Raw genomic sequence first — 57,671 nt, forward strand, 5'->3', positions numbered from 1 at the left:
GAGCCGACATCCGCTCTGGACCCGGAACTTTCCGAAGAGGTGCTGTCCGTCATGCGGGCGCTGGATGCAGAAGGCATGACCCAGCTCGTCGTGACGCACGACATGCGTTTCGCCCGGGCGGCTTCGGACCGTGTGCTGTTCATGGAAGCTGGACAGATTGTGGAAAGTGGCGACCCCGATGTGATGTTCGCCAACCCGCGTGAGGCAGGAACCCGGCGTTTCCTGCGGACACTCCTTTGATGAATGGGGGCACGGTGATGAAGCGTGTGATGTTTGCGCTGGCTCTGGCCCTGTTCGGGCTGTGGGGTATGGCAGGTCTGTCCGCTCCTGCCTGGGCTGAAGGCGGTACTCCAGCAGTAGCTTCCCTGCGGGTTCCCGGTGCTACGGATGACAGGGACCTTCCCTGGGCGTCGGACGGAGAGGCCAACGTGCCTTACGTCTTTCACGATCCAGCCCATGAAGGGCGGATGACAGGTTTTGAATATGACCTGATGCAGACCATCAGCGCCCGGATGGGACGGCATGGGCGTTTCGTACAGAATGGCTGGGACGGGCTGATCCCCGGCCTCTCACGGGACCTGTATGCCCTGGTCATCGATGGCATCGAGATGACGCCGGAGCATAAGGCTGCCGTGCTTTTTTCCCGGCCCTATTATGTGACGGTGGATCGGATTGTCCTGCGGAATGATGAAAAAGGGCTGGACACGCTTGATGCCCTGAAAGGCCATGTGGTCGGGACCATCAAGAGCACGGCTGCCGAGCGTCTTCTGCTGGATCACGATCCGGCCAATGTGCGCTCTTATGATGAAGAGACAAATCTGTTTTCTGACCTGAAGAACGGACGTCTTGATGCCATTCTGATTGATGAGCCTATTGCCCTTTATTACCGGTCGGATGATCTGAAGCTCGTTGGGCCGCCGATCGGGCGTGTGGCTTATGGAATTGCCTTCCCCAAGAACAATCCCGGCCTGCGTGATGCTGTGGATTCCGTTCTGGGTGATCTCATGAGCGATGGCACCCTGCATCAGATTCTGGCCCGCTGGAATCTCTGGACGCCGCAGATGGCCGATTACACGGGGGATCAGACTCTCTCAACAGTCCAGCCAACGGCCTGGGTGGATTACCGCCAGACGATGGAGCGGATGTCCGGCAGCAGTGTGCAGGCCATGGTCCACCGTTATGTCAGTTTTCTGCCTCTGATAGGCAGCGGGGCGTTGATGACGCTGGGCGTGTCGGCTCTGGCGATGGTGCTTGCCGTGGCGATGGGGCTGGTGCTGGCTCTGGCCCGGGCCTACGGGGTGGCACCGTTACGCTGGCTGGCCGGGCTGTATGTGGAGATCGTGCGGGGCACGCCGTTGCTGATACAGGTGCTGTTCATTTTCTATGGACTGCCTGCTTTTGGTCTGCGTCTGTCGCCTTTTGCGGCGGGCGTGCTGTCGCTGGGGCTGAATTATGCGGCCTATGAGGCGGAAAATTACCGGGCGGGGCTGCTTTCTGTTCCCCGTGGACAGATGGAAGCGGCCATCGCCCTGAACATGACCCACATGCAGGCCCTCCGGCTCGTGATCGTTCCGCAGGCCTTCCGCACGGTCGTACCCGTCATGACGAACGATTTCATTGCCCTGCTCAAGGACAGTTCCCTCGTTTCCGTCATCACGCTGACAGAGCTGAGCCAGACCTATATCCGTCTCTCGTCAACCTATTATGACTATATCGGCACGGGGCTCATGGTCGGTCTGGCCTATCTTCTGGTTGGCCTGCCTTTTGTGCGCCTTGCCCGCATGGCGGAGAAGCGCATGGGGCGCGTCGTCGCCAAGGGGCATCACTGAAGGCCCCATCAGGGGATCAGCGGGTCCGGTGGCGGGGTGTGACCCTGCAACTGGTTCCCGAACCCCAGCTGCAGGGCCTTTTGCCACTCCAGCGCCCAGCTGCGCATCCTGGTCAGGAATGTTCTGGCCTCGGGGTAGGGTGACAGCGCATCCCTGGACCAGACGGGAATGGGGGCAAGCAGCTGGTGGGTCTGCTGGTCCAGTGGTGGAATCAGCGTGTCCACAAGGCCAACCTGGGCCTGACCATCCGTCGTGGTAGCGACGTGTCGCCATTGGACAGCCAGAAACAGGGGGGGGATGGGCGTGACGCCGAGGGCCTGCAAGCGGGCGATGGACTGGTTGATGAGTGGATTGGTGCTGACATCATTGCCCTGTATCACCACAGTACCAGAGCCGATGCAGTCTTCTCCTGCTGGAGAGACCGGCAGGCTGTGATTGAGGAAGTTGCGGTCATCATGGCAGATGCCCGTCACGTTCCCAGCCCGGTCCAGAGCAATGGGCTGCTGGGTTGCCTGGGCGATGATGAGGCCGGTAATGGCCCCCTGATGTGTACGGACAAGAGCCAGAAAAGAGAGGGGGGACTCGTTGCTGATCTGGGCGGAGAGAATGGGGTGCCACTCTCCTTTGGGTAGAGGAATGGTATGGCCACCCAGGATAACACGATCCCGTACAATCTCAGACATGCTGGGATATTGCAGATGCACCGGCATCGGCCCGGAGGGTGCATTGTCAGCATCGCCCGGGCCGCCGTCTGCATGAGCTGAATCGTGAGGAGCGTGCGTTGCTGCCGGCGCCATGCCGGGGAGCCAGGGAGCCTGTTTTTTCAGCCAGGGGGTTGGGAAAAAGGCTGCCATCACCAGCCCGCCAAGCCCGATCATGAAGGAGAGGCGCCACAGGGGGGCCTGCTTCCAAAGGGAGATGCAGGTACGGAGGAGATGCTTCACAGGCTGGCCTTGTTCATTCTTTCCTGAGGCTCTTCGCTTGTTTCAGCCCGGATGCGTCCTTCTCCTTCCATGACGAGGTGGACATGGGTGCGTCCCTGCTGGCGGGCCGTGATGAGGCTGTCGCTGATCATGTCTTCAATGGACCGGAGAATATCCCGGGCACTGGCCATGCTGCCCAGTTTCTGCTGGCGTTGAAGGATTTCGAAGAGAAGGGCAGGGTCGATGCCACCGGCTTCAACATTCAGCCCGTAGCCACGGATCATCTGCTCAATTTCCAGAGCAGCCACACGGGCGAGGTCCAGCCCCCGCAGCGCACGGAACACGAAGATGCGGTCCAGCCTGTTCAGGACCTCCGGCGCAAACCCGGCCCGACGCAGGGCTTCGGTCGATTCGGCCCGCATTTTCTCGGGCTCGTCAGCCAGCCTGTCCGCAATGGCGCTGAGAGCATCCGTGGCAATGTTTGATGTCAGAACAAAGATGGCCCGTGTGGTTGGTACCAGCTCGTTGGTGGAGGCTTCCGTTACATGGCCGTCATTCCAGGCCGTAAGGAATTTCTTGAAGACGTCCGGGTGGGCCTTTTCGATCTCATCCAGCAGGACGACGGCATCGGGATTTTCCTTCAGGCCACCTGTCAGCCGCCCGAACGTGTCAGACCCAACATAGCCTTTGGGAGAGCCGAAAAGCTGTGTGGCAGCATGCGGGCTGGACATCTGGGTCATGTCGAAATGCAGCAGCGGGCGTTCCGTCTGGTTGGCAATCTGCTTGGCCAGATAGGTCTTGCCGGTACCGGGCGGCCCAGCAAGGAGGAAGACCCCGACGGGACGGTCACGGTTCTGGAGAGCCAGCCGGCGGCGCAGCTGCTGGGCAATATCCTCGCAGACCTGGTCCTGCCCGATGACACGGGCACGCAGGGCAGCGGCCAGCTCCTCAGCATTGATGGCACTCTCACGCTGCTGGCGTGCCAGCATTTCCTCCAGAGCGGTGCGGTTGGTCAGACGGCTGAGAACATCCATGAGAAGACTCTTTCTGTGGCGCAGGCCACGGCGGGCCAGACGGTCGGACGAGAGACAGTAGAACACCCCGGCAAGAGAGAGGGCAAGCCCGGCGATCCCGGCGGGAAGATAGCCGGGGCGGGCCCAGTTGGCAGCAACGAGCAGCGCATGCAGCAGGGTTGTGGGGGAGAGATGGACCATGAGAGCCAGCTGGACAGCCGCCAGTATCAGGAAGGCCGCCATCATCAGGGGCATCATGCGGGAGAGCCAGGGGATCAGGGATTTCATCATGGGCTTCTGCATCCTGCCGGGAGGGGAACCCCCTGTTTTCACTGGCAGGCCGGGATGGGGTCAAGTCCTTTTCCTGACAGCTACTGGACAACCACCGGGATGGCGAAGGAAGGGCTGGCAGGGGTAAGGGGAGGCAGGACCACGACATTATGGAACATGTCCAGCGTTGCAATGGATACGGGGCCCATGCCTGCTGGACTGGTGCGTGTCAGTGTGACGATGCCTTCCCGGGCGATGGGGAGCAGCACGGCCTGTGCTCTGGGGCCGAGGATGATCTGCTGGCTGATGCCACTGCTGCTTACGGTCAGCATCTGTCCCGCATGGCCTGCCGCATCGGCCAGGGGGAGGGCTGCCAGCCGGATGCGGTTGTCCTTGAGTGCGGCCAGAAGGGCAGGTTTCTGCTGGGCAGGGATTGTGCTGCGGGCAATGGCCCGGGCTGCATCATCTGGGGGAAGCATGGAGAGCGGGAGTGAGCCTGCCGCCATGGGAATGGCCTGTTCCGCCGCCTGGGGTTGTGGTGTTTGCTGGGCGGCATCGTGCGGAGATGGCTGGCCATGCCATGCCAGAAGGGCGCCCCCCAGTCCCACAACGGCCGCAACCACGGCCACGGGGCGCCAGAGAGGCTGTTTCTGTGGTTCGGGAGAGGGGGAAGGCTGGTTCATGGCTGTCATTTCGCATCACCATATACCATAAGGGCAGGAAGGCAGAATGGCGTTTCTTTCATCTTTTCCCTGTCGAGCAGTTGCGGGCGGGAAGTGCTTGCATTGGGTGTGGCTCTGTCGTATCAGGGAGATGTTTTCACTTTCCGCTCTTTTGGGGGGTGGCCCTGACGGGCCGCCTTTTTTGTTTTGGATCATTTTTCCACATCGTCGGACCAGTCCGGTCCATCCGCTCCGTTTCATGAGGGTGAAAGCTCCCATGGTATCCGCCGTCTGAGCGGGCTGGAAGCACGTATTGCGGACAGGATTGCCCCGACTCTGGCCGACATGGGGTACGAGCTGGTACGCCTCTCGGTTCTCGGGCATGAGACACCGACCGTCCAGGTCATGGCCGACCGTGCCGATGGCTCGCTCATCAGTGTTGATGACTGCGAGCAGATCAGCCACGCAGTGGGCGCTGTGCTGGATGTGGATGACCCGATACCAGGGGCATGGATGCTGGAGGTTTCCTCTGCCGGGATCGACCGTCCGTTGACCCGGGCGAAGGACTGGGAACGTTTTGCCGGGCATCTGGCCAAGGTGGAGCTGGAGGTTCCGCTGGATGGTCGCAAGCGTTTTGCCGGTATTGTCCTTGGCGAGCGTGACGGGCTTGGCCTGCTTCGTCTGGATGACGGGCAGGAAGTGGCCCTGCCGCTGGATGACATGCGCAAGGCACGGCTGGTCCTGACGGATGAGCTGATTGAGGCAAGTGCTGCGCTGGCAGGCGTGGCGCAGGAAGACGAAGCCGAGGCCGATGGCAGGACCCGCCGGGCGCCAAAGCTGAAACCCAAAAAGCCGGGGAAGAAAAACTGATGACCCGTCTTATGCTGGTTGGAGGTCCGATCTGATGGACACATCTGTTACCCGTCCTGAGCTGCTTCTGGTCGCTGATGCGGTCTCAAGGGAAAAGAATATTGATCGTGAGCAGGTGCTCGAAGCCATGGAGCAGGCCATCCAGAAGGCTGGCCGTGCGAAATATGGGCATGAGAAGGACATCCGTGCCACGATCGACCGCAAGACGGGAGAGGTCCGGCTGAGCCGCTGGACGGAAGCCGTCGAGGTTGTGGAAAATGAGGATGCCCAGATTCCCCTGAAGATCGCCCGGAAATTCCGGCCTGAGATCCAGGAAGGTGAGTTTATCGTCGATCCTCTGCCGCCGATCGATTTCGGCCGTATTGCGGCGCAGACAGCCAAACAGGTGATCGTCCAGCGTGTGCGTGAGTATGAGCGCAAACGCCAGTATGACGAGTTCAAGGACCGTGTGGGTGAGATCATCAACGGGACGCTCAAGCAGACCGAATACGGCAACCTTATGGTGGAGCTGGGCGGTCAGGCCGAAGGGCTGCTGCGTCGTGATGAAATGATCCCCCGTGAGGAGTTCCGCAACTCCGACCGCATTCGCGCCTACATTTACGATGTGCGTGACGAGCCCCGCGGGCCGCAGATTTTCCTCTCCCGTACCCATCCGGGCTTCCTGGCCAAACTGTTTGCGCAGGAAGTGCCGGAAATCTATGACGGGATCATCGAGATCAAGGCCGTGGCCCGTGATCCGGGTTCCCGTGCCAAGATGGCTGTCGAGTCCCGTGATGCCTCCATCGATCCGGTCGGTGCCTGCGTGGGTATGCGTGGGTCCCGTGTGCAGGCTGTTGTGGCAGAGCTTCAGGGGGAGAAGATCGACATCATCCCCTGGAGTCCCCATGCGGCTACCTTCGTGGTGAATGCCCTGGCGCCTGCTGAGGTGACCAAGGTGGTGATGGATGAGGATGCCGGCCGGGTCGAGGTCGTGGTGCCGGATGAGCAGCTCTCACTGGCCATTGGTCGGCGTGGGCAGAATGTTCGCCTTGCCAGCCAGCTGACCCGCTGGGACATCGACATCCTGACTGAAGCTGAGGAATCGGAACGCCGTCAGGAAGAGTTCCGCAAGCGGACCAGCCAGTTCGTCAATGAGCTGGATGTGGACGACGTCATTGCTGGACTGCTGGTAACCGAGGGCTATCATACCATCGAGGACCTGGCCTATGCCGACCCGGCAGAGCTGCACGACATTGAAGGTTTCGATGAGGCAGTGGCCGAAGAGCTGATGAACCGTGCCAACAATTATCTGGCCAGTCGTGAGCAGGCTCTGGATGAGCGGCGTCGTGAGCTGGGTGTCAGTGATGATCTGGTCAATCTTGGTGTCTTCTCCCTCCAGGTTCTGGTTGAACTCGGGGAGAAGGGGATCAGGACGCTGGATGACCTGGCCGACCTCGCTGCCGATGAGCTGATCGAGCTTCTGGGTGGTGATGAGCCACTTGAGGAAGCCGAGGCCAATGAGATCATCATGGCCGCTCGTGCCCACTGGTTTGAGGGTGACGAGGGAGCTGGTGAAGGAGACTCGGGTCACGACTGAGGATCATATCCCCGATGTGGATGATGGCCCGTCCGGGCGGGGGCGTCGTGCCTCATCCCGGCGGCGCTGTCTGATCAGCCGCACACATGGTGAGCCGTGTCACATGATACGGTTTGTCGTCGGGCCCGATGGCCAGATCGTGGCGGACCTTGCCGCCCGGCTGCCCGGGCGTGGCATGTGGGTGCAGGCGGACAGGGCTGTTCTGGAAGATGGACAGCTGGCTCGGGCCTTCTCCCGGGCGGCGCGGCAGAAGGTGGACGTGCCTGTGGGGCTTGTGGAGTCTCTCAGGGATGGTTTGGCAAAGCGCCTTCTGGATGGTATCAGTCTGGGCCGACGCGCTGGTGAGGCGGTCTGTGGGTTCCAGAAGTGTCGGGAACGGATCGTTGCTGGCAGAGTCGGGGTTGTCATTTGTGCAGCAGGTGCGAGCCAGGATGAGGTGGCCCGTCTGCTGTCAGGCCAGCGGGAGCTGCCGGTGGTCTGGGTGCCGGGGGATATCCTGGCAGCGTCCTTCGGGAGGGAGCGTGCGGTTTATGCCGTGATGGCTCCTGGCGCTCTGGCAGAGCGGCTGAAGGCAGAATATAAGAGATTTGCGGGGGTGGCCGAAGGCACGCTCCCGGGCCCTGATACGGTAGGGCAGTAAGGAACAGGCAGAAATTATGAGCGACGGCAACGAGCGCAACCAGAACGGAACTCCAAAGGGGACCACCCCAAAAGAAGGGCAGGGCAAGAGCTCCGGCCGCCTGTCCCTGCGTCCGGCAGGACGCAAGGACGTGGGGCGGACCGTAGAGGCTGGCTCTGTAAGACAGAGCTTCAGCCATGGGCGCTCCAAGGAGGTCCGGGTTGAAGTGCGCAAGCCCAAGAGAAGCGGGGGCGCAGGGGGGCGTGGCGGTCGTGCCACGGCTGGTGTCCGTGGCCTGACGGCTTCCGAGCAGGAAAAGCGCCAGCGCGTTCTGGCTGAGGCCGCCGCAGAGGCTGCCCGGCGTGAGGCAGAAGAGGAAGCCCGCCGGGAAGCCGAGAAGATCCGTATCCGTTCCGCTGCTGAGGAAGAGGCCCGGCAGAAGGCTGAGGCCGAAAGCCGTCGTGCCCAGGAAGAGGAAGAGGCCCGGAGCCGTGCGGCCGAGGAAGAAGTTCGCAAGAAGGCCGAAGTTGCAGCCCGTCGCCAGGAAGCTGAACGGAAGGTGCCGCCGCCGCTGACGGGTTCCACGACCGGGGGTGTGCAGCTGGCCGAGCCGACCAAGCGTCTGCGTCCGCTGGCCGAGCGGGCCATCATGCCGAGCCGCCCGCTGAATACGGCGGCGTCTTCACGGGCTTCTTCAGTCCGTTCCAGCAATGACGCCAGCGAGACGCTGCACCTGCGGGGACGCACTGGGGCCGTGGGAGGTGCCGATGACGAGGGAGCAGGGCCTTCCCGTCGTGGCGGTGCCGGTGGCGCCCGGCGTTCTTCTCCGTCGTCCCGCCGTTCTTCGCCCCGCCGCAGCGGGGGTGGTGGTCAGGACCGTCGGTCAGGCCGTATTGACGTCCGTGCCGCCATTGAAGGTGATGACGGCAAGACCCGTTCGCTGGCTTCCGTCCGGCGTCAGCGTGACCGCGAGCGCCGTCAGGCCGAGCTGGAGCGCCTGCGTTCCGATCAGGTTCGTGTCGTGCGTGACGTGACCGTGCCGGAAACCATCACCGTGGGTGAACTGGCCAACCGTATGGCTGCCCGTCAGGGCGAGGTCATCAAGATGCTGATGAAGATGGGCGTCATGGCAACGGCTGCCCAGAGCATCGATGGTGATACGGCCGAGCTTGTCGTGAGTGAATTCGGCCATCGCATCAAGCGTGTGGCAGACAGTGACGTTGAGCTGGGCATCGAGGGCATTGAGGACAAGCCGGAAGACATGAAGCCCCGTCCTCCGGTCGTGACGGTGATGGGCCATGTAGACCATGGCAAGACCTCCCTGCTGGATGCCCTGCGCACGACAGACGTGGCTCATGGCGAGGCTGGTGGGATCACCCAGCATATCGGTGCCTATCAGGTAACCGTGGCTTCCGGTCAGAAGGTAACCTTCATCGATACACCGGGCCATGAAGCCTTCACCTCCATGCGTGCCCGTGGCGCTTCCGTGACGGACATTGTCGTTCTGGTGGTGGCTGCTGATGATGGCGTGATGCCGCAGACGATTGAGGCCATCAAACATGCCAAGGCTGCCAATGCGCCGATCATCGTGGCCATCAACAAGATGGACAAGCCTGGCGCCAATCCGGACCGTGTCCGCAATGAGCTGCTGAACCATGAGATCGTGGTGGAGAGCATGGGTGGCGACACGCAGGAGGTGGAGGTCTCCGCCCTCAAGCGTGATGGTCTTGACCGTCTGCTGGAAGCCATCCTGCTTCAGGCCGAGATTCTTGACCTGAAGGCGAATCCGAACCGGATTGCCGAGGGTGCCGTCATCGAGAGCCGCCTGGATCGTGGCCGTGGTTCCGTGGCAACGGTGCTGGTCCAGAAAGGGACGCTCAACCGGACGGACATCGTGGTGGCCGGAGCCCATTGGGGTCGTGTCCGTGCGCTGCTTGATGATCATGGCAAGCAGATCAAGAAGGCTGGACCGTCCGTGCCGGTCGAGATTCTGGGCATGAGCGGGGTGCCGGATGCCGGTGCGCCGTTTGTGGTTGTCGATAGCGAGAACCGTGCCCGTGAGATCAGCGAGTTCCGCCAGCGCAAGGCCCGGGAGAAGGCCACCGCCATGCAGGTTGCGGCCCGTGGTACGCTGGACCAGATGCTGGCCCGCATCCAGGCTGGTGAGCAGAAGGAAGTGGCCCTGATCGTCAAGGCGGACGTGCAGGGTTCTGCCGAAGCCATTCAGGCAACGGTGGAGAAGCTCTCCCATGAGGAAGTGGCCGTACGGGTGCTGAATGCCAGCGTTGGTCAGATCACCGAAAGTGACGTGCAGCTGGCCAAGGCGTCCAATGCTGTCATCATTGCTTTCAATGTGCGGGCTACCGTTCAGGCCCGTGAGCTGGCCCAGCGTGATGGTGTGGACATCCGCTACTATTCCATCATCTATCAGGTCTCTGATGATGTGGAGAAGCTGGTCAAAGGACGTATCGCACCGAAGCATCGGGAGAAGTTCCTTGGTTATGCAGAGATCCGTCAGGTCTTCAACATTACCAAGGTCGGCAAGGTTGCCGGGTGCTACGTCACCGAGGGTGTCGTCAAACGTGGCTGTGGCGTACGCCTGCTGCGTGACAACGTCGTCATTCATGAGGGTGAGCTGAGCCAGCTGAAACGCTTCAAGGATGATGTCCGTGAAGTGGCTCATAATTATGAGTGCGGCCTTTCCTTCGCCGGTTACAACGACCTGCGGGAAGGTGATGTGGTTGAATGCTATGAGATGGAAGAGATCCCGGCTTGAAGACGCGGCCTTCCTTTGACCTCCTCGGGCCGGCGGGTGAAAGCGCCGTCGGCCCAAGCACCCGCCAGCTGCGTGTAGCTGAAGAGGTCCGCCATGTTCTCGCAGAACTGTTTGCCAGAACGGAGTTCCGCGACTCGGAACTCTATGGTGTGACCATCACGGTAACGGAGGTCCGTATTTCACCGGACCTGCGCCATGCAACGGTGTTCGTCACACGTCTGGGGCGAGATGATGTTGAGGCTGTCCTGCCAGCTCTGAAGCGTGTGGCCTCTTTCCTGCGGAAACGTCTTTCCACGGCCCTGCGTCTGAGGACAGTGCCGGAGCTGCATTTTCAGCCTGATACGTCTCTGGAGCATGCGATGGAAGTGGAGAGCATCCTGCGCTCGCCAGAGGTCCAGCGGGACCTGCACCGTGACCAGGCTTTGGATGATGAAGACTGAGGCCGGGCCAGAATACTGATGGCACGCAAGAGAGGCAGGGACATCCATGGCTGGCTGATTCTGGACAAGCCATTGGGGCCGAGTTCCACAACGATGGTCAACCGGCTGCTGCGTTTTTTTGATGGACGCAAGGCCGGCCACGGCGGGACTCTGGATCCTCTGGCGTCAGGTGTTCTGCCGATCGCCTTTGGCAAGGCAACCAGCACCATTCCGTACATCATGGATGCAACCAAACGGTATCGGTTTACCCTCTCTTTTGGTGAAAGCCGGACGACGGATGACCGGGAGGGTGATGTTCTTGCAACGTCCGATGTCCGGCCATCGGATGAAGATATCAGGGCTGTATTGCCTTCGCTTTGCGGGGATGTGATGCAGGTGCCTCCAGTTTTTTCGGCTCTTCGTGTCGGTGGGCAGCGGGCTTACGATCTGGCCCGGGCGGGGCGTCCGCCGGAACTTCCCCCCCGTCCTGCTCGAATCGATTCGATTACTCTCGTGGACCGCCCCGATGCCGATACGGCCGTTTTTGACGTCCAGTCAGGCAAGGGGGTTTATATGCGGTCGCTTGCGCGGGATATTGCTCTGGCCTGTGGTACTGTGGGGCATATCTCTGTTCTGCGGCGCACAAAATGCGGGCCGTTTGATCTTTCCCATGCTTGTTCAGCAGAACAGTTAGGGCTGGACAAAACGGACGAAACTAGAGACAAGGCATGTGTTCTTCCGGTTCCTCTGCTGGAGGCGGCGACCGCGCTGGTCGACATCCCGGCGCTGGCCGTCACGAAAGCGGAAGGAAAATCCCTGATCTGTGGGCAGGCTGTCACGCTGGCCCATCTTGAGGGGGGCGTGCCTGATGGGGTGGAGACTGTTCCACTCTGGCGGGTCATGATCGGGGATCATGTCATCGGGCTGTGCCGGGTTGCCGAAGGGCGGTTGCGGGCAGTCAGAATGTTGGAAAATCATTTGTTTTTTGGAGAACAGGATGTCGATTACAGCTGAACGTCGCAGCCAGCTTATCGCTGAATACCGTCGTGCCGAAGGTGATACGGGCTCCCCGGAAGTGCAGGTCGCCCTGCTGACCGAGCGCATCGTGAACCTGACCGAGCACATGAAGAGCCACAACAAGGACTTCCACTCCCGTCGTGGTCTGCTGATGCTGGTCGGTCGCCGTCGTGCGCTGCTGGATTATCTGAAGCGCAAGAGCGAAGAGCGCTACAAGACTCTGATCGAACGTCTCGGCCTGCGCCGCTGATTTTCGACCTTTCTCCGGGGGAGAGGTCTCCCCCGGATTTGGGCCCGGGTTGAGCTGCCAGAAAACACTTTTCCGGCGTTTCAGGCCACATGGTGTCATGACGCGTCTGGTGCGTCATCCTCGCCATGCCGTCCGAAACGCTGTTTGTAGTCTGGTACCGGTCGGGCCGTGATTATTGCTTCCGGAGGAAGACAGAATGTTTGACAATTATTTCCGCAAAGAAATTGAATGGGCCGGCCGTCCGCTGGTGCTTGAGACGGGCAAGATTGCCCGTCAGGCTGATGGGGCCGTTGTGGTCACCTATGGTGATACGGTCGTGCTCTGTACTGCCGTTGGTGCTAAGACTGTGAAGCCGGGGCAGGATTTCTTTCCGCTGACCGTGAACTATCAGGAGAAGGCCTACGCTGCAGGCAAGATTCCCGGCGGGTTCTTCAAGCGGGAAGGCCGTCCGTCCGAGCATGAGGTGCTGTCCTCCCGTCTGATCGACCGGCCGATCCGTCCGCTTTTCCCGGACAATTTCCGGAACGAGGTTCAGGTCGTTGCCACGGTCCTCAGCCATGACATGGAAAATGATCCGGCCCTGGTGGCTCTGATTGGCTGTTCCGCAGCGCTGACACTGTCCGGTATTCCCTTCTTCGGTCCGGTTGGGGCTGCCCGTATCGGTCACATTGATGGCAAGTTTGTTGTCAATCCGACCCTCAGCCAGGTGAAGGACAGTGCGCTGGACCTCGTGGTGGCCGGTACGTCCGAGGGTGTGCTGATGGTTGAGTCCGAGGCGCAGGAGCTCTCCGAGGATGAGATGCTCGAGGCTGTCATGCTGGGTCATACGGCTTTCCAGCCTGTGATTGATGCGATCATCGACCTCGCAGAATCGGCTGCCCGTGCCCCGTGGGACCTGCCGGAGGTCTCCAAGGAAGAGGTCGCCCTGCGCAAGCGTGTGGACAAGGTGGGCAACAAGCTGATTGCCGAGGCCTACAAGGAACGCCACAAGCAGGCCCGCGTGGAGAAGGTTGCCGCAGCTCGCGAGAAGATCGTGGCCACCCTTGAGGAGGAAGGCTTTGATGCCGAGCTGGCCAAGCCGATGATCAAGGATCTGGAGGCACAGGTTGTCCGTGGCACCATCCTGAAAACGGGCATCCGCATCGATGGCCGTGACACGAAGACGGTGCGTCCCATCATGGCTGAGGTTGGTGTGCTGCCCCGCTCTCATGGGTCTGCCCTTTTCACCCGTGGCGAGACGCAGGCGCTGGTTGTCGCCACCTTGGGGACAGGTCAGGATGAGCAGGTGATTGATGCGCTGGAAGGGGAATACCGGTCCCGCTTCATGCTGCATTACAACTTCCCGCCGTTCTCCGTTGGTGAGTGTGGCCGCATGGGGTCTCCGGGCCGTCGTGAGATCGGACATGGCAAGCTGGCATGGCGTGCCATCAATCCGCTCCTGCCGTCCAAGGAAGATTTTCCGTATACGCTGCGTGTCGTTTCCGAAATTACGGAAAGCAACGGCTCTTCCTCCATGGCTACGGTTTGTGGAACGTCCCTGTCCCTGATGGATGCCGGCGTACCCATGCCGCGCCCGGTGGCTGGCATTGCCATGGGCCTTATCAAGGAAGAGCGTGGCCATGCTGTCCTGACAGATATTCTTGGGGATGAGGATCACCTTGGGGATATGGACTTCAAGGTTGCTGGTACGTCCGAGGGTGTGACCGCTCTCCAGATGGACATCAAGATCACTTCCATCACGCCGGAAATCATGAAGGTGGCGCTGGAGCAGGCCCGTGAAGGCCGTCTGCACATTCTTGGTGAAATGAGCAAGGCCCTCTCCGAGGGACGCTCCGATGTGGCTGGCAATGCACCGAAGATCACGACCATGACCGTTCCTGTTGCGAAGATCCGTGATGTGATCGGATCGGGCGGCAAGGTCATTCGTGAGATTTGTGAATATTCTGGTGCCAAGGTTGATATCGGGGATGACGGCGTCATCAAGATTGCTGCCGCCAGTGATGAGCAGGCCCAGAAGGCCATCAGCCGCATTGAGGGCATCGTGGCGGAACCGGAGATGGGACGCATCTACGATGGGAAGGTTGTCAAGACGGCCGACTTCGGTGCGTTCGTGAACTTCCTTGGCCCCAAGGATGGTCTGGTTCATATTTCCGAACTGACGGATGGTCGGGTCGCCAAGACAACGGATGTTGTCAAGCAGGGTGATGCCGTCAAGGTCAAGGTCATTGGTTTTGATGATCGTGGCAAGGTGAAGCTTTCCATGCGTGTCGTGGACCAGGAGACTGGTGCGGACATTACGGAGAGCGTTGGCGCAAAGCCGGGTCGCCCTCGTCGTGATGCGGAGTAAGGATGTGTGAGGGGAGCCCAGGCTCCCTTTGCATGAGTGAGTTTTGTGATTGAGTAGTGGGGACATCTGGCCTCTATGAAGTCGATCAATGCCGTCCGTTTTGGTGGTCAGGAGGTTCTGCCCCTGGTCGAAGGGGGCAAAGGTGTTTCTGTCTCCAATGGTGTGTCTGCGGGTCATTGGGCTGCGGCAGGTGGGGTCGGAACGCTCTCTGCTGTCAATGCGGACAGTTATGACGAGCAGGGCAATCCTGTTCCGCAGGTCTATCATGGCCGGACACGCCGGGAGCGGCAGGCCGAGCTGGTGCGCTATGCCATAGAAGGGGGTATCGCACAGGCACGGATAGCCCGGGACATTTCCGGTGGCCGTGGCCGTGTTCATGCCAATTTCATGTGGGAAATGGGCGCTGCCGAGGAAGTCATCACCGGGATACTGGAAGGTGCTCCCGGGTTGATACAGGGGTTGACCTGTGGCGCAGGGATGCCCTACCGGCTGGCTGAAATTGCGGCGCAGTTCGGGATACATTACTACCCGATCGTCTCATCCGGCCGTGCATTCAGTGCGCTCTGGAAGCGCTCCTATGTGCGTTTTTCCGAGCTGCTGGGCGGTGTTGTCTATGAGGACCCCTGGCGGGCCGGCGGACATAATGGCCTCTCAAATACGGAAAACCCTCTGAAACCGGAGGAGCCCTACCACCGTGTGGCAGCCCTGCGGAAGGTCATGAATGGTTTTGGCCTTCAGCATGTGCCCATCATCATGGCTGGTGGTGTCTGGCATCTGGAAGAGTGGAGTGACTGGCTGGACAACCCCGAGATCGGGCTGATTGCTTTCCAGTTCGGTACCCGCCCCTTGTTGACGCAGGAAAGCCCTGTCCCGGATGCGTGGAAGCAGCTGCTGCTGACGCTGAAGGAGGGTGATGTCTATCTGAACCGTTTCTCTCCGACAGGTTTTTATTCATCGGCCGTGAAAAATGGTTTCCTGCGGGAGCTGTATGAGCGGTCCGAGCGACAGATTGCTTTCCGTGCGGCAGCAGAAGCCGAGTTTGATACGCCCATCTGTCTGGGCGGGCGAGGACGGGAGGTTTTTGTCCGGGCTGATGATGCCGAGAAGGTGAATCGCTGGAAGGCCGCCGGGTATATCCAGCCCATGCGGACGCCGGATGATACTGTGGTATTCGAGACGCTGGAGACGGCCCGGCAGGTTCTGGCTGATCAGGCGGCCTGCATGGGGTGCCTTTCCCAGTGCCGTTTCTCCAACTGGAGCCAGAAGGGCCCGACCTTCAGCACAGGCCAGCGGGCGGATCCCCGTTCTTTCTGTATTCAGAAGACCCTTCAGACGATCTCCCATTTGCAGGATGTCTCGCCAGAGGAGCAGAAAAAGATCGTGGATCACAATCTGGTCTTTGGTGGAACGAATGCGTGGCGCTTTGCCACAGACCCGTTCTACGCCAACGGGCATATTCCGACCGTCAAGGAGCTGGTCGATCGCATCATGACAGGGCGGTAACAGCCTCTGCCAGTCGTGGACCATGGGAAGGTGCGGGTTTTTGGGCCCGCACCTTTTTTTGTGCCTGCTCTCACGGAAAAAGACGCTGTGTTGTCCAGTACTGGCCATCCTGTGTACGGGTGAAGAGTACCCGGTCATGGAGGCGGAATGGCTTGTCCATCCAGAACTCCATGGAGGCCGGGGTGACGTGATAGCCATTCCAGTATGGTGGCCGGGGGATGGGCCCGATGGCGAAACGGGCCGTTTCTTTTGTCACGGCCTTCCAGAGGGCTTTGCGGCTGGCGATGGGGCGGGACTGCTGGCTGGCCCAGGCGCCGATGCGGCTCGCCCGGGGGCGGGAGTCGAAATAGGCGTCCGCATCTACGGCAGGAAGACGTGAGACCCGGCCCCGGATGCGGACCTGTCGGCGCAGGCTCTTCCAGTGGAAGAGCAGGGCCGCCTGCATGTTGCCTTCCAGTTCCCGTCCTTTGGCAGATTCGCTGTTCGTGTAGAAGATGAAACCTGTCTCATCAACGCCTTTCAGCAGCACCATGCGTGCATCGGGCAGGCCATGTTCATCAACCGTCGCCAGAGCCATTGCATTGGGGTCATTGGGTTCCTTCGTGCCGGCCAGCGTCAGCCATTCATGAAAAAGCAGGAAAGGGTCTTCTCCGGTGATGGTCTGCTCATCATCCTGAAAGGCTGCCTCAATGGAGTCATCGGGGGTCTTGTGGGGCGTATCGTTCATGGTGGCGTGTCCTGTCACTGTAGCCATGTTGGCCCACCATCATGGGAGGGGCTGGGGGGGAATGTCCATAGGGGCTTGGCTGGGTATGATGTGCATCCCATATGAGGGAGAGAGGATCAGGACAGTCAGGGACGAGGGATGATGGAAGCGCTCCGGTTCATTTTTATGCTGACCCGTGATGACCGCACGGTGGACAATGCTCTGGAGGCTGTGGACATCGCCCTGCGGCTGGGCATCCGGCATGTTGGCTTCAAGGATATTGGTCTGCCCGTGGAGCAGTTGCGGATACTGGCGGACAGGATCCTTTCTGCTGGAGCGACTTCATACCTGGAAATCGTGTCACCGGACCGGGAGCGGGAGCTGGATTCCGTCAAGGCCGGGCTGTCCCTGGGGGTGGACTGCCTGATGGGAGGCACGCATGTGCCGGATGTGTTGCCTCTTCTGGCAGGGCATGACGTAGCCTACTACCCGTTTGCAGGGCATGTTGTGGGGCATCCAAGCGTGCTGAAAGGCTCACCGGAGGAAATAGCCCGCAATGCGGTGGAATGGGCCGCCCATCCCGCCGTGACGGGGCTGGACCTGCTGGCGTACCGGAATGACGGGAATGTCCCGGAGGTCATCCGGGCCAGCTGTGCAGCCGTAGAGAAACCCGTGATTGTGGCAGGGTCCATCAGCACACCGGAACAGATCAGGACGGTCCGGCAGGCCGGGGCGGCGGGGTTCACCGTGGGGACATCGGCTCTGGAAGGGACATTTCCCGCCGAAAGCAGTGGTCTGGAAGATCAGCTCCGGGCCGTGATGGCCTGCTGTTCCTGACCGTTACAGAAGGCCCAGCTCGGACAGCTGGTTGCGGAGGGAGGCCGGCAGGGAACTGATCCCGTCATCGGGGAGATCAGCGGCCCCCTGACCAAGATCGGGTGGAGCATCTTCCGGTTTGAAGTACCGCCAGCCCTGAAAAGGCCGCATAGGCCGTGGCTGGGTCGGGATGACTTCGTCCGAGACGAGGATCAGCGTGCCGGGATGGCCGTCATCCCGGGTGTAGCTGTCAAACCCGATGATGGGCTGCCGACACATGATGAGACCGTTGATGACCCGGTAGATGGACCCGCCACCCTGCACGATTTCCGCAGCCCGTTTGGGCATGGTGCGGGTGCGCACGTAGGCTGTCCCCTTGTGGCGTTCCACCGCCACCCAGTCCCGCAGCATCTCGGGGGAGGTGCAGCCTACGATCAGCTTTATCATGTGGAGGGTGGGGGCTTTCTGTGCAGACATGGCGGGCATCACGCTGTGGATGATGGAAGGCTGCCCCTGTAGATGGGGTGCAGTCTGTTCTTTTCAAAGGTGGCGTTCAGAGAACAAGCTGGCCAAGCAGGGCTTCCAGCCGGAGACGGCCTTCATCCGTGGCCCGGAGGGTCTGGGCATCCTGTTCCAGATAGCCTTCCTCAAGACAGGCCTCCAGAATGACGGGGTCGAGGCAGTCTCGCAGCGGCAGGCCGGTCCGTCTGCTGAAATGGGCCGCATTGAGGCCTTCCCGCAGGCGCAGCCCCATGAGCAGGGCTTCATGAGCCTTCATGTCCGGTGAGAGTGTTTCATCGTCCCTTGTGCCATGCCCATGTGTTTCCACACGCTCTGCCCAGGGTTCCGGGGCACGATGGCGGCGTGTGGCGTGGAGCTGGCCTCTGAAGGTCAGGCGGCTGTGGGCACCGGGGCCAATGCCCAGATAGTCGTCATAATGCCAGTAGGTGAGGTTGTGGCGGCTTTCGGCACCGGGGATGGCATAGTTGGAGATTTCATAGTCACGCAGGCCGAAACGGGCGGCTTCGTCACGGGTCATCATGTAGAGGGACGCCGCCAGATCATCCTCAGGCAGGACGAGGTTGCCCCGCCTGTGCTGGGCCTCGAATTTCGTGCCGGGTTCGATCGTCAGCTGGTAGAGTGAGAGGTGGTCTGCGGCCAGAGCCAGGGCCTGCCGAAGTTCCGCACGCCATTTTTCTTCCGTCTGGCCGGGGCGGGCATAGATCAGGTCAAAGGAGAGGCGGGGGAAAATGCTGCGCCCCAGCTCCAGGGCCGCAATGGCCTGTCGTGCCGAATGTTGCCGCCCCAGAGCGGCCAGGTCGGTCTCATCAAGGCTCTGCACGCCGAGGGAAAGACGGTTGACGCTTGCCTCTGCAAAGGCACGGAACCTGTCGGCCTCCACACTGGTGGGGTTGGCCTCCAGCGTGATCTCGAGGTCATTCACGCTGGGGAAGAGGCGGCGGGCATCCTCGATCAGATGATGGACCGTCTCCGGCTGCATGAGGGAGGGCGTTCCCCCTCCGAAAAAGATCGAGACAAGCTGCCGGGGGGCGTCCTGAATCAGCCGTGTGGCTTCATGCTCCAGCTCGGCCCTCAGGGCGTTGGCGAAACGCTCCTGAGGGATGGTTTCCCGCACATGGGAGTTGAAATCACAGTACGGGCATTTGGCAAGGCAGAAAGGCCAGTGGATGTAGAGCGAAAGCGGAAGGGGCTGGTGGGCCACGATCAGATCGCAACCCGTACCCCGAACTCCATGACACGCTCCGGCGGAATCCGGAAGAACTCGGAAATCGACGTGGCATTGTTGAGGAGATAGAGGAACACCCACATCCGCCAGAGTGACATCTTCGGCACCTTGGAGCGGAAGACGAGGTCATGCGAGGTGAAATAGGACGCCTGAATGGGGTCGAAATCCATTTCTGTCATGCCAGCCAGTGTCAGGGGCAGGTTGGGCATCTCCATGAAGCCGTAACGGATGATGACCCGGCGGATGCCTGGTGCCAGTTCCTTGACAGTCATGCGCTGGTCGGGGTCCGCTTCCGGCTGGTCGAGCGTCTGCACGGTGACGAACAGGACTGTCTGGTGCAGGACCTTGTTGTGCCGCAGGTTGTAGAGCAGGGCATCCGGCACCATTTCCGGGTCCGAGGTCAGGAAGACGGCCAGACCGGGCACACGGATGGTGCGGGACTGGGTCAGCCGGGTGATGAAGGAGCCCATCGGCACGGCATCACGTTTTTTCGTGTTGCGGATGAGCTGGCGGCCACGTTGCCATGTGGTCATGATGAGTGTGCTGCCAACGGCGATGCTGAGCGGGACCCACCCTCCATCCGGAATCTTCATCACGTTGGAGGAGAAGAAGACGGCATCCATGATGAAGAAGAAGCCGAACACGGTCCCCACGGCATAGCTCTTCCACTGGAAGACACGGCGGAAGACCACCATGGCCAGCACACAGGTGCAGAGGAAGGTCCCTGTCACGGCGATGCCGTAGGCAGAAGCTAGGGCCGCAGAAGAGCGGAAGGCGATGACCAGCACGACGGACCCGAAGGCCAGAAGCCAGTTGAGGGACGGCAGGTAGATCTGCGCTTCCTCATGCGGGTTGGTGTGGATGATGCGCGTGCGGGGCAGGTAACCAAGCTGGATGAGCTGGCGGCAGAGGGAGAAACTGCCAGAGATGCCCGCCTGGCTGGCAATGATGGTGGCCATGGTCGCCAGCAGCAGCATGGGTATCTGCATCCAGTGCGGGGCCAGATAGTAGAAAGGATTGGCCAACGTGGTCGGGTTGTGGATGATGGAGGCAGCCTGCCCGAAATAGTTCAGCGTCAGGGCAGGCAGCACAAGGAAAAGCCATGCAAAGCGGATGGGTGTGCGCCCGAAATGGCCCATGTCGGCATAGAGGGCCTCCGCCCCGGTGACGGACAGCACGACCGATCCCAGCGCAATGAAGGACAGCTTGCCATGCGTGACGATGAAGCGGATGGCCTCCAGCGGGGACAGGGCCAGCAGCACACCCGGATGCAGCATGATCCCTCTTGCCCCCAGTATGGCGATGGTGAAGAACCATACCAGCATGATGGGCCCGAAAGCCCGGCCTATCTTGCCGGTGCCCAGAGCCTGGGCGGCAAACAGCCCCAGCAGGATGATGATGGCCGCCGGGATGATGAAGGCTGAAGCCTCCGGCACCGAGACCTCCACCCCTTCCACGGCGGAGAGGACGGAGATGGCTGGTGTGATGATGCCATCCCCGAAGAACAGACAGGCCCCGGCAATGCCGATCAGCCCGAAGACCCAGCGGAAATAGTTGGATTTGCAGACACGCTGCGCCAGAGCCATGAGGGCGATGATGCCCCCCTCCTTGTTATGGTCGGCCCGCATGATGAGAATGACATATTTGATGGTCACAACCAGCATCAGGGCCCAGAAGGTGAGGCTGGTCAGCCCGATGACTTCCCACGCATGGGCGGGGTGGGTTTCCGACCCGACATTGCGGATGGAGGATTGCAGGGCGTAGAGCGGGCTGGTCCCGATGTCGCCATATACGACACCCAGAGCGGCCAGCATGGCGCCAATGCCCTTGGGGTGGCTGTGCCCGCCGGGCTCCGGCGGCGGCGGTGCTGCCGTTGGCGTACCAACAGAGCTGGGATACCGGGCGTCAGAAGAAGATTCCTTGAGGGACACGCTATCCTGTTCAGACATGGTGAAACCATCCTGTATGACTGATAGACACCCATCCCCCGCAGGAAGACAGGCAGAAGTGCCCCCACGGAAGGAAGCACAGGCTGTAATGATTCTGGCTTCATGACAGTTTTTTTATGGGGAATGCAAGAGACAGCCCGAAAAAACTGTCATCCCTGTCATGCCGATATTACGGGGCGGGGCGGTCTCCAAAGATGGCCGTGCCGACACGGACAAGTGTTGCCCCCTCGGCGATGGCGGTCTCAAAGTCGGCCGACATGCCCATGGAGAGAGCGGGAAGGCCATGGCGGCGGTTCATCTCCGCCAGCCTGTGGAAGAAGGGGCGCGGGTCTTCGTCGGCGGGCGGGATGGCCATGAGACCTTTCACATGCTGGCCAAAACGGCGCAGGGCATCCTCGATGAACCGGTCCGCCTCCGAGGTGGCGATGCCGGATTTCTGCGGTTCATCACCAATGTTCACCTGCACGAACAGCTCAGGCAGGCGGCCCGTTTTCTGGGACGCCTTTTCCAGCGCCGTGCTGAGGGAGGGGCGGTCCAGACTTTCGATCACGTCGGCAAGGGCGCAGGCCTCGGTTGCCTTGTTGCTCTGGAGCGTGCCTATGAGATGCAGGCGGAGGTCCGGCCATTTTTCCCGCAGGGCAGGAAATTTGGCGGCGGCCTCCTGCACGCGGTTCTCCCCGAAAATGCGCTGCCCAGCTTCAAGGGCCTGCTGTACCGCACTTTGCGGATGGAACTTGCTGACGGCCACGAGGCTGACCGCCTCCGCCGGGCGGGCAGCCCTCTGGCAGGCGGCGCTGATGCGGGTCTGGATGCCTTCCAAGGCATGGGCGATGGTATGGTCTGTCATGATTGATGGATTGCAGCCCCTTTGGCGGGGAGGGTCAAGGGGGCGTGTAAAAACCATCTTGACTTTCCTGCCGCTGACTCCTGAAAACGGGCGCATGACAAATGCTTCTTCTCCCCGTCCAGCCCGTTCACACCCCAAGGGTGGCCGGGGGCGGCGGCCTGCTGCCCGCCCTGCCTCCATTTCCCGCCATGAAGACCCGGTGAGGGATCTGGCCTTCGACATCATCTGCGGTGTGGTGGAACATCGCCGGATGCTGGAAACCACGCTGGAGCGCAGCAGCTGCGAGGGGCGGGACCGTGCGGCGGCCCACCGTCTGGCGGCGGCCACGCTCCGCCATCTGGGCAGCATGACGGAGCTGCTCCAGCCGCTCCTCCGCCGCCAGCCGCCGGAGCCGGTCCGCTGTGCCCTGCTGCTGGGTGTGGCGCAGATCATCCATCTTCAGACACCCCCTCATGCGGCCGTGGGCACGATCGTGGACCTCCTGCACCGGCGTGGCCTGTCGCCTTTTGCCGGTCTGGCCAATGCCGTCCTGCGCCGTGTGGTGCGGGAGGCTGAAACGCTGAAGGAGGGGCTGGATGATGCCCGGCTGGATGTGCCGCACTGGCTCTGGAGTTCCTGGGGGCGGCGGGCACGGTCCATCACGCAGGGTTTCTATCAGGAAGCGCCGCTGGACCTCACCGTGAAGCCTGGTTATGAGGCCCCGGAAGGGGGCGAGCCCCTGCCGACGGGGACGGTCCGCTACCCGGCGGGCACGAAAATGGCAGACCTGCCGGGCTTTGCGGAAGGGCAGTTCTGGGCGCAGGACATGGCGGCGGCCATGCCGGTCCGGCTGATGGGCGACATGCGGGGGAAGCGGGTGGCCGACCTGTGCGCCGCACCGGGGGGCAAGACGGCCCAGCTGCTCTGTGCGGGTGCCGAGGTGATGGCCGTGGAGCGTGAGAAGCCCCGTGCCCAGAGGCTGAAGGAGAATCTGGCCCGCCTCCAGCTGAAGGCCGAGGTCATTGTGGGGGATGCCCTTCGCTGGCGTCCTTCCGAGCCGCTGGATGCCGTGCTGCTGGATGCGCCCTGCTCGGCCACGGGGACGCTGCGGCGTCACCCGGATGTCTTGTGGATCAAACGCCCCCGGGACATCACCACGCTGGCAGCGGGGCAGGACCGTTTCATTGATGCCGCCTATGACATGCTGAAGCCGGGCGGGATGCTGCTCTATGCCGTCTGTTCCCTTCAGGATGAGGAAGGTCCGCAGCGTATCGCTCACGCTCTGGAAGATGGCCGGTGGAAGCTGTCTCCTTTTACGGAGGATGAGCTGGCGGCTCTTCCCCGTGCCCGCACGGAGGAAGGGTACTTCCGTACCCATCCGGGCATGAACGTGGCACAGGGGGGCATGGATGGCTTCTTTGCCGCCCGGCTGATCCGCCGTTAGGAGCGGACCAGCCCGGGATGTCACATCCAGGGCGGGGTGGGCAGGTTCTTGCTGCGGAGGAAGTCCGGGTTGAAGAGCTTGGACTGGTATCGTGCCCCGCCATCGCTGAGGATGGTGACGATGGTATGCCCCGGCCCGAGACGGCGGGCCGTGCGGATGGCCGCAGCAATGTTGATGCCTGATGACCCGCCCACGGAGAGACCTTCTTTCATGGTGAGCTGGTAGATCTGTTCCAGAGCTTCGGCATCGGGGATGCGTTCGGCGTGATCGGGCGCACAGCCTTCCAGATTGGCCGTCACACGGGACTGGCCGATCCCTTCGGTGATGGAACTGCCGGTGATGCTGAGGTCATTGGCGGTCACCCAGCCATACAGGCCGGAGCCCTCCGGGTCGGCCAGGACGATCTCGGGAGATTTCCGGCCATCCCGCTGGGCCAGCTCCCGCAGGCCGAAGGCGATTCCTGCCAGTGTACCGCCGGACCCGCAGGAGCAGGTGAAGGCGTCGACCTTTCCGTCCAGCTGGGACCAGATTTCCGGGGCCGTGGTCGTGCGGTGGGCGTCCCGGTTGGCCGTGTTGTCGAACTGGTTGGCCCAGAAGGCCCCGGTTTCTTCGGCCAGACGGCGGGAGACATGCACGTAATTGCCGGGGTCCCGGTACGGTCTGGCGGGCACGAGGCGCAGGTCCGCTCCGATCATGCGGAGGAAGTCCAGCTTTTCCCGGCTCTGGGTTTCCGGCACGACGATGACGGCCTTGCAGCCCAGTGCATGGGCCACGAGCGTGATGCCGATGCCCGTGTTGCCCGCTGTGCCTTCCACGATCGTGCCGCCCTTGCTGAGGGCACCACGGGCAAAACCGTCCTGAATGATGGAAAGGGCCGCCCTGTCCTTGACGGACCCGCCGGGATTCATGAATTCCGCCTTGCCATAGATGGTGCAGCCCGTGATCTCGGAAGCATGATGCAGGCGGATGAGCGGGGTATTGCCAATGGCTTCCACCAGAGAGGGGCAGGGCAAGGCGTGAGGATGGGATGACAGATGTGACATATGTGCTTTGTTCCAGTGGATGGTGTGGGGCGAGGTCATGGTGGCAGAGAGGGTATCATCATTATGTTCTACGTAAAATGGTGTGGAAGAATCATTATAACTATTTAAGATGGTTATAATGCGCTCCCCGCCATTGAACTCTGGGGAGAGCGGAACAACATCAGGTTGTATGATGAGTGCAGGTCTGGCTGTACGGTTCCGGGTCGTGAATGTTCGCCCGTCTGTTGGGGGAGCGAAACATGGCCGGGACGGGGCGCCTGCGTAGAAGGAGGCTGACATGGAACATTGTACTGCGAAGGAAAGCTGGGACCGTCTTCAGGCTGATGCACGGGCCGTGCTGGTGGATGTCCGTACACCGGAGGAATGGGCGCAGGTGGGCCTGCCAGAGCTGGGAGCTCTGGGCCGGAAGGTTGTGGCGTTGACATGGGGGGCAGGCAGTGAGGCCGAGTTCCTCCACGGACTGGAAGAGGCCGTGCCGGACAAGGCCACGCCGATCTTTTTCATCTGCCGTTCAGGCATGCGGTCGCAGAAGGCTGCCGCACTGGCTGCCCAGGCCGGGTACAGGACGCTGACGAACGTTGCTGATGGCTTCGAAGACAGGCATGGCCCCGGCACGGGGTGGAAGGCCGGCGGCCTGCCTGTGAAGTAGGATCGTTTTACTGCCCGCTGTTCGGGTCCATGTCGGCATCGTAGCGGGGGGTCAGGATGGCACACCACGGGTAACGGCTGTCGTAGCTTCGCCCGTCTGGTGTGCTGACATGGCCGGTGCTGTCCGTTGGAACGTGGGTCAGCGAGACGGCATCATCCACATTGCCTCCCACGATGCTGATTTCCTTGCCGAAAGGCGGGGCATTCTGGCCCGTGGCCACTACGATGCCGCAATGGGCCGGGAAGCCGTAGGAGGTCGGCAGCATGGCATATGTGATGCTGCGGCTCCGTCCACGGCCCACGCAGAGTATGTCCCCCAACCGTGGGGCATAATTGGCGGGATTCTGTGCTGAAATACCCGGATTATTGCCGGAGGCTGCGGCATTGATGTAGGTGGCGTGGTTCGGGGAGTAGGGGAAGCGGATATTGGCACCGCCAATGCGCATGACGTAGGAGATGAAGGCGGCGGACCAAGCGTAGTTGCCGTCCCGCTGGAAGGAGAACAGGGTGCCATTGCCATCGGTACGGCCTGTCCAGCGGGCCTCATTTTCTTCCGGGGCCTGGCCGATCCACCAATATTCACCAATGCGTTGCCACAGGCCGGGCAGACGCTCCGGCTTGAGGGCGGGGCTTGTGGGCTCTGGCCTGTCATGCGGGTCCGCATCGGCAACCGGACTTCCGAACATCCGCCATTCCCGCAGGGCGATGGCGGCGACATCCTGACGGTTGAAGGGGGCAAAATTTTCGCTGGCAAAAGCCGGGACATGTGTGTCGTATCCCAGCGGGCCAGTCTGCCCATTGGCATATTGCGTCATGGGGGTGAGAGCAGGAGAATGCTGGCTGCTGCTACATGCGGCAAGCAGGGCCAGACCGCAGAGCGCCCCCCAGCCAGCCAGGGCCCTGCGGGCGACATCCCAATGGGCCGCCTGATTGCTTTCAGAGTGACGAACTGCCTTCATGATGACCTTACGCTTGCCTGCTGCGTCTGTGAGCATTTTTCATGCCCGGAAGAGGCCCAGATTAGAATGTTTTCATGGGATTGGGAACGTATTTTGCTAAAGCGGCAGGAGAAAGGATGGTGGTCTGTCGACTTACCGGGACGGGGTAATATGGTTTCAGGGGCAGGGCGTTATTTTATGTCACAACTATGGCATTTGTAATGCATTTTGAGTAACTTGTCGTATTCGTTCAGAATAAGACTGGGGGCTGCAGGGTATGAGACGATACTCCATTCCAGGTACATTCATGTGTTGCGTGTCCCTGATGGTGCTTGGTGGCTGTGATACGGTCAAGATACCGTATAAGGATGAGGATCATGCTTGGGCGGCCCGGACTGGACATGCAACCGTGATCGTACGGGCGTCCGCCATTTTTGGGCAAAAGCAGTATTATTGTGCCAATCTGGTGGAAAACTCGTTCCTCTTCCCGGATACACCGTACTATCGGGACTGGATACGGGTACTGCAGTCCCCCTATCATTTTAAGGGTGACATTACCCGGAAGGCGAAGGCCCTGTTGCGCAAGGCTCCCCGGCAGGCCATGTGCACATTTGTGTTTAGGAATGTTCCTGCTGGAAAATGGGTGTTTTTTGGCAACATCCAGCATTATCTGGCGCAACCGCAGACGCACTGGGTAAGCGGGATGGAGCTGCGCAGCAATATTTCCGGCTTCAACCTGTTGTGGGGAGGTATTGTCGTGCAGGATGACATGGGGGTCATTGCACGACAGGTTGTTCAGGATGGCAACAGGCGAAATGATATCGGCCTGTTCAAGGCCCGACATTTTGGAGCGGCTGCGGATGTCAGTACGTGGCATCCGACAGAGGAAGAAATGAAGGGGCTGGGACTCTCCGACCAGGAGATGCGACAGGTGGTTGAGGCAAAATGATGGCATTCCGTATCTTTTGCCGTCTATCATGCAGACGGTATGGCTGCGCCATAGAGATTTGACGTCACTGGAAGAAGGGTCATTCCGGATAATGGTTTTTGGAAAAATGAGACTGTATACTCTGGCAGGACTTGCCGGGATCGTGGGACTGTTGAGCGGATGCTCCGGCTATGACGGAAATTTCAAGGTCAAGCAGCTGGCCTGGGCTGGACAGCCAGGTAACAGGACTTTGGCCGTGCAGATTTCTGGCCACGATAACCTCCATCCACAGCTTTCCTGCAGGGTTGCTGATGTGGATGTCGTGCTGATGCCGGACGCCCCGTATTTCCGTGATTATCTCCGCATCGACATGGCACAGGCGGGGTTCAGGGAGAAAATTGGCAACAGCAAGGCCCTTGCCCTGGTACGGCATGCTGCCCGCAATGATGCCTGTCAGCTGGTGTTTGCCAACCTTCCGGCTGGCAGCTGGCTTCTCGCCACACGGCCTCATTTTTATGTCAATGACGAGGCAGCTGCCCAGCAGGGGAAGCCCTCACAGCATGATGTGGCACCAGCCATGTTCATGTGGAACAGGATTACGGTTGATGCGGATAATGACGTGACGGCCGTGCATGTTGAAAAAGACCTGAGCCGGATTGTCCGCAAGAAGCATCAGTATGTGCGTAAGCACACGCACAAGAAATCAAAGAAGAGGATCCGGGAGTTCCATGGTGAAGGCTCCCCGGATACACAGCAGGACAGCTGGATCATGACCCCGGCAGAGAAACAGGCCCTTGGTATTCCGGGCATGACCCTGACACCAACTGCCGTTGCTCCATCCGGCCAGTAAAGGTTGGCATATATGGCAGGAAACGGAGAGCATTGATCCAATGCGGTGTTGGAACAGGCTCTCCGTTATCCATTGATTTATCCCGCTTTTTTGACGGGTTTGTATTTCAGTTCGTTTTGATAGGTCGTCAGCGGATGTTCTGCATCAGCCGGATAAGGCCCAGCGGAAATGATTTCGATGGCCAGCAGTCCAGCTTCCGTTACAGAGTGTTGACTGGCATGGGGTAGATCAAGGGTAGCCGCTCTTTTAGTCCACCTCATTTTAGAATTTTCCAAATCGAACCAGCCTTCCATATCTTTATGTGTCAGGTGTCTATCGATATTTATGCAATCTATTCCATGGAAATAAAGTATTTCTCCTACCAAAACGCCAAGCTCGCGCCTGTCATCCACGACAGGACCATGGACGTCATAAGGTCTTCCTGTTTTTGAGAGGATGGTTACTCTTTTTACCCCGGCAGGTATGTGAAACACTTTATAGTTGTTTGAAGATCGTTTTTCTTGAAGAACATGCCCCTGTTCCGTGAGTAGTTGCAAGGCAGGATTGTGGGACACGGTTTCAGTTTTGTAGGCGTGCTGAACTGGAAACAGAAGCTGTTTTGCACGTTCAAGCAGCTTTTGATGGATAGGAGCTACAAAATCTTCTGCTGTGCATAATGGCGCTGCAGCATCTTTCTCCCATGATAGATTTTTTGAAGTAAAATCATATTCTATGACGTTTGTGTCTCCATTATCTCGCTGAAACTGGAAACGGTTTCCTGTATTGAGATAACTTTCCGTAAGAACATTATTTGCAGAAATGATGCTGTGTGTTGATGTTTCTATATGAAATATGTCATAATAAGAGAATGGTCCGCTCTTTTCGGCTGTATCGTGCATGCTTGTATCATAATATATTGATCGTCCGTTCACCATGATACGGACTGGAATAAAATGTTTCTCCAGAAGCAGGCAGTGCTCCGCTGTAACCAGAAGATCCTCGGAAGGTACATTGTCTGCCAGTGCATTTTTTTTGATACGGACCGGATAGCCGGCCATGTCCAAGGGGAGAGATGAGTCTATACGGACCCTGCTCTGTTGGCAGAAGACAACATGCTGGGGAAGAGGCTCATTTCGTCCCGATTCAGGATTGAAAGTAATTACAACGTCATTTCTGGTCAAATTTTCTATCTTTTTCGGCCCTGAGAGGGTTTCAATCATGGTTCCAGAAAGAAAGCATGTATCAAATGTAAATTTCTGGCCAAGTGAGCCATCTGTTGCTGTACCGTTATCGTCCTGCTTGAAGGTGTAAGGAACTCCATTTAACCAAAGAGTAAAATTGTTCCCGATAGACCAAGGAAGTCGAAAATTAAAACTGTATGAATACTGCGCTTGTGTTGGGTCGATCAGGGAGCGTCCATCAATACTGGAAGATGAGCTGCCCGGAACATCAGACGTGATAACGTAATACCCACCACTGCCATTACCAATGATAAAACCATTTACAGCCTTATTTCCCCAAGAGAAATCATAACCACCAGATGTAATGACACTTCCCGTATTCGGATCCTTTATTACAAAGTCCTGTACCTTCTGGTCGGATGCCCGGGTAGGAGTGTGTGTTGTAAAAGTGGCATCAACACCAAACAACTGGGATGTTATGTAGCCATTTCCATTTGCGTCAACAGATAGGGATGCAATATTTACTCTATATGTTCCAAGTGCAACGACAGGCTGCGGATTGCCGGGCATGCATGATTCTCCAAAAGAGCCAATCTTTCCTTTACCGTATAATAATAATATTTTAAGTGCAAATTCAATTATCTTTTGAGTAAAATTAACCAAATATCAATAAATGTACATTCTTTTTTCTGGTAAATCGTATTTTCTGATCGGGCAGGTAGCGCATTTCAGGTGCACAAGAGCGGAAGGAAGGTTCCTTTGCTACTCATGTTCTCTTGGTGTTTCGTGTGAACCAGTATCAGACGCCCCCAGTTTTCCTTCGTTATACAGCCCTGACGAGACCGGGCTGTGTCGTCATGTCAGCTCCATCTTCCAGAGAGTTGTTGGCAGACAGGGGATAGGGGCCTGCCGCCATGATCTGTATGGCCAGCAGCCCCGTCTCCACACCATCATTGTATTCCGGCTGACTGGGGAGAGGGAGTCTTGCAGCCCCCTGCGTCCAGCGCATGGAGGGGTTTTCCAGCCCGCACCAGCCATCCAGCTGATCGGTCATCAGGTGTGTGTCGATGCTGGTGGAATGGGCAGCCTGGAAGTGGAGAATTTCTCCGACCAGTACCCCTAGTGTGCGCCGGTCATCAACAAAGGGGCCGTGAGTGTCACAGGGGCGGCCTGTTCTGGAGACCAGCGTGACATGGGTTGTTCCGAGGGGAATGGAAAAGAGCCGGTACCCTGCGGATGTCCGCTTCTCATGCAGGACCTCTCCCCGGTCCGTGACCAGGTGGAAGGCTGGATCCTCGCAAAGGGCCTCAGCCTTGTAGGGGTGCTGGATGGGGAAACTCAGCTCTTCTGCACGCTGGAGGAATCCCTGATGAAGGGGCGCCACGAATTCCCGGGCCGTGCACAGGGGAGCAGCGGCATCACGGTACCATGACCGTTTCCGTGTAGAGAAGTCATGGGTGATGACATTGCCTGTATGACTGTCATGGCTGGACCCCACGAACTGGTAACGGTTGCCCGTATCCAGATAGCTTTCCGTCATCACATCATTGGCGAAGATGACGCTGTGCATTTCCGTCTCAATGTGGAAAATGTCGCAGGCCATCTGCCGGATTCTGTCTGTCATCTCGAAATGGATGGACCGGCCATTGACCAGCATGCGGGCAGGGACAAAGCGGTCATCAAGAAACAGGCAGTGCTCCGCCGTAACCAGAAGGTCTTCGGAGGGTACGCCATCCGCCAGGGCGTCTTTTCTGATCCGTACAGGGTAGCCGGCCATATCCATATGGGGGGAGGATGTTATCCGCAGCCGACTTCTGCCTGCCCATGTGAGACGTTGCGGCAGGGTCTGCCCGCTGATGGGGTTGTGGGTGAGAATGACATCACCAGTCTTGAGCTCTTCCACCTTGCGGGGGCCGTCTGGCGTTTCGATCAGGCTGCCAGCCAGAAAGCATGTATTGAAGGTAAACTGTTCGTTCAGAGCACCATCAGTGGCTGTACCATCATTGTCCTGATGGAAGTAATAATGCTGACCATTCAGGTCGAGGTCGAAGAAGTTGCCATTGGCCCAGTTTCTGGATGGATCGTTGGTATAACTGTAACGTGCCTGCGAGGGGTCAAGCAGGGTGGCGCCATCAATGGTGGATGAGGAGCTGCCAGGCACGGCGGAGGTGATGATGTAATAGCCTCCCGACCCATTGCCGATGATGAAGCCGTTTACCGACTTGTTGCCCCATGAGTAATCATAACTGCCGGTAAGCTGTTTTTTCGTTTGCGGATCCTGGAAGGTGAAATCCTGGACCTTCTTGTCATTGCGACCGGTCGGGGTATGGGTCGTGAAAGTGGCTTCCACGTTGTATTTGGGATTGGAGATGGTGGCCCGTTTCGTCCTCGGGTCAACCGTCAGGGAGGCGATATCCACCAGGTAGGTCCCGGTAGCGACAACGGGTTTCGGGTTACCAGCCAACGTCTGTATCCTTCGGAGGTAAGGCTTGCTCTCCGGAAAGGATATAGGTCGTTCATCTTATAATTTTCTTAACAAAAAATGGCATTAAAGTTGTATAAAAACTAATATAAAGTTAACTTCAAAAAGAAGGACTTCATATTTTTCCGTATGTTGGCCCATGTCATGTTCTGGTCCAAAAGCAGCAGAAGAAGTGGCCAGAAAGCCATGCCACTTCTTCGCCACACTGCTTCAATTTAACGTGAAGTTTTTTCTCATGACTTCCGGGCCGGTGGGGCCATGAAGGCAGGAGAGATGGGCGTGGGGACATGACGTTCCAGAATGGCGTCAATATCCTTCCTGTCCTGATCGGTCAGCTGCCAGCCGAAGACATCCGCAACACCATCAATCTGTTCCGGCTTGCGGGCACCCCACAGGGCAATGGTCGGTCCCTGGTCCAGCACCCAGCGGATGGCCAGCACCATGAGGGACTTGCCGTGGCGGTCCGCAATCGTCTTCAGTTCGTCCACAGCAGCCAGATAGTCCTTGAAGTGCTCTTTCTGGAACTTGGGGTCGCCAGACCGCAGATCACTTTCCGGGAAGGTCTTGTCCGCTGTCATCTTGCCGGTCAGCAGGCCACGGCAGAGCGGGCCATAGGCCAGCGTGACGAGCTTGTGCGTCTTCGCATAGGGCAGCACGTCCTTTTCAATCTCACGTTCAAAGAGATTGTAGGGGGACTGGACACTGGCCAGCGGGGCCACCTCACGGAAGATGTCCATCTGTTCCGGGGAGTAGTTGCTTACGCCAAGGGCACGGATTTTCCCCTCCTTGTGGAGCTTCTGGAGCTCACGGGCCGTCTCGTCGATCGGCGTGTTGGGGTCCGGCCAGTGAACCTGCTCGAGGTCGATGGTCTCGACACGCAGGCGGCGCAGGGAGTCTTCCACTTCCTTGCGGATGCGGGCAGGGCTGGAATTGCGGAACGGCTGGTGATCGTCGTTCCAGTCCAGTGCGAGCTTGGTGGCGATGCGGGCCCTGTGGGGTTTTTCTGCCAGAGCACGGCCCACGACTTCCTCGGAATGACCAAAGCCATAGACCGGAGCGGTGTCGATCAGGTCCACGCCTTCATCAAGGGCACGGTGGATGGTACGGACGGCATTGTCGTCATCAGGGCCGCCCCACATCCAGCCGCCAATGGCCCATGTGCCAAGGGCAACGCGTGATACGGGTCTGTCAAAACCGGGAATGAGAATGGTGTTTTCATTCATGGGTTTGTCTCCATCAGAAAATGAGGGCGGAGGATGCGGAATGAATCGTGCCTCGGCCCGGACCTGGAGGGCGGCCCCTCATCATGCGGGGGCGGGCAAGGCCCTTCCGGCCTCTCCGCCCATATTGGGATAGGGGCGGCGGGTTATGCAACCACCTGTTCTTCTTTTTGGTTTTGAGACGGGAGAAGAGTATGCTCAGCTCAACTCTCAAGGAGAACAAGGACAGACATCATGGCTGATTCACAGACCAGAAAAATCCCCGTCACGGTTCTTACCGGCTTTCTGGGAGCGGGCAAGACCACGCTGCTCAACCACATCCTGACAGCCGATCATGGGCGGAATTACGCCGTGGTGGTCAATGAGTTTGGGGAGCTGGGCATCGACAATGATCTGGTGGTCGATGCTGACGAAGAAATCTTCGAGATGAACAATGGCTGCATCTGCTGCACGGTGCGGGGCGATCTCATCCGGATTCTCAGCCGTCTGCTGCGCCGCCGTGGCAAATTTGATGGCATCATCGTCGAGACTACCGGCCTGGCCGATCCGGCCCCCGTGGCGCAGACCTTCTTCGTGGATGAGGGCATCCGTGAAAAAGCCGAGCTGGATGCCGTCGTGACGGTCGTGGACGCCTACAACGTGCTCCAGACCCTCAAGGAAAGCCCGGAAGCCGTCAATCAGGTGGCTTTTGCCGATGTCATCATCCTGAACAAATGTGACCTTCTGGATGAGGCCGCACTGGCCGGGGTGGAGCAGAAGCTGCGGGCCATCAATTCCGTCGTGCGGATTCATCGGGCCGAGCGGGGCAAGGTGGCTCTGGATGACATCCTCAACCGTGGCGGGTTCGACCTCAGGCGTGCCCTGTCCACCATGCCGGACTTCCTTGAGGAGGACGGGCATGACCACCATCATCACGATCACGATCACGATCACGATCACGATCACGACCATTGCCATTGTCATGACCACGACCACCATCATGAGGCAGCCCACGGGCCGGGCGGGCATCATCACGCCCATAGCGAGGATGTGACGAGCCACTCCTTCACCGTCACGGAACCGCTGGATGAGGAACGTTTCCACGCCTGGATCGGCCTTGTCCTGCAGGAGCAGGGACCGGACATCCTGCGGGCAAAGGGCATCCTGCATTTCAGGGGCAAGGACGAGCGTTTTGCCTTCCAGGCCGTGCACATGATGGCGGATGGCGACTATATCGGGCCGTTCAGGGCGGGAGAGACGAAACAGTCCCGCATCGTGTTCATTGGCCGCAAGCTGGACTGTGCCCAGCTTCAGCGTGGCTTTGAAGGGTGCGTGGCCGTATGAGTGCGCCGCAGAGCAGGACCCTGTTGCAGACCCGTGGGGCCGAGCGTCAGTTTGAGGCTCCGATCACCGGCGTGCAGGCCAGCCGTGATGGCCGGACCTTTGCCGCCCTGACGATGGATGGAGAGCTCATCCTCATCTCCCGGGACGGCCTGCGGGCTTCCGAAGACTGGCAGTGCCTGTCTGTGCATGACGGGGCGGTGTCCCTTGCGCAGGGTTGCGGGAAGGACAGCTTCCTCAGTGGCGGGGAAGATGGCCGTGTCGTGGAAACACGGGCCGATGGCACCATGACAGACCGTCATGAGGGCCGTGGCTGGGTGGACTGTCTGGCCAGTACGCCTACCCACTGGGCCTGCGCCAGCAGGAAGGAGGTTCATCTCTACGCCCACGGCGCGGATGAACCCCTGAAGGTGCTGGAGCATCCTTCGGCCCTGAGCGGTCTTGCCTTCGATGCCAAAGGCAAGAGGCTGGCTGCCTCGCATTATAATGGCGTGTCCATGTGGTTCGTGCAGGCGAAGGACGCCAATGTCCGTTCGCTGGAATGGAAGGGCAGCCATACCGGGCTGTGCATCCATCCGGGCGGCGAGGCACTGGTGACGAGCATGCAGGAGAATGAGCTGCATGGCTGGCGTCTGTCTGACGGGCACAACATGCGCATGAGTGGCTATCCCCGCAAGATCGGGTCCATGAGCTTCACCCGCAAGGGTCGCTGGCTGGCCACATCAGGGGCGGATGCTGCCGTGCTGTGGCCGTTCTTCGGGGGGGGGCCGATGGGCAAGCCTCCCATGGAGCTGGCCCGCCTGCCGGGGCTGTTCGTGACCTGCGTCTGTGCCCATCCCACGGATGACATTCTGGCCATCGGGTTTGAGGATGGCACGGTCCTGCTGGCGGAAGTGCCCAATCATACTGACGAGGCTGCCGCAGGAGAGGGCCGCATCCTGCCACTCTGCAATGGCCAGCGTAGCGGCGGTACTGCCCGTGGTGCCGTGAACGCCATCGCCTTCACTCCGCAGGGGGGAGCTGTCATCTTCGGGACCGAAGAAGGACATGTCGGCGTGGTGGACTTGTCCGCTCAGGGCTGATGTCCTCAGGGATGGTCTGCCTCCAGTCCGGCAGACCATCTTTTTTTCTCAGTCCTTGGACTGTTTGTTCTCTTCGTGTTTCTTCTGGAGATACCCTTCCTGCCGGGCCATGAACTGGTCGGCCAGACGCCCGTAGAGGGAGTGGGGGCAGACCATGCGTGAGACACCAAAGGCCAGAAAAGCCGTGGCCAGCAGGGCCAGGGTGATCTGCTGGTTGTCGCACATTTCCATCACGATGACGGTGGCTGTCAGCGGGGACTGCACCACACCGGAGAAATAGCCGACCATGCCCAGCAGCACGACGGCTCCGGGGGCTGTGTGAGGCAGGAAGCGGGCAACCCAGCCCCCCACCGAGGCTCCTATGGAGAGGGACGGCGCAAACAGCCCGCCCGGTATGCCGGAGCAGTAGGAGATGATGGTGGCGGCATATTTCATCAGGAAATAGGACATGTGGGCATGGCGGGAGCCAGCCACCAGATGATGGGCCTGCACATAGCCCGTGCCGAACGTGTCACCGTGGCTGGCAAAGCCCAGCATGGCGAGGATGACCCCGCACAGGGCTGTGAACAGGATGGGCCGGTTCTTCTGGATGGACCCGATGAAACCGGGCAGACCCTTGCCGACCCGGATGAGAATGGTGGAGAAGAGTCCCCCGCCCAGCCCGCCGAGAATGCCGCAGGCCAGCACGGCAATCCAGGCCGTTCCGACGGGAACATCCACCGAGGCATGGCCGAAATAGGTATAGTTTCCGCCCGTCAGGACAATGGCTGTCACACCGGCGAGGACGACGCCCGTCAGCATCACGCCGGATGTCCGCTGCTGGAAGGAACTGGCCAGTTCTTCGATGGCGAAGACAATGCCAGCCAGCGGCGTGTTGAAGGCGGCGGCCACACCGGCAGCCCCGCCTGCCAGGATGACACCCCGACGGGTCGAGACGTTGGCATGGCCCAAGAAGCGGGAATAGGCGTTCATGATGGCCGCCCCGACCTGCACCGTGGGGCCTTCCCGCCCGATGGAGGCCCCGCAGAGCAGGCCGAGTGTGGTCATGCACACCTTTCCGACGGCAATGCGCAGGGCAAGGATGCGGTTGACGAGGGAGAAGTCCTCAATATGTAGCGTGGCGATGGTCTGCGGGATGCCGGACCCCTGCGCCCCGGGGAAGAAGCGTTTTGTCAGCCACATGGAGAGGGCCAGCCCGCTGGGAATGACAGCGAACATGACATAGGGATTCCAGTGCTGGAGGCCCATGCAGAGGGAGCTGGCATAGTCAGCCGCCCGGGCGAACAGCCACGCCGCAATGCCGACCGTGATGGCCCCGGCCCAGAAGATGAAGGTCCGTCGCCACTGCGAGGTGCGCATCCGGGCCGAACGGCGGAAATGCGTGATGCGGTTGCGCCGCCTCATGGCGTGGGGTGAACCGGGGGCAGGAGCGGGGGCGCTTTGGGAAGAATCGGACACGTCTGGGGTGGATCCGCCACAGGGCTGGGGGTGAAGAGGTCATGCCCTGTTTCGGACGGAGCCTTCCCTGCGGTCAAGGGGGGCCATGGTTTTGCATGGCAGATGTGACATGACGGTTACATGACGAGCACACCGCTGGCCCCGGGCTTGTGGCGTTTGGCGAGGTCCTCCGGCTCCACATGGATATGGATGGAGGAGCGGCCCAGCACGGCCCGGATGGCATTTTCGATCCGGTCGCAGATGTCGTGGGCGTCCGTGATGCGCATCTCATCCGGCACGATGAGGTGGAACTCCACGAAATAGAGGGACCCCACCCGCCTCATGCGGAGGTCGTGGGCCTCCAGTGCTCCCTGGCCTGCCTGCGTGATGGTCTGGCCGACCTCATGGACCAGTTCCGGCGGTGGAGCCTCGTCCAGCAGGCCGGTCATGGAATGGCGCATCATGCCGAAGCCGGTCCAGAGGACATTCAGGGCCACGAGGGCGGAGAGCAGCGGGTCCAGCCAGAGCCAGTGCAGCAGGGGGATGAGGCAGACACCGACCAGCAGGGCCAGGCTGGCCCAGACATCGGAGAGAACATGATCCCCGGCCGAACTAAGGGCCTGTGAGTGATGTGTCCGGCCCATCCGTCGCAGGATGAGGGCCCAGATGAGGTTGATGACCCCGGCAGAGGCATTGAGGAGCGCCCCCGGCAGGGGAGCTTCCGGGGCCTGTATGTGCAGGGCATCGTGCCCGGCAATGGCCAGGATGACCAGGGCCGTCAGCACCACCAGAACCCCCTCGATGACGGCCCAGACATATTCCGCCTTGCCGTGCCCGTAAGGGTGGTTGTCATCTGCCGGGCGGGCGGCAAAGGCCACGGCCCAGAGCGTGCCGACGGAGGCCAGAACGTTGAGGATGGTTTCGATGGCATCGGACAGCAGGGCACCGGAGCCGGAGACGGCCCATGCCGCATATTTGATGCCCAGCACCACGAGGCTGACGAGGATGGAAAGACGGGCCACCCGCAGGCGGAGTGGCGTGGTCGTGTTCTCCCTTGGCACGGCGCTTTCAGGCGTGGTGGTGGTCATGGGTGCAGTCCGTCTCTTTCGGGGCGGTGTGAGGGGTATTGCAGCCGGGTGTGGCGCAGCCGGCTCCTTCGGGCGGTTCCACCTGGAAGGTGGGATGGCCTATGGCGAATTCCTCCCGCAGCAGGATGGTCGCCCGGGCCAGAAGGTCGGACGTCCGGCTCTGGGCTTCCAGAATGGTGCAGTCTTCCGGCACGGGGTGGAGGACCAGATGGACCGTCAGGGCCGTCTCGGTCGTGCTGATGGGCCAGATGTGAAGGTGATGCAGGTCGGCAATGCCGGGCAGGCTCCGCAGGGCGTCTTCCACGGCACGGGGAGTGATGGTCTGCGGCACGCCATCAAGGGCCAGGCCGAGTGCATGGGTCAGCAGGGACCATGTCCCCCAGATGATGAGTCCCGACACGATGAGGCTGGCCAGAGGGTCGATGCAGGAGAAGCCGGTCAGCGTGATGAGGACACCGGCAATGACCACGCCCAGGGCCATGAGGGCATCGGAGGCCATGTGCAGGAAGGCCCCCCGCATGTTCAGGTCATGATGGGCACCCCGCATGAGCAGCAGGGCCGTTCCGCCATTGATGAGGATGCCGATGCCCGCCACGATGCTGATGGTCTGTCCCTGCACGGTCTCGGGATGGATGAGGTGCCAGATGGCCTGCCAGATGATGCCCCCGGTGACGAGCAGGAGGATGGTGGCGTTGAGCAGGGCCGTCAGGATGGTGGCGCGTTTCAGCCCGTAGGTGAAGCGTTCGCTGGGGGTGCGGCGGGCGAGTATCTGGGCCCCCCATGCGGCCAGCAGGCTCAGCACGTCCGAGAGATTGTGCCCCGCATCGGCCAGCAGGGAGAGGGAGTGGGCGGCGAAGCCCCATCCGGCTTCCCCGACGAGATAGAGCGTGTTGAGGATGATGGCGATGAGGAACGTGCCACCAAAGGAGGCCGGAGCGTGGACATGCCCGTGCCCGCCATGATGATGGTGTCCATGCCCATGCCCATGCCCGTCGTGGTGATCATGGTCGTGGTGGGAGCAGGCTGTGCCTTCTGCCGGCTCGTGTGGAGGATGGGGCGTGGTCGTCATGGAGGAACCCTGATAGGCACGAAGATGTATGAGGGGATGCAGTATAAGTTAGACCTATCCAGCTTTCACCATTTTTCTTGTCCTGTTTCACATGGAGCAGGGCAGGGACCGGGACCGGTGGCCTGTCTGTCCTCCCTGCTTGCCAGTGCCCCGGTGCTGGCTTTAAAGGAACGGGCATGACAGCCTTTTCCCCCATGCTCCGCCTCAGCAATCTTGCCCTTCCTCTCGACCACACGCCGGAAGCCCTCCGGGCCGCCATCGTGGCCCGTCTGGCCGTAAGGCCGGAGGAGCTGCTGGCCTATCATGTCTTCCGCCGGGGGCATGATGCCCGACGGCGGGGGAACATCCAGCTCGTCTATACGCTGGACTGTGAGCTGCGGGAGCTGGATGCCGTGCTGGCCCGTTTCAGCGGGGACCAGCATGTCCGTCCGACGCCGGACATGCGCTGGATTCCGCCCGTCCTGCCTTCTCACGCCGCCGGGCGCACGCAGCGGCCCGTCGTGATCGGGGCGGGGCCCTGTGGCCTGATGGCAGCTCTCGTGCTGGCCCAGGCGGGGCTGAAGCCGATCATCATAGAGCGTGGCCGGGCCGTGAGGGACCGTACGGTCGATACGTTCGCCCTCTGGCGGAAATCCCGCTTCACGGCAGAAAGCAACGTGCAGTTCGGTGAAGGGGGAGCCGGAACATTCTCCGATGGCAAACTCTATTCCGGCGTGTCGGATCCCCGCCATCTGGGGCGCAAGGTGCTGGAGGAGTTCGTGAAGGCCGGTGCGCCGGAGGAAATCCTGACCCTCTCCAAGCCGCATATCGGGACGTTCCGGCTCGTGACGGTCGTGCAGTCCCTGCGGGCGCAGATCGAGGAGCTGGGAGGGGAATACCGTTTCGAGACCCGGCTGGAGGGCATCGAGACGGCACCCTGTGAGGGTGGTGGCCGACAGGTGACGGGGCTGCGTCTCTCCACCGGGGAAGTACTGCCTGCTGACCGGGTGATTCTGGCGGTCGGTCATTCTGCCCGGGACACGTTCGCCATGCTGCATGAGGAAGGTGTGCCGATGCAGGCCAAGCCTTTCTCCATCGGAGTGCGGATCGAGCATCCGCAGGCGGTGATCGACGTGGCCCGGTTTGGCCCGCAGGCGGGGCATCCGCTGCTTGGTGCGGCTGATTACAAGCTGGTGCATCATGCCAGCACGGGGCGGGGTGTCTATTCCTTCTGCATGTGTCCCGGTGGGCAGGTCGTGGCGGCAACCTCGGAGAAGGATCAGGTCGTCACGAACGGGATGAGCCAGTATTCCCGGGCCGAGCGGAACGCCAATAGCGGCATCGTGGTGGAGGTCCGCCCCGGTGTCGATTTCCCGGATGAGCCGCTGGCGGGGATCGCCTTCCAGCGTCAGTGGGAGAAGGCGGCCTTCGTGGCAGGTGGCGGGGATTATCGTGCTCCGGCGCAGCGTGTGGGGGACTTCCTTGCAGGGCGGGCCTCCACCTCTCTGGGCACGGTCGTGCCCTCTTACCAGCCCGGTGTGACGCCGACTGACCTTTCCCGTTGTCTGCCGGATTTCGTGGTGGCCTCCATCCGGGAAGCCCTGCCCCGGTTCGAGCGCAGGATCAAGGGTTACAGCATGGATGATGCCGTGATGACCGGTGTCGAGACACGGACATCCTCGCCCTTGCGGATTGACCGTGACGCCACGGGCCAGAGTCCAGCTCTGCGGGGGCTTTTCCCTGCTGGTGAGGGAGCTGGCTATGCTGGGGGAATCCTCTCCGCCGGGATTGACGGCATCCGTGTGGCGGAGTGGCTGGTGGCCTCCCTGTGATGGGAGGCCAGATGGGAGCTCTGCGGGTTCCCTCATGAATATTGGAAATTATTTATTAATGAAACATATCATAATTACCTAACATAACAGAGCATATTAACATAAAATTAAAAGAAGTAATTTGTTAGTCAAGTTTCTGCCAAAGTTATGTGATAATTAGACCCTAATCACCAGGTACCGGTTTCCACAGTGGGCGGAGGTATACGCAGCACCTCCAGTTGCAACAGTGTGGATATTACAAGGATAAGCCGGTGTTGATTACTGGGCAGAGCGGGCAGGCCCCGCTGCGGTATCTGGCGAGCCACAAGGCAGGGTATCGCCGTTTTGGTTACATGTTGGCTCTGCTCAGCGGAGTATCCCTGGTCGCTGGGGTGGGCAGTGTGGCCCGTGCCGATGATGGTGCGTCTGTTTCTTCCGGAGACATGACGAACACTCAGACGCGCAATCTTCCCCAGGGAACGGAGGTCAAGGGGGACCTGTACCAGAAGGATGGTCAGCTCGGTCTGGATGGTACAAGCGTGGCTGGTACCCTGCATCTGGATGGGGGCACGGCCATTTTCGGGCATAGCGGGGCGAGCCATGGTGGTACGCTGGTGCAGTCCCTGGCAGGCAGTGCAGATGCCGTGCTCGACAAGGCGGGTGACAACACCAGTTACGTCATGACACCGTCCCCCGATCCGTCCGCCCCTTATCAGGGGGAGCTGGCGATCACCCAGGGTAAAGGGGAGACGTATGGCGGGTCCCTCAAGGGAACGGGTGTCCTGAGTCTGCTGTCTGGCACACAGGTGCTGACAGGCCAGAACCAGATCAACGGCACTGTGGACATCCGCAATGGTACGCTGATCCTGCGGGACAAAGGGTCCTTTTCCACGGCAAAAGGCAGTCCAACAGGTCCGCTGGATGTCGGTCTGGCACGGGGGAATGAGGGGCATCTGGTGCTGGAAGGTCCGGACGCCAGGATACAGCGGATGTCCGTCTTCATCGGTAACGGCGACCCGGCTTACGGTGGCAGGTCTGGCCCGATCGGGAAGAGCGATGCCACACTGACGGATGGGGCACAGATCAACAACCGTACCAACGAGGGCATGTATGTTGTCGTTGGCAATGACCAGAATGGTGAGCTGAACGTCGAGAACGGTTCCCGTGTTGAGGCTGATGAATTTTATGCCGCAGCCTCTCAGTCCCTGACTGGCACGGTGAATGTGACGGGCAGTGGCTCTGCCGTGGAAGCTACCAATGCCCACATCGGTAACGAGGGGACCGGTGTTGTGAATATCAGCGACGGTGCCAGCTTCCGCGCTGATGAAGCAAGGTTTGGCGAGGATGGCGGCAACGGGAGCCTCGTTGTCGGTGTCGATGGTACGGTGCAGAACGGCAACACGATCATCGGTGCTGGTGGCAAGGGGACCGTGACGGTTGATGGCGGGCGCTTCCAGAATGACGGGACGATCCGCTTCGGTGTGCCGGGGACCGGCGCAGCCTCCGATGGCACGCTGAATGTGCTGGATCATGGTGTGCTGGTAGCTGGTGATGATGGCTCTTCTCCTGCCATCGCCGCAGAGGACGGAGCCAAGGCTGCCATCAATCTTGATGCCGCCACGATACGGAACATCCAGGGGCGTGATTTCACCAGCACGGTTGCTGCCAATCTGACTGGTATGAACGAGTTCAATGTCCAGGACAGCAACACCATGTCATGGAAAGGCGGCCTGACGGGGGATGGTGGGGTCGACAAGACCGGCACGGGGACCCTGGGTCTTTCGGGTAATCTTGCCTACAAGGGCATGACGAACGTGGAAGCCGGTACCCTGTCCGTGACGGATGCGACGCTGTCGGGTCAGGTCATCAACCAGACCAACGGCACGTATGTGCAGAAGGGTGGTGAGCTGGACGGGACACTGGCCAATATCGGTACGGCGTCTGTTGATCATACCAACGTCAAGGGCGTGGTCACGAACAACAGCAGCTTTACGGCCACGGACAGCACGCTGGCCAATCTTGTCAATCTTGGTGGCAATGCGACCCTGAGGAACACGCTTGTTCATGAAGTGACCAGCACCGAAAAAAGCGTGCTGGACTTCAAGGATACGGTTGTTGATGGGCGGTTTGCGAATACCGGCAAGGTTCTGGCTGTCCATTCCAAGGTTCCGGGCCTCCCGTCCGCTGCGGACTCGGAGAGCAATTCGGACGTTCTGGCAGGCCGCAGTGGGGATTCCGGAGCAACGATCACCAACCGGATGGGGGATGAGGATGACCTCACCAACCGGGCGGGTTCCGTGCCCAGGAAGGGCAACTTCACCAATGGTGGTGATGCAGAGTTCTATGACAGTGAGCTGGCGACGTTCACCAACACGGGGACATTCCTTCTGGCGCAGAAGAGTGTCGTCAATGGTGATATCCTTCAGAATGACGGCAAGCTGACCCTTGATGATTCTCAGGTCAACGGCGTGCTTTTTGCCAGGGGCGGCACGTTTGACATTACCAGCGGTGGCGCCAGTGTAGAATCGCTTGCCGGTCGTGCGAATGGTCAGCTGGAAGGCACGCTGAACCTGACCAAGGCAGCTGACACCTATGCAGGCAACATCTCCGGCAATGGCGGGCTGACCATCTCCGGGGGACGTGAGACCCTGGCAGGCAACAACACCTACACGGGTGAGACCGATGTCACGCAGAATGGTGGCCTGACCCTGAAAGGGAGCCTTGCCAGTGCGCTGAACAATGCCGGAACGACAGACATCACTGGCGGACGTGTTGCTGGTACGACCACGAACAGTGGAACACTGACCGCCAGCAAGGCGACACTGGCTGATGTCACCAACGAATCCGGCGGGACCTTCAGTGCAGCGGGCGGGCAGCTGGACTCTGTCGTGAACAATGGCAACATGACGCTGGATCAGGGTGTCATTGTCCATGGGAGCATTGCCCAGCACGCAGGCGACCTGATGCTGGATGGTTCCAAAACAAAGGGCGTGCTGGCAGCTCATGGTGGCCAGCTCACCATCGGTAATAACGGCTTCACCGCCGGATCTCTTGAAGGGAGCGGCAATGCCCAGTTGGAAGGCACGCTGAACCTGACCGATGCCAGCAGTACCTATGCCGGTAGCATGGGTGGCAATGGCGGGCTGACGGTTTCTGGTGGGCACGAAGTCCTGACAGGCAATAACAGCTATTCTGGCAACACTCTCGTGCAGACGGGCGGGCAGCTCGATGTGAACGGTGACAACAGCGCCGCCAAGGGTCTGACATCCGTTACCGATGGCGCTACGCTGCGCGGTACGGGGACGATCGGTGGCGATGTGAATATCGGCTCTGGCGGGACACTGGCCGCCGGGACGGCTGAGGCGCCGTCCACACTGACCGTCAACGGGAGCCTGAATCTGGCCGATGGGTCCCGTCAGGTTTTCCGTCTGGGGCAGGCTGATACGGAAGGTGGCGCCTACAACGACTTCATCAACGTCAAGGGGAACCTGGCGCTTGGTGGCACGCTGTCCATCCAGCCGGTTGATGCTGGTCCGGATGTGAATAATTCTTCGCTGATGGCCGGTCTGTACCGTCTGTACAGCTACGGTGGTGTGCTTTCTGGAACCCAGCAGTCGGTTGACGTGGCCTCCAAGCCTCTTCCAGAGGGGATGGTTGTCCAGACATCCATCGACCATCAGGTCAACCTGGCGGTCAATACAGGTGGATTCAACTACTGGGATGGTGGCAGCAGCGCCCATCGCTCCGATGATGGAAGGGGTAATGGCCGCATTGACGGTGGGGATGGTGTCTGGACGGCGGCAAGACCGCAGGGCACACCCAGCTGGGCTACAGCCGACGGCTCTGCCAACGGCCAGTGGCAGAATGGCAACATGGCCATTTTTGCAGCCTCTGCCGGTACGGTCCATGTCAATGACAAGGCCGAGGATGGCACGCAGGCTCCGGTCATCTTCTCCGGTGCCCAGTTTGCCAACCTTGATGGCAAGAATTACCTCGTGACAGGCGACAACCTGTATGCCTCCACCGGCAAGACGGTCATCCGTGTGGGTGACGGGACGTCTTCTGGCAAGGACATCACGGCAGAGATCGCTTCTGTCATTGATGGCAGCAAGGTTGATGGCGGCACAGGGCTGGAAAAGACGGACCTTGGTACGCTCATCCTCAGCTCCGACAATGACTTTGCAAAGCCGACCCATGTTGAGGCTGGCACGCTCCAGCTCGGCAATGGTGGGACGACAGGGTCTGTCGGCCAGCAGGACATTGTCAATGACGGGACTCTGGCTGTGGATCACAGCAATGATGTCACGTTGGGTCAGACGATCTCCGGTACCGGCTCCTTCGTCCAGAAAGGGCAGGGCACGACAACGCTCAGCGGGGCGAACAGCTACACGGGGGATACGGATGTCCAGAACGGTCGTCTGAACCTGACAGGGTCCCTTGCTGGCAAGCTGAACAACGCTGCAGCGACTGACGTCAATGGTGGCAAGGTTGCAGGGACCACGACCAACACTGGTACCCTGACGGCACAGAACGCCACGCTGGCCGATGTTGCCAACCAGGCTGGTACGGCCTCTCTGGCAGACAGCACGGCTGGTCACGTGACCAACGCTGACGGGGCGACCTTCAAGGCGACGGGTGGCACTCTGGCCTCTGCGGACAACAGCGGCAACATGACGCTGGGTGCAGGCAACCATGTCACGGGTGATGTCACCAACAGCAGGGGTGACCTGACCCTTGACGGGAACCAGATTGCCGGGACGACGGCCAACCATGGTCAGTTGGCGGCACAGAACGCCACGCTGGCCGATGTTGCCAACCAGGCTGGTACGGCCTCTCTGGCGGACAGCACGGCTGGTCACGTGACCAACGCTGACGGGGCGACCTTCAAGGCGACGGGTGGCACTCTGGCCTCTGCGGACAACAGCGGCAGCATGACGCTGGGTGCAGGCAACCATGTCACGGGTGATGTCACCAACAGCAGGGGTGACCTGACCCTTGACGGGAACCAGATTGCTGGGACGACGGCCAACCATGGTCAGCTGACGGCACAGAACGCCACGCTGGCCGATGTTGCCAACCAGGCTGGTACGGCCTCTCTGGCAGACAGCACGGCTGGTCACGTGACCAACGCTGACGGGGCGACCTTCAAGGCGACGGGTGGCACTCTGGCCTCTGCGGACAACAGCGGCAACATGACGCTGGGTGCAGGCAACCATGTCACGGGTGATGTCACCAACAGCAGGGGTGACCTGACCCTTGACGGGAACCAGATTGCCGGGACGCTGGCGGCCAATGGCGGATCTTTCAGCGTCACGGATCATGGTTCTGATGCCGGCTCCCTTGCCGGGTCTGGAAATGGTGTTCTCAATGGCACCCTGACTCTGACCAATGCCAAGGATACCTATGCCGGGTCCCTGTCCGGCAATGGCGGGCTGACACTTTCCGGTGGTCATGAGACGTTGACAGACCAGTCCCATCTTGGGGGGCCTGTCTCCGTGGCTGGTGGTACGCTGGCTCTGGCCGGGGCGAAGGCTCAGCTGACGACAGACAGTAGTGTGAAGATTGGTGCAGGCAAGGCGGGTGACGTCAGCCTCTCTGATGGTGCAGCTCTCCACAGCCATGGCCCGGTCGTGTTTGCCAAAGCGGAGACAGCTCCGGCTGATGGCACCGACGCCAGACTCGATGTGCTGAGTGGCAGCAGGCTGAGTGCTGGTGATGTTGACGGCAAGCCCGGCTTGGTGGCCGAAGAGGGTGCCAAGGCCCAGCTGACGCTGGATGGCGGTACGCTCCAGAACATCAAGGGTTCTGATCTGACCAGCAACGTGAATACGGCCATCGGCTCCAAGGGGGCAGTGTTCGACGTGCAGGATGAGAACCGGATGACACTGGGCAATAATGTCGTCCTGACGGATGATGGCAGTGCCGGTGATCATGCCCTGACCAAGACGGGCACCGGGGTGCTCACGTTTGCTGGTGATGGTTCCAGCTTCAATGGTCCGACGGACATCCAGTCCGGAGACATGATTGTTGATGGCAACATGGGCCATTCTGCCATGACCGTGCAGCATGGTGCCGTTCTGGCCGGTAATGGCTCCGTGGGCAGCACGGTCGTGTCCAGCGGCGGTATGCTGGGAGCTGGCAACGAGACAGATGCGGGTGCCCTGCATGTCATGGGTGATCTGACCATGGCCAAGGGCTCGGTCCTGTCCATCCGCGGGAGCAATGAGGCGACCGGGCGTCAGCTGGTCGCACCGGACGGCTTCTCCTACAGCGAGCTGAAGTCTGACCAGGTTCTGGTCTCAGGCAAGGCGGACCTCCAGGGGGGTACGCTGGCTCTGAAGGTGAAGGACCCGACGGCCCTGAAATATGGTCAGGCCTACCATGTGCTGACGGCCAATGGTGGCGTGAATGGTCATTATGATGACCTGGAGACCAATATCGGTCAGGATTACGCCTATCTTGATCCTCGTCTTGTCTATCAGGGCAATGATGTGGATGTGATGCTGCGTCGTTCCATCCATGGTTTCGAGTATGTGGGCCAGACCCGCAACGAGATCGCTGCCGGGGAAGGGCTGAACCATATCTCCGAAAACAGTGATCTGGCCAAGGCCATGACGGTCCTGACAAAAGACCAGGCCCGTCATGCGCTGAACAACCTGTCTGGTGAGCTTCACGCCTCCATCCGTACAGGGTTGATCCAGGACAGCTTCTATATCCGCAATGCAGCCCTGAACCGTCTGGCTGCGGCCGACTGTGACTATGGTCACAATGGCCAGAGCTTCTATGACCTGAAGACACGCAGGAAGGATGGCGCCTGCTATTCCGATCATGCGGTCCTGTGGGGGCAGGCCTATGGTGGCATGGGCTTCAACAGTGGGGACGGCAATGCTGCCCTCATGCACCATAACACCGCAGGCTTTGTCATCGGGGCGGATGGGCCAATCAACCATAGCAACTGGCGTGTTGGCGGGCTAATCTCTTACGGTCATTCCCAGTTCAACGTTCAGCGTGGTCGTTCCTCCTCGGCCAACAGTAACAATATCAGCATTGGTGCCTATGCCGGGACGCACTGGGGTCGCCTGAATCTCCGCTTCGGGGCCATCTATAGCTGGAACGTCATCAATACCCATCGTCATGTTGCCGTGGGTGATTATGGCGGGCGTCTCAGCAGCAGCTATCTGGGTGGTACGGCCCAGGGCTTCGGGGAGCTGGGTTACAAGTTCCGTGGGGAACGCAGCATGTTCGAGCCGTTCATGAACGTGGCTTATGTGAACATGCAGAGCGACAGCTATCGTGAGCATGGCAACGAGGCTGCCCTGCACAGCCACGGGACGGATACGGGTGTGACCTTCTCGAGCTTCGGCTTCCGCACGGCAACGACTGTAGGCATTGGCAAGGCGGTCTTCATGCCGCACCTGTCCGCTGCATACCGTCATGCCTTTGGTCGGACGGGCTCCCGCCAGCGTGAGACCTTCGCCATGGGTAGTGGTGCCGGTGACATGGATGTGGCCGGTGTGCTGCTTTCCAGAAATGCGGCCGTCGTGCAGGCTGGTGTGACCGCCCGGGTGAGCGAGCGTGTTGACTTGGACCTGTCCTATATCGGGCAGTATGGCAACCAGTCCACCGAGAGTGGTGGGACAGGGTCCGTCAAGGTCCGCTTCTGAGAGGCGGACCGGGGGACATCTCCTGCTGGAAGGAACGGGGTGGGGCGCAGGCTCCACCCCGTTTTTTCATGCCCTTCTGCCAGGGAGAAAGGCCTTCAGGGAAGGCGGAACGGTTCAGAAATCCTGCACGTCTTTCGGGCGGAAGACTGTGATGCCGAGGCTGATGAAACTTCCCGAAAGAACGCAGAGGATGGCGGCAGCAGGCAACCCTCCTGCCAGCAGCGGAGCAAGGGAGGGGACCAGCCGCCCGGCCACACCCTGCCCCAGAGAGCCGACAGCATAGCTGGTGCCCATGCCTGCGCTGCGGCCTGCATCGGGGAAGCGCTGGGAGAGATAATGGGGCACCAGAGCATAGATACCGGAGGCCGCTGCCCCGATGAAGAAGGCGGAGGCCAGCAGGATGGCCCATGGTCCAGCTGTGAGGAAGGGGATGATCAGCAGCATGACAGCTCCGAGCGCCACCCGCATGACGAGCCCTTCCCCGAAGCGGGTTGCCAGTGCCCCGCAGAGGATCTTCCCGGCAAGCGAGCCGAGGCAGTAGAGGGCCACCGGCCAGAAGATGAGCTGGGGGCTGAGATGGTGGTTGTCCCGCAGGATGGCAGGATAGAATGTGTAGAGGGCGGCCTTCTGGAACTCCAGAAAACACATGAAGGCAATGGCCTGGAAGGCGGCGCCGTTCCAGAACTGCCGGGCAGTCTGCCAGAAAGAGGCGGCCGGTTCTGCCGGAGCCTGATCGTGCTGACGCTTTTTCTCTTCCTGCGCAGCGAGCCAGAGAGGGCTTTCCTTCACCCTGAAACGGATGAAGAAGATGAGCAGGGCAGGCAGCAGCCCGATGAAAAACATGACACGCCAGCCATGATGGGGCAGGATGAGGGCCTGTGCTCCGGCCGCTGCCATATAGCCGATTTCGTAACCGGCCATCATGGTGGCGGAGGCCAGAGGCCGCAGCGGGCCGGGAACACTTTCCATCAGCAGGGTGGCGGAGGCCGTCCATTCTCCACCAAAACCGATCCCGAACAGGAATTGTGTGATGACCAGCGTGGTGATGCTGTGGGTTGTCCCCGTGAGGGCGGCAAAGAGGGCGAAGAAGAGGATGCCGAGCGTGAAGGCAGGCTTGCGGCCGAAACGGTCGGAGAGCCAGCCCCAACCCGTGTTGCCTACGGCCCGTCCCAGAGCCTGTGCCAGAAAGACACTGCCAAGGGCGGCCAGCGTGCAGCCGAAATCCCGGGCAATGTCGGGCAGGGTGAACATCAGGGTTGTCTGGTCAAAGGCATCGAGAAACCAGCCGCTGAAAGCAGCAAGGGTGACCTGCCAGTAAGGCAGCAGGGCGCTGAATCCGGGCCGGCCACCCGGAGAGGAGGAAGAAGCGGAAACAGGCAAGACAGGCCTCCGGCAAACGATGTTCCCCGCCTGGGGAGATATGGAGCCACCAGCTATAGAGGAGTGGGTAAAAAAACTGTAGCCAGACAGTCCTGTTTAATGGGTCCTGTAACCATGTTTTCGTTTATAACAGTGTTTAAACCTTGCTTTCTGGGGGGCGGACCATAAATTGATGACCCTGAGGAGAGCAATGTCTATGAATTATGATACCCTGTTCCAGAATGCGCTGGATGGCCTCCGGGCTGATGGCAGCTACCGTTATTTTGCGGAGCTGGAACGTCACGTCGGCAGGTTTCCCAAAGCCTTCCACCATGGCGTTGGGCGTGATGTAACGGTCTGGTGCTCCAACGACTATCTGGGTATGGGGCAGCACCCCGCAGTGCTGGAGGCCATCCATAAATCTCTGGATGAAAGTGGTGCAGGTGCAGGCGGGACACGGAACATCTCCGGCACCAACCATCATCATGTCCTGCTGGAAAAGGAGCTGGCCTCCCTGCATGGCAAGGAAAGTGCCCTGCTTTTCAATTCCGGTTATCTCTCCAACTGGGTGACGCTGGGCACGTTGGCCGCACGGCTGAAAGGCTGTGTCGTGCTGTCTGATGAACTCAATCATGCCTCCATGATCGAAGGCATCCGCCATTCCCGTGCGGAGAAACGCATCTTCAGGCACAATGATCTTGAAGACCTTGAGGCCAGGCTGAAAGAGCTGCCTCTGGATACGCCGAAGATCATCGCCTTCGAGTCCGTCTATTCCATGAATGGCGACATTGCTCCGATTGAAGAAATCTGCGATCTGGCCGACCGTTACAACGCCATGACCTATCTGGATGAGGTCCATGCCGTGGGCATGTATGGCCCGCAGGGTGGCGGCGTAGCGCAGGAGCGTGGTCTGGAACACCGGCTGACCGTCATCGAGGGGACGCTGGGCAAGGCCTATGGCGTGGTGGGGGGCTATATCGCAGCCTCTGCTGCCCTGTGTGATTTCGTGCGCTCTTTTGGCTCAGGCTTCATTTTCTCCACCTCCCTGCCGCCGATGATTGCGGCGGGTGTGCTGGCCAGTGTCCGGCATCTGCGCCACAGCGATGCCGAGCGCAAGGGGCAGCGGGAGGCCGTGGCCCTGCTGAGGAAGAAGCTGGACGAGGTGAAAATCCCCTACATGCCTGGTCAGTCGCACATCACGCCCGTCATGGTGGGAGATGCCACCCTCTGCCGTGAGCTGACGGACAGCCTGCTGAAGCGCTTCGGCCATTATCTCCAGCCTATCAACTATCCGACCGTCCCCCGAGGGACGGAGCGCCTGCGCCTGACCCCGGGGCCGCTCCATACGGAAGAGGAGCTGACCTCTCTGGTCAGTGCGCTGGACACGCTCTGGACAGAACTGAAACTGCCCCGTTCGGAGGCTTAAAAGCCTCCGACAATCTGAAAGTCGCAGAAGGTCCCACGACGGTTTGCCAGTTCCGTCGTGTGGATGCGGCGTAGGCGGATGCCAGCATCAAAAGTGACGTTGATGTGCTGGTTCAGACTGCCGGTAAGGTCGGCGCCCACGCTGGCGAGGGTGGCCGCCCGGGCGCCCGTGCCCACATGGTGGACCTGCCGGTTGTCCGCCCAGTCCCAGAAGATGCCAAGCTTGTTGCTGTCCGGCTGTCCCGGTGTGGGCAGGTGAGCCAGCTGGAGCAGGGAGAGAGCGGGAGTGAAGACTTCCTCGCTGACGGCATTGCCGTTGCTGCCGAAGGATGTATTGGCAAAATAGCCACGGGCATTGCCCATGCCGCCGATCATGAGCTGTTCACTATAGAGCAGGTTCTTGCTGGCCCGCTGGAATGTTACCTTCGTTGTGGAAGAAAAGCCGTAGGGCAGGTTCTGTGTCCGGGTGAGCATCAGCCGGTCATAGACATAATTGGGGCTGGAGAGAGGGAAGATGCTCTCATAGGCTCGCCGCGTATCATTTTTCATCAGGCCGCCGGGACCGTAGAAAAACTGGTTGTTGATCTGCGTCTGTCCCCACGGGTCCTGTATGGACCCTGTATAGCCCACGACAAACTGGGCCGTGGCGGCTTTGGAGAGCGTGATGGTGTGGGCATGGTAGAACTGGTCGGAATGGGTGTTTTTCCAGTCAAAACCGAGCTGGATCATGCCGTCCAGCCCGGCATCCCGGCCAAGGGCAATATGGTCGAACATGTGCAGCCAGCGCAGTGAAACCTGCCCGCTGAGACCCCGGTTGATGAGGCCCGGCGTGTTGCTGGTCGGGTGGGAGAGGGCATAGTTCCCGAAAATCTGCAAGGCATTATGGCCGAGGAGCGGGATGGTCCAGCTGCCCGTGTGGTTGTCGAACCGGTTCATGAAGGTGCGGTTGAACTGGTAGGTCAGTATCTGCCCCAGCCCGAAAGCATTGCCCCATGAGGCCCCCGTGTACCAGTTGAGCCGGCCCAGTGAGCGGTCCGCCTGATTGTTCATGGCGGCATAGCCATAGACGGGAAAGCGGTCTGTCACGTTGATGTCCACATCCGTGCTGCCGGGGTGGCTGCCGGGGCGGTAGATGAGGTCCGCCGTGCGGAAGGGGTTGAGGTTCAGCCAGTCCAGGTCTGTCTGGAGGGCCGTCAGGGCCATGGTCTGGTTAGGAGTGAGGTTGCTGGCCTGCCGGACCTGCCAGGCAGGCGTCCAGCGGTTGCCATGCACGGTGATGCGGTCAAGCCGGTATTCCGAGACATCAATATGCAGCACGCCCCCGTGTACACGCTGGGGAGGTACGGTGATGCTGATGAAGGCCCGGTCATGCTGGCGGAAGAAGATGGCGATGGCTCCCGTCAGCTCATGCATTTTCTGGAATGTCAGAGGATGGCCGATATAGGGGAGGATTACCCGATAGAGACCGGGTGCGTGGCTCAGCTTCAGCCCTTCGGAAGAAATGGGCTGCTGGGCTGTTCTGCTGCCTGTATGGCCTGCCGGCTGCAGGATGACGGCCTGGAGGCGGGGCAGGGCGAGAGTGTCTTCCAGATGAGGGGTCGGGTTGGGGCCCGCAGTCCCCGGCTGGAGAGGGATGATGGGGTGGGATGATGGTGTACGGCTGGTATCCGGTTCGGTCCCTCTGGTATCGGCAGAGGGACTGCCGATCGTATGATGATTGAAAAACCCCAGGGGGGTGGGCAGGGCTGTAGCCGGAATCCCGGCGGGGGTGCTGGCCGGAGGAATGGTCTGGGCCATGGCTGTTCCCGGTAGAAACAGGGCCGCCAGAGCCATGGCGGACCCGCAGGACGGGAAAGAGAGGACGGGCAGGGCGAAAAGACGGAACGGGCTGACGGTCACGGGGCAGCAGCACCGGGGAGAGCACTGTTGCGCAGCTCCACATCTCCATCAGGCAGGGTCTCCGCCTTGTTGACGGGAATTTCGCTGGAGCGGTTTCCTGCAAGGGTAAAGGCATTCCCGTCGGCACTGGCCAGGCTGGCGGCGGCATCCAGCGTCAGGGCGCTGTCGCTGGAGCCGGTGCGGGCGCAGGGTTCCGGGAGAATGTAAAGCCCGGTCGGGCCGAAGGAGGCATTCAGGGTGGCACGGCGTGCCCTGGGCGCCTTGGGGTCTGTCGTGGTCAGGTCGGGCTGGGCGCTGACTCCGATGGTTACCGTCTCGAACCCTTTGCCGTGTCTCAGCGTGCCGAAGCGGTACGGCGTGTGTGGCCCTGCAGTTTTCATGGAGGTTGGCAGATGGGCCGTGCCCGGTGTCTGGCACCCGCCGGGAGAGACAAGCAACCCGTTGGGCGCTGTGACCGTGCCATCCGCTGCAATATGGTAAAGTTCCCCGGTAAGGCTGGTCTGGTTCTTTATGGGGGAATGGGTGTTGCCCACGACACTGTCGAGCATCGTGTTGGCGGTGGTTGCGCTCCGGGCGCCCGGGGAATAACCGGCCACCGGTGTGCTCTGGCCCAATGCTGATTGGGGAGCAGAGACATACAGTACACCGCCAGCCAGCAGGGCAGGCAGGATTCTGGTCAGAATGGCTGTGGTGCAGGCACCCATGACAGATGACCCCCCTTGGTGGACAGACAATGCAGCCGTTCACGGACAGGGGATGTATAAAGTATCTTTCATGAGTGGCAAAGTATTTCGGGGAAGTGGGAACAGTCCCGGCCTGTCCCGATATGGTCGGGACAGGCCGGGAGGGGCCTCATCTCTGTGCCACACTTTCAGGCAGGGCAATGGTTGGCTGGGCTATCCCGGCCTCATCAACATAGGGCCCTTCCGCCAGGAGCTGGATGCTCAGCATGTCCCGCTCATGAATGGTGGGAAACTCTTCCAGAGAGAGGAGGGCGTTGCCGTTTGTCCAGCGGCAGGGGCTGTTCTCCACCACATCCCAGCCGGAAGCGTGGGGATCCAACATATGGGATGTCAGGCGGTGGGTCTGCTTTTCCTGGTACAGCTCCACGGCACCGACGAGGACACCGAGGAAACGGCGGTCATCCACATAGGGGCCGATGGTGTCGCAGGGGCGGCTTGTGCGGGAGCGAAGGTAAAGGGCTGTCACGCCTTCCGGCAGAAGGAAGATGGCCCGGTCCTGTATCCGGCGGACAGGGTAGAGAACGTCCCCGGCATTGGTGACCAGATGGAAGTCTGAATCCTGCACCAGGGAGACAGGTGGTACCTGCCGGGCAAAACCGAGGGCACGCGCCCGCTCGTCCAGCGCCTCATGCAGTGGCTGGATGGAGGCGGTATCCACGGTCAGCGGAGCGCAGGCATCCTTTTCCCAGCTCTTGGAGGGCGGGAAAGCCACGACATTTCCTTCCTGGAGGAAAGTCATCTCATGGAAATTGCGGCGGCTGCTGCCGCTGAGATAACTTTCCGTCATCACGCTGTTGGCACGGACGATGCTGTGCTCTGCCGTCTCAAAGTGATAATAGTCGTAAGAGAGACGTTCACGGTCATAGTGGATGGAGCGGTGATTGACGAGCATCCGCACCGGGACGAAATGGCCATCAAGATAGAGCGTGTGCTCTGATGTTACATACAGGTCGGCATCAGGGCAGCCATCTCCCAGTGCATTTTTTCTGATGCAGACGGCATAGCCTGCCCGGTCATCCGGCAGATGGGGCTGGACATCGATACGGCCCCGCCCTGCCCATGTTATGGGCTCCAGCTTCTGGTTGCCGTCAGGGCCGGTCAGGACGAGGTCACCGACAGCGAGAGTTTCGACAGCCCGAGGTCCAGCATCCGTCATGATCATGGACCCGGGGAGGAAGCAGGCAATGTCGATGTTGGTGACGCCGGTGTCAAAGGTCCAGTCGACATTGCTGAGTGTTACAGGCGATCCCGGTGTCGCTGGGCTGCCCTGATTCAGGGAATCAAAGCCCGTATTGGGGACAAGCTGTAGATAGAGATAATGCTTCCCGGTTTGGACGGCTGCTGCCAGATTGGACAGGCCAAGATACGTCTGTTGTTCGTCAGGAGGAAGAGGGGCATACTGTTGCCCGTCCCCTATCTGTTTTATGAATTGAACATTCTTTATCGCAAACTCTGCAACGACAGAAGGAGTTGGAGGAATGACATCCATGTAGGTAAACGAACCTACATAAGACAGGTACGTTACAGCAAAAACATTTGTGTTGGGGATATGCATGAGGACAACAGCCTTGTCTCCCGACTGGCTTATGTTCACGCCCTGGACCATGGCCAGCTGATATATCGGCTGGGCAGAAGTGAGCTGGTTTGTTGCAGTGAGCCGGGTGTTGAAAACGTTCCCGGTTGCTGGGTTCGGGAGGGTCTCCGGACCAAACCAGAAGCCGGGGAGACCAGTAGTATTGCCGCCCCCTGTATCAGGAGACAGGTTGGAGTACTTCTGTGGTTTTTCCCATGTGATTGACATGACTGTTCTCCAGTGGGGTGCAGACCGTCGATGATTCTGTACGAAATAGGGAGATGATGATGAGGCTCTGTGGTATTTTTGTGGTGTAATTTCAGCGATGATATCTGAATTCCTTGAATGGTATTAGAAAAAGAAAAGATTTTCCTGTTAATGAATTGTACTATTTTTCACTAATATAGTATTAATCAATTTATTATTGAATTTTTATTAATTTCTGTTCCTCCCTTGAATGTGAGTAACAGACCTGTGTGCCCTCTCCTCTTTTGCAGGAGGGGCAGGGTGGATATGATGGGAGCCGAAATGACACAGTCTGCACGATATGGGCCAGCCATGGCTGGGGTCAGAAACAAGGATGGGCAGGAATGCAAGATGCTGGCCGAGCAGGCTACCGATTGTCTTCTGGACTATCTGTACGGGGAGCCGAAGGCCCTGGTCGAGGATAGTGCGGTGTTCCTGCTGGAGATACGGAAGATATGGCAGCAGCATGGTGTGGATGAAAGTGCCATCTGGCAGGAACTGAGTGAGCGGATTGACCTTTCATCCGATTTGCTGAAACGTGGCATCCGGGCCCGCAAGGGGGGCCGTTACCGCTCCACGAAACTGCCCTGACAGGCTGGTGGCAGGTAGCGGGATTGATGGTGGAAGAGCGACGGGAGCCGCAATGACAGGCCTGCACGGAACATTTCTGGAGCATCTTGGCGCGATGGACTGGGCCATGCTGGTTCTTGTTGGCCTGTCGGCCCTCTGGGGGCTGGTGAGAGGGCTTTCGCACGAGAGCGGAGCCCTGCTGGTCTGGATAGGCAGTTTCTGGCTGGTAGGCCGCTGGGGGGGCGTGGCCTTGTCCCATCTGGCTCCGCTTGTTTCTCCTACCTTTCAGGGGACGGCTGTTTTCACCTGGGGCGGGCGGCTGGGGCTGTTCGTTCTGGTCATGATTGTTCTGAATCTGGTGACCAGCCAGCTGGCCCGTGGCATGAGAGGGCTGCTCTCCGGCCCGTTGGACGCACTGCTTGGGGCTGGTTTCGGGCTGGTGCGGGGTTATGTCGTGCTGGTGCTGCTCTTCTGTGCGGGCAGCTATCTGGCGCAGGACTGGCTGGAAGCCGCCATGCAGGGGAGCGTCCTTGCACCTTTCGTGGTGCGTGGCGTGGCTTTTTTGCAGGGATATATACCGCTTTCATGGTCGGAACATCTTGCCTTTCTGCCATCGAATAGCCATTGAAGGGGGGTCGCAGGCATCACCCTGACGGACAGGCTGCCCTGAAGAAGGGCAATGGCCGGTTTTTTCAAGGGGTTGGCTGCCTGTGCCGCTGTGCCACTTAGATATGAGCGGGATTCGCCCGTCAGGTTTGCTCCATCGATATGTCTTTTCCTGAATCGTCCAGTCGTCCCTATGAGGAATGTGGTGTTTTTGGTGTCTGGGGTGTGCCGAATGCGGCAGCGCTGACAGCTCTCGGCCTGCATGCCCTCCAGCATCGTGGTCAGGAGGCGGCCGGTATCGTCAGTTTTGATGGCGATACGTTCCACCAGCACAAGGCGCTGGGCCTCGTCGGAGATGTGTTTGGCAATCAGGACGTGATAGCAGGCCTGCCGGGGGAGGCGGCCATAGGGCACAACCGTTATGGCACAACGGGTGGCAGCCATGTGCGCAATGTCCAGCCCATCTATGCCGATTACGCCTTTGGTGGTCTGGCCGTGGCACATAATGGCAATCTGACCAATGCCGCCACCCTGCGCAAGGCGCTGGTAAAGCGTGGCTGTATTTTTCATTCCACGATGGATACGGAGGTCATCGTCCATCTTGTCGCCATTTCGCTCTATGACACGGTGATCGAGCGGTTGATGGATGCGGCAAAGAAGATCAAGGGGGCTTATTCCCTCATTACCCTGACACCGGATGACGGGATGCTGGGGATGAGGGACCCGCTGGGCGTGCGACCGCTGGTTCTGGGCCGCATGCCCGGGCATGAGGACAAACAGGGCGGCTGGGTGCTGGCCAGTGAGACCTGTGCGCTGGACATCATCGGTGCTGATTATGTGCGTGACATCGAGCCGGGTGAAATTGTCGTCATCAATGCGGATGGGGTGAAATCTCTCTGGCCGTTTGGGGATATTGGCCGCCGGTTCTGCATTTTTGAATACATCTATTTTGCCCGGCCGGATTCCGTG

Annotated in this window: 44 protein-coding genes (2 of these 44 only partly in view); 24 read left to right on the top strand and 20 right to left on the bottom strand. The window is 60.0% G+C overall.

Annotation, left to right across the window (positions count from 1 at the left end; genetic code table 11):
* Positions 1–240, top strand: partial view of an amino acid ABC transporter ATP-binding protein gene (locus DTI93_RS00300; protein ID WP_052349171.1) — the 3' end only. It extends 504 nt beyond the left edge of the window; the window shows 240 of its 744 coding nt (coding positions 505–744); the start codon falls outside the window, past its left edge; it ends in the stop codon at positions 238–240.
* Between the two features lie 68 nt (positions 241–308).
* On the top strand, positions 309–1,829 hold the full coding sequence (locus DTI93_RS00305) for an ABC transporter substrate-binding protein/permease (RefSeq protein ID WP_052349215.1): 1,521 nt from the start codon (positions 309–311) through the stop codon (positions 1,827–1,829).
* 8 nt (positions 1,830–1,837) lie between these two features.
* Here the strand turns inward: DTI93_RS00305 and DTI93_RS00310 are convergent, their stop codons facing one another.
* The 3 genes from DTI93_RS00310 to DTI93_RS00320 form a co-directional block, all read right to left on the bottom strand.
* Positions 1,838–2,773 carry a hypothetical protein gene (locus DTI93_RS00310; protein WP_043560993.1) on the bottom strand — a complete coding sequence of 312 codons (936 nt, stop codon included), beginning with the start codon at positions 2,771–2,773 and terminating at the stop codon, positions 1,838–1,840.
* Entirely contained in the window at positions 2,770–4,053 is a 1,284-nt protein-coding gene (locus DTI93_RS00315; protein WP_086431826.1) for an AAA family ATPase, read from the bottom strand. The genes DTI93_RS00310 and DTI93_RS00315 overlap by 4 nt, the downstream gene beginning before the upstream one ends.
* 83 nt (positions 4,054–4,136) lie before the next feature.
* The gene (locus DTI93_RS00320) at positions 4,137–4,718 is read right to left on the bottom strand and encodes a hypothetical protein (protein ID WP_154980972.1); all 582 of its coding nucleotides are present in this window, start codon (positions 4,716–4,718) and stop codon (positions 4,137–4,139) included.
* A 261-nt stretch (positions 4,719–4,979) separates the two neighbouring features.
* Between DTI93_RS00320 and rimP the strand changes: the two genes are divergently transcribed.
* The 9 genes from rimP (at position 4,980) to DTI93_RS00365 (ending at position 16,074) form a co-directional block, all read left to right on the top strand.
* Positions 4,980–5,567, top strand: a complete 588-nt coding sequence (rimP, locus tag DTI93_RS00325; RefSeq protein WP_081563379.1) for a ribosome maturation factor RimP — start codon at positions 4,980–4,982, stop codon at positions 5,565–5,567.
* 34 nt (positions 5,568–5,601) lie between these two features.
* A complete protein-coding gene (gene nusA / locus DTI93_RS00330; protein ID WP_043560987.1) occupies positions 5,602–7,143 on the top strand; it encodes a transcription termination factor NusA in 1,542 nt (513 codons plus the stop codon).
* Positions 7,118–7,783, top strand: coding sequence for a DUF448 domain-containing protein (locus DTI93_RS00335; RefSeq protein WP_227449778.1), 666 nt, complete (start codon positions 7,118–7,120; stop codon positions 7,781–7,783). Before nusA ends, DTI93_RS00335 begins: the two co-directional genes overlap by 26 nt.
* Before the next feature lie 16 nt (positions 7,784–7,799).
* A complete protein-coding gene (gene infB, locus DTI93_RS00340; protein ID WP_249079274.1) occupies positions 7,800–10,538 on the top strand; it encodes a translation initiation factor IF-2 in 2,739 nt (912 codons plus the stop codon).
* On the top strand, positions 10,535–10,978 hold the full coding sequence (gene rbfA / locus DTI93_RS00345) for a 30S ribosome-binding factor RbfA (protein ID WP_249079277.1): 444 nt from the start codon (positions 10,535–10,537) through the stop codon (positions 10,976–10,978). Before infB ends, rbfA begins: the two co-directional genes overlap by 4 nt.
* Before the next feature lie 18 nt (positions 10,979–10,996).
* Entirely contained in the window at positions 10,997–11,971 is a 975-nt protein-coding gene (gene truB / locus DTI93_RS00350) for a tRNA pseudouridine(55) synthase TruB (RefSeq protein ID WP_081562602.1), read from the top strand.
* Positions 11,955–12,224: a 30S ribosomal protein S15 gene (gene rpsO, locus DTI93_RS00355; protein ID WP_043560974.1), complete on the top strand. Its 270-nt coding sequence runs from the start codon at positions 11,955–11,957 to the stop codon at positions 12,222–12,224. The genes truB and rpsO overlap by 17 nt, the downstream gene beginning before the upstream one ends.
* Positions 12,225–12,420: 196 nt before the next feature.
* Positions 12,421–14,571, top strand: a complete 2,151-nt coding sequence (pnp, locus tag DTI93_RS00360) for a polyribonucleotide nucleotidyltransferase (protein ID WP_081562601.1) — start codon at positions 12,421–12,423, stop codon at positions 14,569–14,571.
* Positions 14,572–14,646: 75 nt separating this feature from the next.
* Positions 14,647–16,074: a nitronate monooxygenase family protein gene (locus DTI93_RS00365; RefSeq protein ID WP_248460371.1), complete on the top strand. Its 1,428-nt coding sequence runs from the start codon at positions 14,647–14,649 to the stop codon at positions 16,072–16,074.
* Positions 16,075–16,144: 70 nt separating this feature from the next.
* Here the strand turns inward: DTI93_RS00365 and pdxH are convergent, their stop codons facing one another.
* Positions 16,145–16,801: a pyridoxamine 5'-phosphate oxidase gene (pdxH, locus tag DTI93_RS00370; RefSeq protein ID WP_249079279.1), complete on the bottom strand. Its 657-nt coding sequence runs from the start codon at positions 16,799–16,801 to the stop codon at positions 16,145–16,147.
* 138 nt (positions 16,802–16,939) lie between these two features.
* On the opposite strand from pdxH, the gene DTI93_RS00375 reads away from it, so the two are divergent.
* Positions 16,940–17,617 (top strand): 4-hydroxythreonine-4-phosphate dehydrogenase, encoded by a 678-nt coding sequence (locus DTI93_RS00375; protein WP_249079280.1) that lies wholly within the window; start codon positions 16,940–16,942, stop codon positions 17,615–17,617.
* Positions 17,618–17,620: 3 nt separating this feature from the next.
* Here DTI93_RS00375 and DTI93_RS00380 read toward each other — a convergent pair whose 3' ends face one another.
* From DTI93_RS00380 to DTI93_RS00395, 4 genes are all read right to left on the bottom strand, one after another.
* Positions 17,621–18,073 (bottom strand): DUF1489 family protein, encoded by a 453-nt coding sequence (locus DTI93_RS00380; RefSeq protein WP_249079282.1) that lies wholly within the window; start codon positions 18,071–18,073, stop codon positions 17,621–17,623.
* Between the two features lie 76 nt (positions 18,074–18,149).
* The gene (hemW, locus tag DTI93_RS00385) at positions 18,150–19,319 is read right to left on the bottom strand and encodes a radical SAM family heme chaperone HemW (RefSeq protein ID WP_249079284.1); all 1,170 of its coding nucleotides are present in this window, start codon (positions 19,317–19,319) and stop codon (positions 18,150–18,152) included.
* A gap of 2 nt (positions 19,320–19,321) precedes the next feature.
* A complete protein-coding gene (locus tag DTI93_RS00390; RefSeq protein ID WP_043560963.1) occupies positions 19,322–21,292 on the bottom strand; it encodes a potassium transporter Kup in 1,971 nt (656 codons plus the stop codon).
* Positions 21,293–21,461: 169 nt separating this feature from the next.
* Positions 21,462–22,139 carry a YggS family pyridoxal phosphate-dependent enzyme gene (locus DTI93_RS00395; protein WP_052349214.1) on the bottom strand — a complete coding sequence of 226 codons (678 nt, stop codon included), beginning with the start codon at positions 22,137–22,139 and terminating at the stop codon, positions 21,462–21,464.
* 94 nt (positions 22,140–22,233) lie between these two features.
* On the opposite strand from DTI93_RS00395, the gene DTI93_RS00400 reads away from it, so the two are divergent.
* Positions 22,234–23,562 carry an RsmB/NOP family class I SAM-dependent RNA methyltransferase gene (locus DTI93_RS00400; protein WP_248630336.1) on the top strand — a complete coding sequence of 443 codons (1,329 nt, stop codon included), beginning with the start codon at positions 22,234–22,236 and terminating at the stop codon, positions 23,560–23,562.
* 20 nt (positions 23,563–23,582) lie between these two features.
* Here the strand turns inward: DTI93_RS00400 and DTI93_RS00405 are convergent, their stop codons facing one another.
* Positions 23,583–24,605, bottom strand: a complete 1,023-nt coding sequence (locus DTI93_RS00405; RefSeq protein WP_043560960.1) for a cysteine synthase A — start codon at positions 24,603–24,605, stop codon at positions 23,583–23,585.
* A gap of 277 nt (positions 24,606–24,882) precedes the next feature.
* Between DTI93_RS00405 and DTI93_RS00410 the strand changes: the two genes are divergently transcribed.
* Entirely contained in the window at positions 24,883–25,254 is a 372-nt protein-coding gene (locus DTI93_RS00410; RefSeq protein ID WP_154980986.1) for a rhodanese-like domain-containing protein, read from the top strand.
* A gap of 7 nt (positions 25,255–25,261) precedes the next feature.
* Here the strand turns inward: DTI93_RS00410 and DTI93_RS00415 are convergent, their stop codons facing one another.
* Entirely contained in the window at positions 25,262–26,212 is a 951-nt protein-coding gene (locus DTI93_RS00415; RefSeq protein ID WP_086431829.1) for a DUF2272 domain-containing protein, read from the bottom strand.
* A gap of 286 nt (positions 26,213–26,498) precedes the next feature.
* On the opposite strand from DTI93_RS00415, the gene DTI93_RS00420 reads away from it, so the two are divergent.
* Complete coding sequence (locus DTI93_RS00420; protein ID WP_081562598.1) at positions 26,499–27,140, top strand: hypothetical protein; 642 nt, start codon at positions 26,499–26,501, stop codon at positions 27,138–27,140.
* Between the two features lie 106 nt (positions 27,141–27,246).
* Positions 27,247–27,969, top strand: a complete 723-nt coding sequence (locus tag DTI93_RS00425; RefSeq protein WP_249079286.1) for a hypothetical protein — start codon at positions 27,247–27,249, stop codon at positions 27,967–27,969.
* A gap of 77 nt (positions 27,970–28,046) precedes the next feature.
* Here DTI93_RS00425 and DTI93_RS00430 read toward each other — a convergent pair whose 3' ends face one another.
* The 3 genes from DTI93_RS00430 to DTI93_RS00440 form a co-directional block, all read right to left on the bottom strand.
* Positions 28,047–29,792 carry a Hint domain-containing protein gene (locus tag DTI93_RS00430; RefSeq protein WP_249079288.1) on the bottom strand — a complete coding sequence of 582 codons (1,746 nt, stop codon included), beginning with the start codon at positions 29,790–29,792 and terminating at the stop codon, positions 28,047–28,049.
* A gap of 160 nt (positions 29,793–29,952) precedes the next feature.
* On the bottom strand, positions 29,953–31,593 hold the full coding sequence (locus DTI93_RS00435; protein WP_249079290.1) for a Hint domain-containing protein: 1,641 nt from the start codon (positions 31,591–31,593) through the stop codon (positions 29,953–29,955).
* A 251-nt stretch (positions 31,594–31,844) separates the two neighbouring features.
* On the bottom strand, positions 31,845–32,834 hold the full coding sequence (locus tag DTI93_RS00440; protein ID WP_081562594.1) for an aldo/keto reductase: 990 nt from the start codon (positions 32,832–32,834) through the stop codon (positions 31,845–31,847).
* Between the two features lie 231 nt (positions 32,835–33,065).
* Here DTI93_RS00440 and DTI93_RS00445 point away from each other — a divergent pair, with 231 nt between their 5' ends.
* Complete coding sequence (locus tag DTI93_RS00445; RefSeq protein WP_249079292.1) at positions 33,066–34,154, top strand: GTP-binding protein; 1,089 nt, start codon at positions 33,066–33,068, stop codon at positions 34,152–34,154.
* The gene (locus DTI93_RS00450) at positions 34,151–35,233 is read left to right on the top strand and encodes a WD40 repeat domain-containing protein (RefSeq protein ID WP_249079295.1); all 1,083 of its coding nucleotides are present in this window, start codon (positions 34,151–34,153) and stop codon (positions 35,231–35,233) included. Before DTI93_RS00445 ends, DTI93_RS00450 begins: the two co-directional genes overlap by 4 nt.
* 48 nt (positions 35,234–35,281) lie before the next feature.
* Here DTI93_RS00450 and DTI93_RS00455 read toward each other — a convergent pair whose 3' ends face one another.
* The 3 genes from DTI93_RS00455 to DTI93_RS00465 form a co-directional block, all read right to left on the bottom strand.
* Complete coding sequence (locus DTI93_RS00455; protein WP_052349166.1) at positions 35,282–36,637, bottom strand: chloride channel protein; 1,356 nt, start codon at positions 36,635–36,637, stop codon at positions 35,282–35,284.
* Positions 36,638–36,807: 170 nt separating this feature from the next.
* A complete protein-coding gene (locus DTI93_RS00460; protein ID WP_052349165.1) occupies positions 36,808–37,758 on the bottom strand; it encodes a cation diffusion facilitator family transporter in 951 nt (316 codons plus the stop codon).
* Complete coding sequence (locus DTI93_RS00465; RefSeq protein ID WP_249079297.1) at positions 37,739–38,827, bottom strand: cation diffusion facilitator family transporter; 1,089 nt, start codon at positions 38,825–38,827, stop codon at positions 37,739–37,741. The genes DTI93_RS00460 and DTI93_RS00465 overlap by 20 nt, the downstream gene beginning before the upstream one ends.
* 194 nt (positions 38,828–39,021) lie before the next feature.
* Here DTI93_RS00465 and DTI93_RS00470 point away from each other — a divergent pair, with 194 nt between their 5' ends.
* Together DTI93_RS00470 and DTI93_RS00475 are read left to right on the top strand one after the other, a co-directional pair.
* The gene (locus tag DTI93_RS00470; RefSeq protein ID WP_248630563.1) at positions 39,022–40,638 is read left to right on the top strand and encodes an NAD(P)/FAD-dependent oxidoreductase; all 1,617 of its coding nucleotides are present in this window, start codon (positions 39,022–39,024) and stop codon (positions 40,636–40,638) included.
* A gap of 251 nt (positions 40,639–40,889) precedes the next feature.
* Positions 40,890–48,281, top strand: a complete 7,392-nt coding sequence (locus DTI93_RS00475) for an autotransporter domain-containing protein (RefSeq protein ID WP_249079299.1) — start codon at positions 40,890–40,892, stop codon at positions 48,279–48,281.
* Between the two features lie 114 nt (positions 48,282–48,395).
* On the opposite strand, the gene DTI93_RS00480 is transcribed toward DTI93_RS00475, so the two are convergent.
* Entirely contained in the window at positions 48,396–49,661 is a 1,266-nt protein-coding gene (locus DTI93_RS00480) for an MFS transporter (protein ID WP_086431179.1), read from the bottom strand.
* 196 nt (positions 49,662–49,857) lie between these two features.
* Here DTI93_RS00480 and hemA point away from each other — a divergent pair, with 196 nt between their 5' ends.
* On the top strand, positions 49,858–51,066 hold the full coding sequence (gene hemA, locus DTI93_RS00485; protein WP_043560936.1) for a 5-aminolevulinate synthase: 1,209 nt from the start codon (positions 49,858–49,860) through the stop codon (positions 51,064–51,066).
* On the opposite strand, the gene DTI93_RS09535 is transcribed toward hemA, so the two are convergent.
* The 3 genes from DTI93_RS09535 to DTI93_RS00500 form a co-directional block, all read right to left on the bottom strand.
* The gene (locus DTI93_RS09535) at positions 51,063–52,964 is read right to left on the bottom strand and encodes a ShlB/FhaC/HecB family hemolysin secretion/activation protein (RefSeq protein WP_103765353.1); all 1,902 of its coding nucleotides are present in this window, start codon (positions 52,962–52,964) and stop codon (positions 51,063–51,065) included. The two genes, hemA and DTI93_RS09535, sit on opposite strands and share 4 nt — an antisense overlap.
* A complete protein-coding gene (locus DTI93_RS00495) occupies positions 52,961–53,668 on the bottom strand; it encodes a hypothetical protein (protein WP_043560931.1) in 708 nt (235 codons plus the stop codon). The genes DTI93_RS09535 and DTI93_RS00495 overlap by 4 nt, the downstream gene beginning before the upstream one ends.
* Positions 53,669–53,816: 148 nt before the next feature.
* Positions 53,817–55,508, bottom strand: a complete 1,692-nt coding sequence (locus DTI93_RS00500) for a Hint domain-containing protein (RefSeq protein WP_249079302.1) — start codon at positions 55,506–55,508, stop codon at positions 53,817–53,819.
* 285 nt (positions 55,509–55,793) lie between these two features.
* Here DTI93_RS00500 and DTI93_RS00505 point away from each other — a divergent pair, with 285 nt between their 5' ends.
* From DTI93_RS00505 to purF, 3 genes are all read left to right on the top strand, one after another.
* Positions 55,794–56,117 (top strand): hypothetical protein, encoded by a 324-nt coding sequence (locus DTI93_RS00505; protein WP_052349163.1) that lies wholly within the window; start codon positions 55,794–55,796, stop codon positions 56,115–56,117.
* A 52-nt stretch (positions 56,118–56,169) separates the two neighbouring features.
* Entirely contained in the window at positions 56,170–56,724 is a 555-nt protein-coding gene (locus DTI93_RS00510; RefSeq protein WP_081562928.1) for a CvpA family protein, read from the top strand.
* 140 nt (positions 56,725–56,864) lie between these two features.
* Positions 56,865–57,671: the 5' portion of an amidophosphoribosyltransferase gene (purF, locus tag DTI93_RS00515; RefSeq protein ID WP_043560928.1), read on the top strand. Its footprint extends 636 nt past the window's final position; 807 of the gene's 1,443 nt are visible here — the first part of the coding sequence; it begins with the start codon at positions 56,865–56,867; its stop codon lies beyond the right edge, outside the window.

Source organism: Parasaccharibacter sp. TMW 2.1884, assembly GCF_023337695.1.
GTDB lineage: Bacteria > Pseudomonadota > Alphaproteobacteria > Acetobacterales > Acetobacteraceae > Bombella > Bombella apis.

What these genes read in the sequence shown, in the direction of transcription:
- DTI93_RS00305 (WP_052349215.1), top strand. Translation starts at nt 309, where the DNA reads ATGGCAGGTCTGTCCGCTCCTGCCTGGGCTGAAGGCGGTACTCCAGCA.
- DTI93_RS00315 (WP_086431826.1), bottom strand. Translation starts at nt 4,053, where the DNA reads ATGAAATCCCTGATCCCCTGGCTCTCCCGCATGATGCCCCTGATGATG.
- DTI93_RS00320 (WP_154980972.1), bottom strand. Translation starts at nt 4,718, where the DNA reads ATGAACCAGCCTTCCCCCTCTCCCGAACCACAGAAACAGCCTCTCTGG.
- nusA (WP_043560987.1), top strand. Translation starts at nt 5,602, where the DNA reads ATGGACACATCTGTTACCCGTCCTGAGCTGCTTCTGGTCGCTGATGCG.
- infB (WP_249079274.1), top strand. Translation starts at nt 7,800, where the DNA reads ATGAGCGACGGCAACGAGCGCAACCAGAACGGAACTCCAAAGGGGACC.
- truB (WP_081562602.1), top strand. Translation starts at nt 10,997, where the DNA reads ATGGCACGCAAGAGAGGCAGGGACATCCATGGCTGGCTGATTCTGGAC.
- rpsO (WP_043560974.1), top strand. Translation starts at nt 11,955, where the DNA reads ATGTCGATTACAGCTGAACGTCGCAGCCAGCTTATCGCTGAATACCGT.
- pnp (WP_081562601.1), top strand. Translation starts at nt 12,421, where the DNA reads ATGTTTGACAATTATTTCCGCAAAGAAATTGAATGGGCCGGCCGTCCG.
- DTI93_RS00365 (WP_248460371.1), top strand. Translation starts at nt 14,647, where the DNA reads ATGAAGTCGATCAATGCCGTCCGTTTTGGTGGTCAGGAGGTTCTGCCC.
- pdxH (WP_249079279.1), bottom strand. Translation starts at nt 16,801, where the DNA reads ATGAACGATACGCCCCACAAGACCCCCGATGACTCCATTGAGGCAGCC.
- DTI93_RS00375 (WP_249079280.1), top strand. Translation starts at nt 16,940, where the DNA reads ATGATGGAAGCGCTCCGGTTCATTTTTATGCTGACCCGTGATGACCGC.
- DTI93_RS00380 (WP_249079282.1), bottom strand. Translation starts at nt 18,073, where the DNA reads ATGTCTGCACAGAAAGCCCCCACCCTCCACATGATAAAGCTGATCGTA.
- DTI93_RS00390 (WP_043560963.1), bottom strand. Translation starts at nt 21,292, where the DNA reads ATGTCTGAACAGGATAGCGTGTCCCTCAAGGAATCTTCTTCTGACGCC.
- DTI93_RS00395 (WP_052349214.1), bottom strand. Translation starts at nt 22,139, where the DNA reads ATGACAGACCATACCATCGCCCATGCCTTGGAAGGCATCCAGACCCGC.
- DTI93_RS00400 (WP_248630336.1), top strand. Translation starts at nt 22,234, where the DNA reads ATGACAAATGCTTCTTCTCCCCGTCCAGCCCGTTCACACCCCAAGGGT.
- DTI93_RS00405 (WP_043560960.1), bottom strand. Translation starts at nt 24,605, where the DNA reads ATGTCACATCTGTCATCCCATCCTCACGCCTTGCCCTGCCCCTCTCTG.
- DTI93_RS00410 (WP_154980986.1), top strand. Translation starts at nt 24,883, where the DNA reads ATGGAACATTGTACTGCGAAGGAAAGCTGGGACCGTCTTCAGGCTGAT.
- DTI93_RS00415 (WP_086431829.1), bottom strand. Translation starts at nt 26,212, where the DNA reads ATGAAGGCAGTTCGTCACTCTGAAAGCAATCAGGCGGCCCATTGGGAT.
- DTI93_RS00420 (WP_081562598.1), top strand. Translation starts at nt 26,499, where the DNA reads ATGTGTTGCGTGTCCCTGATGGTGCTTGGTGGCTGTGATACGGTCAAG.
- DTI93_RS00425 (WP_249079286.1), top strand. Translation starts at nt 27,247, where the DNA reads ATGAGACTGTATACTCTGGCAGGACTTGCCGGGATCGTGGGACTGTTG.
- DTI93_RS00440 (WP_081562594.1), bottom strand. Translation starts at nt 32,834, where the DNA reads ATGAATGAAAACACCATTCTCATTCCCGGTTTTGACAGACCCGTATCA.
- DTI93_RS00445 (WP_249079292.1), top strand. Translation starts at nt 33,066, where the DNA reads ATGGCTGATTCACAGACCAGAAAAATCCCCGTCACGGTTCTTACCGGC.
- DTI93_RS00450 (WP_249079295.1), top strand. Translation starts at nt 34,151, where the DNA reads ATGAGTGCGCCGCAGAGCAGGACCCTGTTGCAGACCCGTGGGGCCGAG.
- DTI93_RS00455 (WP_052349166.1), bottom strand. Translation starts at nt 36,637, where the DNA reads ATGAGGCGGCGCAACCGCATCACGCATTTCCGCCGTTCGGCCCGGATG.
- DTI93_RS00460 (WP_052349165.1), bottom strand. Translation starts at nt 37,758, where the DNA reads ATGACCACCACCACGCCTGAAAGCGCCGTGCCAAGGGAGAACACGACC.
- DTI93_RS00465 (WP_249079297.1), bottom strand. Translation starts at nt 38,827, where the DNA reads ATGACGACCACGCCCCATCCTCCACACGAGCCGGCAGAAGGCACAGCC.
- DTI93_RS00470 (WP_248630563.1), top strand. Translation starts at nt 39,022, where the DNA reads ATGCTCCGCCTCAGCAATCTTGCCCTTCCTCTCGACCACACGCCGGAA.
- hemA (WP_043560936.1), top strand. Translation starts at nt 49,858, where the DNA reads ATGAATTATGATACCCTGTTCCAGAATGCGCTGGATGGCCTCCGGGCT.
- DTI93_RS00495 (WP_043560931.1), bottom strand. Translation starts at nt 53,668, where the DNA reads ATGGGTGCCTGCACCACAGCCATTCTGACCAGAATCCTGCCTGCCCTG.
- DTI93_RS00500 (WP_249079302.1), bottom strand. Translation starts at nt 55,508, where the DNA reads ATGTCAATCACATGGGAAAAACCACAGAAGTACTCCAACCTGTCTCCT.
- DTI93_RS00505 (WP_052349163.1), top strand. Translation starts at nt 55,794, where the DNA reads ATGATGGGAGCCGAAATGACACAGTCTGCACGATATGGGCCAGCCATG.
- DTI93_RS00510 (WP_081562928.1), top strand. Translation starts at nt 56,170, where the DNA reads ATGACAGGCCTGCACGGAACATTTCTGGAGCATCTTGGCGCGATGGAC.